Source organism: Streptomyces sp. bgisy159, from assembly GCF_057707805.1.
This window is the reverse complement of sequence record NZ_JBYIQX010000029.1, coordinates 1-55,335: the sequence shown is the minus strand read 5'-3', so window position 1 is coordinate 55,335 and position 55,335 is coordinate 1. Positions and strand designations below refer to the sequence as shown.

Sequence of the window (55,335 nt, the reverse complement as noted above, 5' to 3'; positions counted from 1 at the left end):
CTGACCGACATCCGCTACCCGCGCTTCCACGCCAACGACGTCCACTACACCTACGGCCCGCCCGGCGCCCCCCACAACGCAGCCGGCCGCGTCACCGCCCAGACCGACGGCGCCGGCACCCTCCCCCGCGCCTACGGGCCCCTCGGCGAGGTCACCGAGGAAACCCGCACCGTCACCACCCAGGCCCACAAGACCCGCGCCTTCACCACCCGCTACCGCTACGACACCTGGAACCGGCTGCTCGCCCTCACCTACCCCGACGGCGAAACCGTCGCGTACGACTACGACAGCGGCGGCCACACCGACCGGGCCACCGGCACCAAAGCCGAGCACACCTACCGCTACCTGACCCGCCTGGACTACGACAAGTTCGAGCAGCCCGTCCTGCTCGACACCGGCAACGGCACCCGCACCACCTACGCCTACCACCCGGCCAACCGGCGCCTGACCCACCTCACCGCCCGCCTCGCCCAGGGCTACCAGTTCCAGAACCTCACCTACCGCTACGACCCGACCGGCAACATCACTTCCCTCCGCAACGACACCACCCCGCCCACCGACCCCGACGTCGGCACCCAGGTGGGCGGCCCCAGCATCGAGACCTACCAGTACGACGACCTCGACCGCCTCACCCACGCCGAAGGCTCCTACCAGCCCCGCACCCCGCACACCGACACCTACCGGCTCGACCTGCGCTACGACACCACAGGCAACATCACCAGCAAAGCCCAGGACCACCGACTCCTGCTCTACGGCACCACCACCACAGACAAGAAACTCACCTACCACCACCCCTATACCTACGACAAAACCCACCCCCACGCCCCCGCCACCATCGGCGACCAGACCTTCATCTACGACGCCAACGGCAACCAGACCAGCCGTGACCAGCAACCCGGCCCCCGCCGGCAACTCATCTGGGACGAGAACAACCGCCTCGCCTGCACCCACGAAAACGTCCCAAGCCACACGCTGCCGCAGACCCCCCAGTCATGCGACAACGCCGGCGGCACCCCCAACGCAGCCCGCTACCACTACGACGACCAGGGCAACCGCGTCATCAAGGACGCGGCCCAGTTCCACATCTACCCCAACCAGTACTACGCCACCGACGGCAACCAGTCCGTCAAGAACATCTACATCGGCGACAATCGGCTCCTCACCAAGACGGTAGAACCTGAACACCGCGTCGAGGACCGGCAGTACTACACCCACGCCGACCGCCTCGGCTCCACCGGATTCGTCACCGACAGCCGCGGCCGCCTGGCCGAACACCTCCAGTACCTCCCCGGCGGCGAAACCTGGGTCAGCGAACACCCCGCCCAGCCGATCCCCTACCAGTACACCGGCAAGGAACTCGACCCCGAAACCGGCCTCTACTACTACGGCGCCCGCTACTACGACCCGAGAACCCAGGTCTGGCAAAACCCCGACCCCGCTATCGCCACATACCCCGACGGCACCCCCGACAACGGTGTCTACGAACCGTCCAACCTGTCCCTCTACTCCTACGCCGGCAACAACCCCGTCCTGCTCACCGACCCCAACGGCCTCAACGGCAGCAAGAAAAGGCCACGGTTCGAGGGACCGCCGGTTGGAGAGCCCTTGGGAGAGACGACCGCGGAACCGGCCACAAAGCGTCGGGGAATCACCTCTGCGTCCGAGACTGCTGCCGCCTCAGCCCCTGCTGCTGCGGCGGAGATGCCTGCTCCTTCGGTCGCACCCCCAGGACAGGTGCAATACCGCACCACGGCAGGAAGTCGCCTTGCATACATTTTTCGACTTAAGAATGATCCGGAGCGTAAACACACTGAGAGGAACGTTGCCGTCTTCCGATTCTGGGTCGGTTCCGGGCCAGGCCGCAGTGTGAAATTCGTGGCCGCGTTCAGCGACCCGGAAACTCGTGTGCATGCCGAAAAAATGGCATGGAACCAGGCGCGGCAGCAGTATCCTGACGTAAGGGCCGAGGACGTCTTCGAAATTTACTCCGAATTCGAACCGTGCACCTACGCAGGGTGTCAATCCTGGCTCAAGAGTACGTTTCCACAGGCGTCGGTCTCCTACAGCGTTAAATTCGTAGGCGTTGACTGGGCCACTTACATGAACAATCATTCTCGTATGCTCAGCTCTCCCCTGCAAGGCAACCAGCGCAGGTGAGCCTCGATCCGCTCTGCAATTCCCCCGGGATCATCGAGGTGCGTGGGGCACGAAGGTGACGTCGGGGTCTGTACGGTCTCAGTTCCGCCGACCGCCCGGCCCAGGGCATCGAGCACCGGATGACGGTGCAAGCCATGCGGTCCACGGCCCAGCGCATCCAGGATCTGCAGGCCAGGGCCGAGAACGTGAGAACGAGATCCTCACCCTGGTGCGGCAACACGCTCTCGAGTTCCTCGGCTTACTCGGAGTCGGACCGTCACCGCCGCCCAGATCCTGGTCAGCTGGTCTCACCAGGGATGATTCCGCCCAGAAGCCGCCTCCGCCTCCTTCGCCGGTTTCGCTGATCCCTGCATCGTCCGGGCTGACCAACCGGCACCGTCTCAACCGCAGCGGCGACCGGCAGCTCAACCGGGCCATGCACACGATCACTCTGATCCGGATGCGACTCGATCCCTCCCGGATCGAGGTGCCCGACTGCTTGGTGGCGGAGGCAAGGCCGACGTAGGAGGCGAGGTGGGCGGCGGTGGGGAAGCTGGTGCCGTCGCCGACGGTGACCGGCAGGACTGCGGCGGTCCTGACGCCGACGCCGGGCAGTGACGTCAGGACCTGGGAAAGAGGGTGGGCCTCCAGCAACTCGTCGAACTGGGCTTCCAGGGCCCGGCGTTGTTCGTGGACGGCGGCGAGCGAGCGGACCAGGGACGGGATGACCACGTCGAGGGTGCCGATGCCGGGAACGACGACGGTCTGTTCGTCGAGCGCGTCGAAGACGTCGTCCATGACCCGGGCCGCCATGCGCGGGGCCTTGGGGAGCGTCCGGCCGGAGTCAGCCCGTGGCCGTGGTGTGTGCTCTCAGCGTCTCCGACGGCACCCCTCGGGCCCGGCGACACCACCCCCTAGGTCACGCCCTCGACAGGGGGCAACGGTCATGCCGGGCCCGGAGGCCAGCGGTCCTTCTGCAGGACCGCGAAGAACATAATGGGGCCGCGTACCCCGCGCCCCGTGAGCCACGGCAGCCCGATGCGGGAGGGGTGGCGGCGCGGTGAGCGGTGCACGGTGTGTGGCGGGCGGCGCACGGGTTACCCGTGTGCCGGCGGGCCCGTCCGGGCCGGCGCTGCCAGTCTGGAGGTGAAGGACATGGGACATGGCGGGAACGTCATCGACGAACTGGTGACCGATCACCGGGAGGTCGAGGAGATCTTCGGCCGCATCGAGGCGCTGCCGACCGGTGACAAGAACCGAAAGGTGGCGGCCGACCAGGCCACGATGGAGCTGGTGCGGCATTCCGTGGCGGAGGAGGAGTACCTGTACCCGGCCGTGCGGGAGCATGTGGCGGACGGGGACGCCATCGCCGACAGGGAGATCGAGGACCACTCCAGGGCCGAGCAGATCATGAAGGATCTGGAGGGCTGCGACGCGGGGGACCCCGAGTTCGACCGGCTCATCGGGATGCTGATGACCGAGATCCGCTCCCATGTGGTCGACGAGGAGGAGAACCTCTTCCCGAAACTGCAGGCGGCCTGTTCCCCCGATGCGCTCGACACGCTGGGTGACAAGGTGCGCAAGGCGAAGAAGATGGCTCCGACCCGGCCGCATCCGTCGGCTCCGGACACCCCGCCCGCCAACAAGATGATGGCGCCGGGGGCCGGGCTGGTGGACCGGATGCGCGACGCTCTCTCGGGGCGCGGCAAGAAGGCCTGACGGCTCAGCCGTCCGTCCGGGCACCACACGGGGCCCGTCGCCGTCGCGGATGCTGGTGCGAACTGCCCCACAGCATCCCGTCGGCGGCGGGCCCTGTGGCGTGCCCGGCCGCCCTGCTCTGACGCCCGGCGCTGTGAGGGACCGCACTCGGCCGCCAAAACGGTTGTGGCCAGGGGAATTTGGGGCACGGGCGGGCAGGTGGCACGCCCGGGTGGACATGACTCGGGGTTTCCGTCTTCCCCGCTCCCCAGCTACGGCGCCCTCGTACGGGCGTCGGGGACCGCGCCGTGCCTTCTGCCTCTCACCCTGTTCCCGCCGCCGCCGACTCCGGCGACCCGGCCTCCGACTCCGTTCCCTCCGGGCCACTGCCCGCGGCCGGGCTCAACCCCGCGAAGGGCTCCCGTTCACCGTGGCGGTCCCTGCGTCACCGCAGCATGCGCTGGTGGTCCGTCGCGAACTTCGTGTCGAATGCCGGTACCTGGATGCAGCTCACGGTGCAGAACCTGCTGGTGCTCCAGATCACCGGCTCGGCCGCGGCGACCGGCCTGTCGGTCTCCGTGCAGGCCGCGCCGGCACTCTTCATGAGCCTGCTGGGCGGCGCCGCCGTGGACCGCTGGCCGCGGAAGCTGACCGCGGGCGTCAGCCAGGCCCTGCTGGGCGCCGTCGCCTTCGCCACCGCCGTACTGGTCGCGCTGGACCGGCTGGACATGACGTCCCTGCTGGTGCTGGCCGCCGTGACCGGTGTGATCGCCACGGTCGACGGTCCGGCGTGCGCGCTGCTCGGCAACGACCTGGTCCCGGTGGAGGACGTGCCCTCCGCCATCGGCGTCGGCGCGCTGGTGCACAACGCGGGCCGGCTGGTCGGCGCCGCACTGGCGGGCGTGACGGTCGGTTTCCTCGGGACGGCGTCCGCGTACACGGCCAACGGGCTGTCGTTCCTGTTCGTGGCGGCGGTCATCCCGTTCCTGCGGCCGGCGCCGGGCGCGGAGCTCGCCCGTCCGTCGGTCCCCCGGGAGGACCGGGGGACCGACGGCCAGGACATGTCCCTGCGCGAGGGGCTGGCGTTCTTCGCCCGGCGCCCGCGACTGGTCGCGCTCGCCGCCGTCACCGGCGTGAGCGCCGTCTTCGGGCGCAACTACGGGCTGACCCTGGCCGTGCTGGTCACCGGCCCGCTGGCCGCGGTGCCGGGTCCTTCGGGACGGTCTCCACGGTGCTCGCGGTCGGCGGCATCGTGGGCGCGCTGCTCGGCGCCCGTCTGCGCCGGCCCTCGGTGCGGCTGGTCGGTGTCCTGGCGGCGGTGGGCGGGCTGCTGCAGGTGCCGCGGGGCTGTCGCCCTCCCTCGCGGTACTGATGGTGCTGGTGCTGCCGATGGCCGTCGTGGAGTCGGTCTCCGACACCGCGGGGACCGCCGTGCTGCAGACCGACCCGCCCGCTCGTCTGCGGGGCCGGGTGCTGGGCGTGTGGAACGGCATCGGCACCGTCTGGCGCCTGGGCGGTCCGCCGGCGCTGGGTCTGCTGGTGGAGCTGGCCGGCGCACGCGGGGCTCTGGTGGCCGGCGGCCTGATCGTCGCGGGCACGATCGCCACCGGCCTGACCGTACGCACCCGCCGCCTCCGCGCCCCGGTGCCCTTCCCCCACCTGGACGGTGACCTCGCCTCCCGGGACACCTTGCGCGTGGTGGCCTGAGCCGCCGCCGGCCTGCCGGGTGCGGGCCCCCGCGGCCGAGCCCGGCAGGCCGGCCCCCTCCTGAGTCGACGTGGTGCGCAGCCCGCACCGGCCGGCGCAGACGGGACCGGGCCGGTCGGTGCGGGCAGTACGGCAGGGCGCGAGGCCGCGGGCGGACGGGCCCGGGAACGGCAGCCGCGCGCGGGGCGGCGACGGGGGGCGGTCCGACCCGGCGACACAACGGTCGGGAAGGGCCGAAGGCAAGCCGAACCAGCCGAACCCGCCGCCCCGAATCAGGGCGCTCCGGCCAGCAGGAAGCCCCGCGGTCAGGCGCCCCGCGTCGGCGCACCCTTGCGTCGGCGTGCCCCGCCTCGGCGGGGCAATGCGCGCCCCCGTCAGGCGATGAGCGTCTGCCCCGGTGCGAGCCGGTCGCTCAGCTGGGACCGGTGGAGGTCGCAGACGGGGGCGACGAGGTCGGGGTGGCGCAGGAGGGCCGCGGCCTGGCGGTCGCGCTCGTCGGGGTCGACCAGGCGGCGGAACTCGACCGGTATCCCCGGTGTGTGGCTGCTGTCGCCGACCGCGAGGACGGCCTCCCGGGCGAGCGCGGGGTCGGCCAGGAGACAGGCGGCCCAGCTGGCGACGACCTCGTCCACCCAGGTCCGCCAGGCGGCCTCGTCCGCGTCCGGGTCCGCGCTCCCCTGGTCACCGCCGGAGATCCAGTCCAGCCGCGCCGAGCCGCCGGGGCCGGCCATGCCGACCAGGGCGGCGTCGGTCGGGGTGGGGTAGCGCAGCCAGGCGGCGACGGTCACGGCCTGGCGCGCCTGGACCTCGCACAGGGCGGCCGCCATCGCGCCCCCGCAGGGCGGGTAGGCGCGCATGAGCCACTGGGCGGTCGCCGCGATGAGCGGGGAGAGATCTGCGAGCACTGCCGGGCCGTCCGAAATCTTGCGGTGAACAGATGAACGGGTGTTCCGGGAAACGGTAGCCCGCCCCGGGCCCGGCGGACATGGCCGTGACCACGGGAACGGGGTGGCCTCGGCCACATCGAACGGCCGGTGTACGGCCGGCCAACTCATGACCCCGAATGACCGAAAGCCCTTACCACACCACTGTGACCGACGGTAACTTCTGACATGCCCGCACCAACTCCACAGGAGAACCGCATGCGCAGACTCATCGCCTGTCTGGCGGCCGCAGCCGCCACGCTGGGCGGACTCACCGCCGCCGCCCCCACTGCGTCCGCCGCCGCCCCCGCCGACGTCTCCGCCGGCTCCGGCACCTTCAGCGTGCTCAGCTACAACGTCGCGGGCCTGCCCGAGGCCATCTCCAGCGCCCCGACCCCGCGGGAGCCCGCCACCGAGGAGATCGGCCGACGCGTCGCGCCGTACGACATCGTCCACGTACAGGAGGACTTCAACTACCACGCGCGCCTGTACGCCACCGACACCACGCACCCCTACCGCACCCCCACCAGCGGCGGTGCCGGCATCGGCAGCGGCCTCAACACGCTGTCCCGGCTGCCTTACGACGGGGACGACTTCGAGCGGGTGCGGTGGCGGACCTGCACCTTCGGCTCCGGGGACTGCCTCACCCCCAAGGGGTTCACTTTCCTGCGCGAACGCCTCGCCGAGGGCGTCTACGTGGACTTCTACAACGTCCACACCAACGCCGGGAGCAACGCCGACGACCTCAAGGCGCGCGCCGACAACCTCGGCCAGCTCACCGAGTTCATCCGGGCCCAGTCGGCGGGCAACGCCGTCGTGGTCATGGGCGACACCAACACCCGCTACACGCGCGCGGGCGACACGATCGCCGAGTTCGCCGCCGCCAACGGTCTCACCGACGCCTGGGTCCAGCTGGTCCGCGGCGGCACCCCGCCCGCCAAGGGCAGCGACCCGCTGCTCTGCGACCAGACCGGTCCGACCGTGCCCGACACCTGCGAGGTGGTCGACAAGATCCTCTACCGGGGCAGCGAACTGGTCTCGCTGACGGCCACCTCGTACGCCAACGAGCACGCCGCCTTTCTCACCGACGGCGGGCTGATGCTCTCCGACCACGACCCGCTCGCCGTCGGCTTCGCCTGGGCCCGCAACCCCGCCTTCCAGCTCAGCGATCCGTTCGGCGGCCCGCACGGAGACCACTTCACCGACATCGGCCGGGTGCCCGCCGGTGCCCGCACCACCACCGTCACGCTGCGCGCCGGTTCCCGGGTCGACGCGCTGGGCGTCACCCTCTCCGACGGCAGCACGCTGACCCACGGCGGCACCGGCGGCACCGCCGACTCCCTCACCCTCGGCCCGGACGAGTACCTGACGACCGCACAGGTCTGCCGAGGCCGGAAGGACGGCCGCACACGCATCTTCTCCGTCCGGTTCACCACCAGCCTCGGCCGCGTCCTGGTCGGCGGCACGACGACCTCCGACTGCGTCACCCGCACCGCGCCCGCGGGCCGGCAGATCGCCGGGTTCCACGGGCGCGCCGGCGACGAGATCGACAAGATCGGCTTCATCTACACCGAGCGCTGAGCCCGGCGGCTCAGGCCCTGGCCTCCGGCCCCGCCTTGCCGCCGAACATGCGGTGCCGACGGAAACCGGTGCCCCGGTGGCGGCGGTGGCGGCGGGCCGCGGTGCCGGTCATCAGGACCAGCCCGAGGCAGAAGATCAGCGCGAGGGCCAGCCCCGAGCAGAACAGGGCGAGACCGTTCATGGTCGCGATGTCGTTGCCGAGGACGGACACCGTGTAGTCCGGCCCGCCGGAGAGGTTGCCGGCGATCGCCAGACCGACGAAGGCGCCCGTGCCCAGCACTATGAGCAGTCCGAGGATCAGCATCCGAGTCATCTCCTGAACTAGCGGTCCGCGACCGGCCGGGTACCCCTCCCCGTCCGGTCGTACTCTGAGGGTGTGGCTCGGTCCAACGACGGGGTGGCCGCGCTTTCGCCTACGTCATCGGACATCCCACCGCACGGATCATCGACAGGCGGCCGGGCATCGACGCCGACCTCGACGAGGTGTCCGCCGCGTGCGCGCGCAGGGGCACCGCGCTGGAGATCAACGCCCACCCGGACCGGCTGGACCTGCGTGACGAGTACATGGTGCGGGCTCGGCGCCGCGGAGTGCGGTTCGCCGTCGACAGCGACGCCCACGCCACGCTCCACCTGGCCGACACGCGGTACGGCGTGGGCACCGCCCAGCGCGGCCGGCTCACCCGGGCCGACGTGGTCGACGCGTGGCCGGAGACCCGGCTGCGGCGGTTTCTGCAACAAGGGGCGGCGATGAGGGACCTGGTCGAGGAACGGCCGTACCGCTTCCGGATCGAACGGCGCGGCGCGATGCGGGTGCCGGGCGTGGTGTTCGCCTCCGCGGACCTGCTGCGCGACGCGGAGCATTCCCTGGGGCAGGTGGTGAACGTGGCCACCCTGCCCGGCATCGTGGGCGCCTCGTACGCCATGCCGGACATCCACTGGGGCTATGGCTTCCCCATCGGCGGCGTGGCGGCGACCGCCGTGGACGACGGCGGGGTGGTCTCCCCCGGCGGGGTCGGCTTCGACATCTCGTGCGGGGTGCGGCTGCTGGCCGCCGACTGCGACACCGGCGGGTTCCGGCGGGCCCTGCCGGGGGTGATGGCCGGCCTGGACCGGGCCGTTCCGCGTGGCGCGGGCCCCGGCGGGGTGTGGCCGCTGACCGGGCCGGGGCAGCTGGAGCTGCTCCTGGAGGACGGTTCCCGGTACGCGGTGGAGCAGGGCCGCGGGGAGGAGCGTGACCTGGTGCGCTGCGAGGACGGCGGGGCGGTGGCCGACGCCGATGTGGGACAGGTGCACCAGCGGGCCCGCGACCGCGGCCTGGGCCAGGTCGGCAGTCTGGGGTCCGGGAACCACTTCCTGGAGCTGCAACGGGTGGCCGAGGTGTACGACCGGGCCGCGGCGGACGCCTTCGGTCTCGCGGAGGGCCAGGTGTGCGTGATGATCCACTGTGGTTCGCGCGGGCTCGGCCACCAGATCTGCACCGACCACGTCCGGATGATGGACCGCGCCATGACCCGCTACGGCATCTCGGTACCGGACCGGCAGCTGGCCTGCGCGCCCGTCGACTCGCCCGAGGGGCGGCGCTATCTGGGGGCGATGGCCGCGGCCGCCAACTACGGCCGCGCCAACCGCCAGGTGCTGTCCGACGCGGCGCGCGCGGTGTTCCGCCGGGTCGCGGGCATCCGGCTGTCCCTGGTGTACGACGTCTCGCACAACCTCGCCAAGCTGGAGACGCACACCGTGGACGGTGTGCCGCGCCGCCTGTGCGTGCACCGCAAGGGTGCCACCCGGGCGTTCCCGCCCGGCCATCCGGAGCTGCCCGAGGACCTGCGGGCGGCGGGCCAGCCGGTGTTGATCCCCGGCACCATGGGCACCGCCTCGTACGTGCTGGCGGGGGTGACGGGCGGGCACGCGTTCGCCTCCACCTGCCATGGGGCGGGCCGCACGATGAGCCGCCACGAGGCCGCCCGCTCGGTCACCGGCGAGGAGCTGCGGGCCCGGCTGGCGCGCTCCGGCATCGCGGTGGCCGCCCGCTCCTGGCGGGGCCTGGCCGAGGAGACCCCGGAGGCGTACAAGGACGTCGACGCGGTGGTCAGCGCGAGTGAGGGCGCGGGGCTGTGCCGGACGGTGGCGCGGCTCGTGCCGCTGGGAGTCGTCAAGGGCTGACCTCCGAAGGCCCTTCCGCCCCGGGCCGCGGGTCCCGCTGCGCGGTCGGCCCGCCGCGCGGCAGCGGGCGGCGGTCACACGTCGACCGTCACCGCGCAGGACCAGCCGTAGGGGTCGACGCCGATGTGCAGCCCGTGCCACGACACGCCCTTCGGCGCAGCGCCGACGATCTCCACGTCGGACAGTTCCGCGACCGCGAGCCGTGCCTCAAGTGCCTCGCCGGCCGGCTCCACGACCACGTCCACGGGTACCCGGCCACGCACCTCCAGCTCCAGGATCACCTCGTCGAGCAGGGCGGCCAGCAGGTCGTCGCCGTCGTCGTCGGAGAGGTGCACCCGTTCCACGGCCGTCGGGTGGGCGCGCGAGACGTCCGCGAAGCACTCGACGAGGCCCAGCACCGCCTCCACGAGGCACTGCTCGCGACTGGCGCCCCAGGCCTCGATCCGCACGTCGGCGGTGTGCGGGACCGTGCGGTGCCCGTTGTCGCCCTGCCGCCGCTCGGCGCGTTCGTCACCCGACTCTCCGACCATGCCACCACCTTCGCGCGCGGGCGGCGACGCCGCTAGCCGACCCGGCCGGGCACCGGATCGGCCGGGTCGGCGGCTCCCGGCGGGGGCGTATGGCCGCTGTCGCGAGGGGTACTCCGGCTCCATGTCCGGTATCGAACTCAAGAGCGCGGCTTTCAGCGATCACAGCATGATCCCGAGCCGCCACGCGAAGGACGAGGAGAACGTCTCCCCTCCGCTGACCTGGTCGGGTGTCCCGGAGGAGGCGGCCGAGCTGGCCCTGCTGTGCGAGGACCCGGACGCGCCGTCGGGGACGTTCGTGCACTGGCTGGTCACCGGCATCGACCCGCGCACCGAGGGGCTGGACGCGGGTGAGGCGCCGCCGGGCGCCGAGCCGCACCGAAACGGCTTCGGGGAAGCCGGCTGGGGCGGCCCGCGGCCCCCCGTCGGCGACCGGGCCCACCGCTACTTCTTCCGCCTCTACGCCCTTCCCGCGCCGGTGTCCCTGCCGGAGCGGGTCGGCGCCGACGAGGCGCACGCGGTGCTGGACCGGCAGCAGCTGGCCAGCGGCACCGTCGTCGGCCTGTACCGGCGCTGACCTTGGGCGTCGTCAGGATCCGAGCGGCTCGTAGTCGTACCAGTCGATGTCCACGGAGCCGGCCGAGGCGAACAGGCCGATGACCCGGCCGGTGAAGCCGCCCGCCACCTCCGTGGACAGATAGCGGCCGTCGAGCGAGGCCAGTTCGACGAAGCCGCCCTCCGGGTTCTCGAAGCCCAGGGACACGGTGTCGGGACCGCTGCGTGCGTCGTACCCGGCGTCGACGGGGGTGACCTCGATGCGCAGGACCACGGGTCCGGCGGGTGCCTCCCGGGACGCCACCACGCCGGTGAGCGGGCCGATGCGGGCCCGTACCCGGACCTGGCCGGGCGCCGCCTCGACGGTGTAGTGGTGGCTCTCGTCGAGCCGGACGGCCAGTCCGCCCTCCCCCCGCGAGGGGTCGAGGTGGGCGCGCACCCGGCAGGCCGGGTGCTGCTGGCGCCGGCCGACGAAGGTGACGTCCGGCTCGTCGAGGGAGCCGCCGCGGGCCCGCAGGGTCAGCCGGCCGGGCCGTTCCTTCGTGGTGCAGTCCTCCGGCGGCCGGTGGCGCACCGAGACCCAGTGTGCGGCCAGTTCGTTCTCGTCGAAGTCGTCGCGCACCGGCACGGCCGGGCCGGGGCGGAGCGGCCAGGGCGGGGCGGGCGCCTCCGGCGACAGTGCGCCGGCGACGGGCCAGCCGTCGACCCAGTCGACCGGCACCAGGAAGGTCTCCCGGCCGAGCACGTGCCAGCCGGGCGAGCCGCCGCCGGGCCGCACTCCGAGCAGCACCATCCACCAGGAGCCGTCGGGCCCCTGCACGAGGTCGGCGTGGCCGGTGTTCTGGATGGGGTGTTCGGTGCCCCGGTGGGTCAGCACCGGGTTGGCCGGGCAGGGTTCGAAGGGGCCGTCGGGGGTGCGGGAGCGGGCGACGGAGACGCTGTGGCAGCGTTCGGTGCCGCCCTCGGCGATGAGGAGGTACCAGTACTCACCGATCCGGTAGAGGTGCGGCGCCTCGGGGGCCTTGGCGCCGGGGGTGCCGGACCAGATGCGGCGCTGGGGGCCGAGCGTCCGCCCGGTGTGCGGGTCGATGGGTACCTGCGCGACGCCCGCGGTGGTGCACCAGCAGGTGTCGTCCTCGTCCCAGGCGAGGTCCGGGTCGATGCCGTGCACGTCGGGCAGCCGGATGGGACCGGACCAGGGGCCGGCCGGATCGGTGGTGGTGAACAGCAGGTTGCCGTCGCCGCTGACGTTGGTGACGATCAGCCAGAAGCGTCCGTCGTGGTGGCGCAGCGTGGGCGCGTAGATCCCGCCGGAGGACGGCGAGTCCAGGGGCAGCCGCAGTTGGTCCGGCCGGTCCAGCACGTTGCCGATCCGGGTCCAGTGCACCAGGTCCCGGCTGTGGAAGAGGGGCACGCCGGGGAAGTACTCGAAGCTGGAGCACGCGAGGTAGTAGTCCTCGCCGACCCGGCAGACGCTCGGATCGGGGTGGAATCCGGGGATCACGGGGTTGTGGAAGGTGGTGTTCGTCTCGGACATTCTCGGCTTTCTCGTCAGGCCCAGGCGGTCACCGGCAGGAACGAACTGTCCTGCCGGAAGAGGGACGTCGCGTCCGTCGGGTCGACGCGCAGTTCGTAGTCGTAGTGCCGCAGGTAGTGGCCGGGGTAGTTGTGGGACTCGAAGCGGACCGCGCCGCTCGTGGTGCCGGTGCGGGCGGTGAAGGTGGCGTCCCGGGCGAAGGTCGGGGTGCCGTCGTTCGCGTCGAAGCGGGCCCGGAAGCCGTAGTGGCGCAGGTAGTTGCCGGCTGCGTCGCGGAACGAGTGTCCGCTCGGGTCGGCCAGCCCCGCGACCACGGTGAAGGTGGCGGCCTGCCTCTCGGCGGTGGTGCTGGAGGCGGTCACCACCGGCAGGTCGAGCAGTCCTGAGCGCTCCTGCCAGAAGCGGGTGGGGTAGTTGGCGGACCGGAAGGAGCGGGGGGTGTTCCGGGCCGGGTCCGGACCGCCGGAGACGGTCTCCTTGAGGACCGTGAAGTGGCGGGCGCTTCCGGAGATGCCGGGCAGAGCCCGGGGAGTGCTCCAGGTGGCGAAGGTGTCGTAGCTGTCGCTGTAGTAGTACTTTCCGTCGCCGTAGCCGTCGAAGAAGAGGCGCCGGCCGCCGTTGTCGAGCTGGATCAGCGCGGGACCCTCGCGGTAGCTGCCCCAGCCCGCCCAGTTTCCGGTCCGGGAGATCGTGTAGGGGCCGGTGGGGCGGGAGGCGGTGGCGTACTCGATGTACTTCGTCGTCTCGTTCTTGGTGAACGCGTGGTAGGTCGAGCCGATGCGCACCAGGAAGGTGTCGATGTGGTTGGCGCCGAGGCCGGACAGGGCGACCGGCGGACTCCATTCGGTCAGCGTGGAGTCGGTGGCCCTCAGCAGGTAGGGGGTGAAGATCCATTCGTCGCTGGTGCGTGAGCAGGACACGATGACGTTGACGCCGCCGTCGCCGTCCACGAACCACTCCGGGGCCCAGGCGCGGGAGAGGCCGGCGATCGGGACCGGGTAGTCCTGCAGATGCGTCCAGTTCAGCCGGTCGGCGCTGCGGGCGAAGCCGATCGTCGTGCTGACGTCCTGCCAGGTGTGGGTGGTGTAGGTGAGGTAGTAGTAGCCGTCGGAGTGACGGAGGACGGCGGCGTCGCGGATGCGGCCGGTGGACGGCGTGTAGGCGGCGGACCGCAGCAGTCGGAAGTCGGTGGCGTCGTCGGACTCGTAGACGTCGACCGTGCCGTCGTCGCTGTTGCGGAACGGCACGATGGTGTAGCGGCTGGCAGTGCCGGCGGCGGGGGCGGCGGCGCGGGCGGTGCCGAGGAGACCGGGCGCCGCGCCGAGCGCGAACGCCGCCGCGGGGGCGGTGGTGAGGCCGCGCAGCAGGGTGCGGCGGGACGGTGTGGGGGGTCGGGTGGTCATGTGCGGCTCTCCCTACGACTCAGGGTTCGACATTCCGAACATGGTTCGGAAAGCCGGTCAGAACGTAGAGGGGCCAGGCAGGCACGTCAATGGTTCGGGCAGGCCGCCGCGGGGCCGGCGGGGCGCAGGTGACGGCCTTTCGGATCCCGGCACGCGGGCGGAGATGTTCCGCCGACGGAGCGCCGGAGGTTACCGTTCGGTAGACGACGACGTCCCGGAGGTACCGTATGACGCCCGATCGCGCCGCAGGCCTCGCGGAGACGGCCCGCGCACTCGCCGAGGGCGAGGTGTCCGCCCGGACGCTCGTCGAGCAGGCCCTGACCCGCATCGAGGCAACCCAGGGCACCCTGAACGCCTTCCGCGTCGTGCGGGCCGAGGCCGCGCTCGCCGAAGCCGACGCGGCGGACCGGGAGTTGGCCCGCGGGGTACGCCGTCCGCTGCTCGGGGTGCCGGTCGCCGTCAAGGACGACATGGACGTCGCGGGCGAACCGACCGCGTTCGGGTGCGCCGGCCCCCACGCGCCCGTGGCCGAGGACGGGGAGGCGGTGCGGCGGCTGCGGGCCGCCGGCGCGGTGATCGTCGGCAAGACCAACACCTGCGAGTTCGGGCAGTGGCCGGTCACCGAGGGGAGCGCCTTCGGCGCCACCCGCAACCCCTGGCACCTCGGCCACACCCCGGGCGGCTCCTCCGGCGGATCGGCCGCCGCGGTGGCGGCCGGACTGGTCCCGGCCGCGCTCGGCTCGGACGGCGCCGGTTCGGTGCGCATCCCGGCCGCCTGGACCCATCTGGTCGGCGTCAAGCCGCAGCGTGGCCGGGTGTCGACCTGGCCGCGCGGCGAGTCGTTCCAGGGAATCACCGTCAACGGGACGCTCGCCCGCACCGTCGCCGACGCGGCCCTGCTGCTGGACGCGGCCGCTGGCAACCACGCGCGCGACCCGCACCGACCGCCCGCCGTGGACGCCTCGGCCGCCGTCGGCCGTGACCCGGGCCGGCTGCGCATCGCGCTCGCCCTGAGGCCGCCGTTCACCGCACTGCCGGCCCGGCCCGATCCCGAGGTGCGGGCCCGGGTCGTCGAACTCGCCGAGAGACTGGCCGGGGCGGGGCACTTCGTCGAGGAGGCCGACCCGCCGTACGGACCCATCGGGCTCACCTTCGTCCCGAGGGCCACCGCCGGCATCGCGGAACGCGTCGCCGAGGCGCCCCACCCCCAACTGCTCGACCCGCGCACCCTGGGCGCCGCCCGGCTGGGCCGGCTCCTGGGCGGGCCACCGCTGCGCGCGGCGCGGCGCGCGGAGGCCGTACTGCGGCGCCGTGTCGGACGCTTCCTCACCTCGTACGACGTGATCCTCGCCCCGACCACGGCCGCGCCCCCGCCACGCGTCGGCGCCCTGACCGGGCTCGGCGGCTTCGCCACCGACCGCGCGGTGATCCTCGCGTGCCCGTACGCCTGGCCGTGGAACGTGCTGGGCTGGCCCGGGGTGAACGTCCCGGCCGGGTTCACCGCGGACGGGCTGCCGGTCGGCGCACAGTTGCTCGGCCCCGCGAACAGCGAGCCCCTGTTGCTGTCGCTGGCCGCGCAACTGGAGGCCGGTGAGCGGTGGTTCGAGCGCTGGCCGGCCAGGCTGACGGCGGTGTGAGCTCGGGGCGTCCGCCTTCGGCGGCCTCGGCAGCGCGGTGCCGCACGACGGGCGGACGGCATGGCCGACCTGTTCCCGAAGGTCCGCACGATGGGCCGGACCGGGCTGGGGTCGGCGCGCCGGCCGCCGGGGTCGAGGGAACGGAACGGGCGGGCGGGGAGAGCGAGTTCACCTCCCGGCGGCGGGCCGTGGCGGCCGGGGCCGTGCCCGCCCGCGAGGCGGCGGGCGGGCCGACCGCGCGGCGGCGGGCGGTGGCCGAGGCGCGACCCCCCGCGCCCGGTCACGGGGGCAGCCCTTAGGGTGCCCCCGTGACCGCGTTTACCGATGGATACGTCCCGGGCCGTTCCGGCCCCACCGCGACCACCGAGGCCGAACCCCGCGAGGTCGGCCAGGTGCGCACCGAGTACTCGCCCGTACGCGACGGCGACCCCGACCCCGGGGAGATCGTGTGGACCTGGGTGCCCTATGAGGAGAACGACGGCCGCGGCAAGGACCGCCCGGTGCTCGTCGTCGCCCGCGAGGTGGCCGGCACCTTCCTCGCCGTACAGCTCTCCAGCAAGCGGCACGACGGCGACCGGGAGTGGGTGGCGATCGGCAGCGGGCCCTGGGACCGGTCGGGGCGGGATTCCTGGGTCGACGTGGACCGGGTGCTGCGGCTCCACGAGGACGGCATGCGCCGCGAGGCCTGCGCCCTGGACCGCGGCCGCTTCAACCTGGTCCGCAACCGGCTCCGGGAGCGCTACGGCTGGAGTTGAGACCGACAGCCCGGGACGATGTCCCGGGCCCGGGACGCGACGGCGCGGCCGCGCTCCCTGCCGGGTCCGGCCGCAGCCGGGTCCGCCGCGCCCGGACCCCACCGCGGCCGGCGCCCACGCTGATCGGACCGGCGCCGCCGCGGTCCGGTGCTCCGGCGTGGCCCAGCCCCTAGTCGGTGAGCCGGGGCTCCGGGAACGCGTGGGCGAAGGCGGCGCGCACCACGGCGCCCCGCGTCCGGTCCAGCACCCCGAACACCACGTGCTCGAAGGTGCCCGCGAAGCGGCCGCCGGGGGCCAGCGGGGCGCGGAATGCGGCCGCGACCTGCGCGGGGTCGTTGCGGAAGACCCCGCAGCCCCAGGCGCCGAGGACCAGCCGCCGGTAGCCGTGCGCTGCGGCGGTCTCCAGCACCCGCTCGGCCCGCACGGCCAAGGCGCGCGGCAGCTCGGGCGCGCGCTCCGGCATCGTCCGCAGCACCACGCCGGCGTTCGGCGCGGCAGCCGTCAGGAAGCCCGCCGTGTACGGCTCGTCGAGCAGCCGCCCGCGGTCGTCGCGGAATACCGGCACGGCCGGTGAGTGGATCACGCGGTCGGTGTAGAACGGGTCGCGGTGGGCCCGGTGGTGGTCGTAGAAGCGGCGGGCCTCCAGCAGGCACGTGTACAGCGCGGAGGAGCGGCACAGGGCCTCCTCCTGCGCCTGGGCGCCGTTGAGGTAGCCGCCGCCGGGGTTGCGGGCGGAGGCGAAGTTCAGCACCGCGACCGGTTCGCCGGCGAGCCGGCGGGCGGCCTCGGTGCTGCTCTCGGCGGTGACCTCCACCCCGGTGGTGACGGATGGTGACGCGGGGACCCGTACCGGTCCCGGCCCCACCATCCGCGTCCCCTCCCGTGCGGCGCGGATCGCCGCCGCGAGCACGACCTCGCCCCCGTCGGAGCGGCGATATCCCCCCGCCGCCACGATCTGCTCGGTCTCCCGTGCGATGTCGCGCAGCCGGCCGCTCATGGCGCCACCCCCGTGGATGCCATGGGCGCGCGCTCCCCCGTCGTGCTCATGAACGCATCGTGAGCGATCCTGGACATGCGGTGCAACAGAGTTTCCCGGACCCTCGACCCCACGAAACCGCCGGGGAACGGACAGGAAGGACGGATGTGACGGGTCCGGAATGCACCGTTGTGCACCCTTGTGCGAATCGGCACGAGGGTCTTGGGTGGGACGGGTGTGCCTCACCCGGGCCCGGGCGACGGCCCATCGCGACCCATGGAGGATCCCGACATGTCCGATTCCGCGCGTGACTGTACGGAGCCCCGCACCGCGCTGACCGAGGCGGAGGTGGAGGCGTTGGTCCGGGGCATCTGCTTCAAGACCGGCCCTCCGCGCACCCTCGGTGTCGAGGTGGAGTGGCTGGTCCACGAGCGGCGCCGTCCGTGGGACCCGGTGGCACCCGAACGACTCGAAGCGGCCTACGCCGCGCTGCGGAACGTACCCCTGAGTTCGGCGCTCACCGTCGAGCCCGGCGGCCAGCTGGAACTCAGCTCGTCGCCCGCCTCCTCGCTGACCGGCTGTGTCACCGCGGTCGCCGCCGACCTCGCCGCCGTCCGCGCCGTCCTGCGGGAGCGGGACCTGGCCCTCGCCGGGATCGGCACGGATCCCTGGCACCCTCCCCGCCGGTTCCTGCGCCAGCCGCGCTACGACGCCATGGAGGCGTGCCTGGACCGCACCGGCCCGGCCGGGCGCGCCATGATGTGCACCTCGGCCTCCGTGCAGGTCTGCCTGGACGCCGGGCACGAGGAGCCGGGCCCGCTGGGGCACACACGGCGCTGGTGGCTCGCGCACACCCTCGGCGCGGTCCTGGTGGCGGCCTTCGCCAACTCCCCGCTGCTGGGCCACCGGCCCACCGGATGGCGTTCCACCCGGCAGTTGCTGTGGACGGAGATCGGCGCCGGGCGCGCGGGCGCACCCGCCCTGGACGGCGATCCGCGCACCGCCTGGGCCCGGCACGTGCTGGACGCCCCGGTGATGTGCGTACGCCGCCGGTCCGGCCCGTGGGAGGTGCCCGACGGGCTGACCTTCCGGGAGTGGATCCGGAACGGCTCGCCGACCCGCGCCGACCTCGACTACCACATCACCACCCTGTTCCCGCCGGTCCGCCCCCGCGGCCATCTGGAGCTGCGCATGATCGACGCGCAGCCCGGCGAGGACGGCTGGATCGTGCCGCTGGCGGTGACGGCCGCCCTGTTCGACGACCCGGCCGCCTCCGAGACCGCGTACCGCGCCGTGAAGCCGCTGGCCGAACGCGCGCTCGGCGAGCCGGCCCCGCACAATCCACTGTGGCGGGACGCCGCCCGGTACGGCCCGGCCGATCCGGAGCTGCGGGAGGCCGCCGTCACCTGCTTCGCCGCGGCCCTCGACGCCCTGCCCCGGCTCGGCGCGGGACGTGCGGTCCTGGACGCCGTGGCGGCGTACCAGGACCGCTATGTCCTGCGCGGCCGCTGCCCCGCCGACGATCTGCTCGACCGCCTGCGCGGCACGTCCGGTCGCGCGCACGGGAAGGACATCCGCCCATGACCGAGCCCGCCTTCGACGCCGAGTCCCTGCGCGAGCAGGCGCTCACCACCCTGACCACCGCACGCGCGCGCACCACCCTGCTGACCAGTTGCGTCGAGGACCCGGACCTGACCGCCCAGCACTCACCGCTGATGTCCCCACTGGTGTGGGACCTGGCCCACATCGGCAACCAGGAGGAGCAGTGGCTGCTGCGCGCGGTCGGCGGTCGGGAGGCGATGCGCCCGGAGATCGACAGCCTCTACGACGCCTTCGAGCACCCGCGCGCCGAGCGGCCCTCGCTGCCGCTGCTGCCGCCGGAGGAGGCCCGCACGTACGCCGCCGAGGTGCGCGGCCGGGTCCTGGACGTGCTGGCCTCGGCCGACTTCCACGGCACCCGGCTGACCGAGGCCGGGTTCGCCTTCGGCATGATCGCCCAGCACGAGCAACAACACGACGAGACCATGCTGATCACCCATCAGCTGCGCCGGGGCCCGCAGGCCCTGACCGCGCCCGACCCCGACCCCGCACCGCTGTTCACGGGACCGTCCGAAGTCCTGGTGCCCGGTGGGCCGTTCAGCATGGGCACCTCCGCCGAGCCGTGGGCGCTGGACAACGAGCGCCCCGCCCACCAGGTCGACGTGGCGCCCTTCCACATCGACACCACCCCGGTGACGAACGGCGCCTACCAGGCGTTCATCGAGGACGGCGGCTACGACGACGAGCGCTGGTGGACGCCGGAGGGCTGGGCGCACGTGCGGCGTGCCTCGCTGCACGCGCCGCTGTTCTGGCGCCGCGACGGCAGGCAGTGGCTGCGCCGCCGGTTCGGCGTCACCGAGGTGGTGCCACCCGACGAGCCGGTGCTGCACGTGTGCTGGTACGAGGCGGACGCCTACGCCCGCTGGGCGGGGCGCCGGCTGCCCACCGAGGCCGAGTGGGAGAAGGCGGCCCGGTTCGACCCGGCGACGGGGGGCTCGATGCGCTACCCGTGGGGCGACGCGGACCCGGCGCCCGAGCACGCCAACCTGGGCCAGCGTCATCTGCGTCCGGCCCCGGCGGGCAGCTATCCGGCCGGCGAGTCGCCGCTCGGCGTACGGCAGTTGATCGGTGACGTCTGGGAGTGGACGGCGAGCGACTTCCTGCCCTATCCGGGGTTCCGGGCGTTCCCGTACAAGGAGTACTCGGAGGTGTTCTTCGGCCCCGACTACAAGGTGCTGCGCGGCGGTTCCTTCGCGGTGGACCCGGTGGCGTGCCGGGGCACCTTCCGCAACTGGGACCATCCGGTCCGGCGGCAGATCTTCTCCGGCTTCCGCACCGCACGCTCGGGGTCCGTCTGATGTGCCGTCATATCGCTTACGTGGGCGACGCGGAGCCGCTCGGGCGGTTGCTGGTCGAGCCGCCGCACGCCCTGTACCGGCAGTCCTGGGCGCCCCGGCGGCAGCGGTACGGCACGGTCAACGCCGACGGGTTCGGTGTGGGCTGGTACGCCGAGGGCGACCCGGTGCCGGCCCGCTACCGCCGGGCCGGGCCGGTGTGGGCCGACCTGTCCTTCGCCGATCTGGCCCGGGTCGTACGGACCGGGGCCCTGCTGGCCGCCGTACGGGACGCCACCCTGGCGGGGGCCGACGCGGAGGCCGCTGCGGCCCCCTTCGCCGCGGGGCGGTGGCTGTTCAGTCACAACGGCGCGGTGCCCGGCTGGCCGGGATCCCTCGCGCCCCTCGTACCCGCGCTGTCTCCGGCCGACCTGCTGTCCATGGAGGCCAGAAACGATTCGGCGTTCGTGTGGGCGCTGCTCCTGGCCCGGCTGCGAGCGGGCGACGAGGCGGGGCGCGCCATGGCCGACACGGTGCGGGAGGCCGCCGCGGCGGCTCCCGGCGCACGCCTCAACCTGCTGCTCACCGACGGCGAGACGATCACCGCGACGGCCTGGGGCGACACCCTGTGGTGGTTCGCCGAGCCCGGCCGGCGCGCGGTGGTGGCCTCCGAACCCTACGACGACGACCCCGCCTGGCATGAGGTCCCCGACCGCACGCTGCTCACCGCCAGCCGCACCGAGGTGTCGCTCAGCCCGCTGAAGGATCCCGAGGACCCGGCACCAGCACCACGCAAGGAGCCCCGTACGTGAGTCCGTTCCATGTCACCCGTACCCTGCCCGAGGACGCCACGGATGCCGCGCTGCGCGCCGATGTGCAGCACGGCCTGACCACGAGTCCGAAGACCCTGCCGCCGAAGTGGTTCTACGACGCGCACGGCAGCGAACTCTTCGAGCGGATCACCGAGTTGCCGGAGTACTACCCGACGCGCGCCGAGCGGGAGATCCTGCTGGACCGCGCGGACGAGGTCGCCGCGGCCTCCGGTGCCCGCACCCTGGTCGAGCTGGGTTCGGGCTCGTCGGAGAAGACCCGTCTCCTCATCGACGCGCTGACCGGCCTGCGGGCCTATCTGCCGGTCGACGTCAGCGAGAGCGCCCTCACCCAGGCCGGCCGGGCCCTGGCCGCCGAGCGGCCCGGGCTGGAGGTCCACGCCCTGATCGCCGACTTCACCCGGCCGCTGCGGCTGCCCGACGCGCCGGGGCCGCGCCTGGTGGCCTTCCTCGGGGGCACGATCGGCAACCTGCTGCCCGCGGAGCGGGCCGCGTTCCTCGCCTCGGTGCGCGCCCTGCTCGCGCCGGGCGACGCGCTGCTGCTGGGCACCGACCTGGTCAAGGACGAGGCGGTGCTGGTGCGGGCGTACGACGACGCGGCCGGGGTGACGGCGGCGTTCAACAAGAACGTCCTCACCGTCATCAACCGCGAGCTGGGCGCCGACTTCGATCCTGGCGGCTTCGAGCACGTGGCCCTGTGGGACGCCGACGCCGAGTGGATCGAGATGCGGCTGCGGGCCCGCACCGCGCAGACCGTGAAGGTGCCGGCGCTGGGCCTGGCCGTCGACTTCTCGGCGGGCGAGGAACTGCGCACGGAGGTGTCGGCGAAGTTCCGGGAAGCCGGGGTGCGCACCGAACTGGCCGCCGCCGGACTGGCACTGACCCACTGGTGGACGGACGCGGCGGGTCGCTTCGCGCTGTCGCTCAGCACGGTGCGCTGACGTCCGTCCGCGGCTGTCCGGTCCGCCGGGTGAGCTGCCCGTCACCGGGTCCGCTCACCCTGCGGACACCCGCAGCGCCTCCGTGATCCGGCCGGAGGCGCGGCGGGCCTCGGTCAGGGGGTCGGCTCCGGCGAGCACCTTCGTCATGTACGTCTTGATGGGGTTGTCGGACTCGACGGCGGCCCACTCGGGTGTGCTGGGGGTCGCCCGGCCGCGCGCGGCTCCCGCCGCCATGGCCGCGGCTCCCTCCTCGCCGGCGACGGCCTCGGCCAGACCGGCCTTGTTCGGCACGTAGTTCATGGTGCGGGCCAGTTCGGTGTTCCACTTCTCGCCGGTGAGCGCGGCGACCACGGCGATGGCGCCCTCGCGCTCGTCCGTGTCGCGCGGGATGATCAGGTCGGACCCGCCGGTGAAGACGGGGCCGGGCGCACCGGCGGTGCGGCCGGGGACGGGGAAGAAGCCCAGTTTGCCGTCGAGGCCGGGGTTCTGCCGTACGACGGCCTGGGCCGCACCGGGCACGGCGATGATCTGTGCGACCTCTTCGGAGGCGAACACCCCTGCCTGGGGCGGGTGTTCCTCGTCGGCGTCGGCCGGGCCGTCCCCGAGGGCCTGCAGCCGCCGGTAGAAGTCCATGCCGCGCAGCGCGGCCGGGCTGTGCAGGGCGCCCTGCCAGCGGCCGCCCTCCTCGGTGGCGAGTTCCCCGCCCTCGTCCCAGACGAAGCCGGCCAGCGTGTACCAGTCCTGTCCGGCGAGGTAGATCCCCTGGGTGTCTCCGGTGTCGAGCCGTTCGGTGAGGTCGAGCCACTCCTCGCGGGTGCGCGGCGGGGCGTCGACGCCGGCCCGGGCGAAGAGGTCCTTGCGGTAGACGACCACCCGGTTGGCGGCGTACCAGGGGATGCCGTACTGGTGGTTGCGGAGCTGTCCGGGTTCGGCGAGGCCGGGCAGCCAGTCGGCGCCGCCCCAGTCGCGCGCCGACTCCAGGGTCAGGTCGAGGAGCCGGCCGTGGTCGACGTAGCGGGGTACCTGGGTGTTGCCGACCTCGATCACGTCCGGCGCTCCCGCTCCGTCGTCACCGTCCCCACCGTCCTCGTCGCCGTCGGCGCCCGCCTTGTCGCCGGCCAGGACCTGGTCGACCTTCTCCCCGATGCCGGTCCATTCCTGGATGCGGATGTCGAGGTCGATGTGGGTGTGGTCGCGTTCGAAGTCCTCGGTGAAGCGGTCCAGGAACTCCTGCGAGGCGCTGCCCTTCATCAGCCAGACCGTGACGGTGTGCCGGTCGGTGCCCGTCGGCAGGACACCGCAGGCGGTGAGGAGGGAGGCGGACACGCATACGAGGGCGAGGAGGCGACGTCTCACGGGGGTCCTTGTTCTGGCCTGGAGGACAGGGGTGCGGGGCCCGACGTGGGGGACGAGCGCGGTGCTCGAACGGGTGGGCTGGATTTTGGTATGGACCAATCGGAAGGTCAAGGGTTACCGAGGGTCGCCGCCCGACGTCTCGCGGGAGGCCGCAGGTTGGGGCACGGTGGAGTGACGTGTGACACAGGGCGTGTGACACGGGAGAGGAGCACTCCATGTCGAACCACACCTACCGGGTCACCGAGATCGTCGGCACCTCGCCGGACGGGGTCGACCAAGCCATCCGCAACGGCATCACGCGGGCGTCGCAGACGCTGCGCAATCTGGACTGGTTCGAGGTGACCCAGGTACGGGGCCAGTTGGAGGACGGCGACATCGCCCACTGGCAGGTGGGCCTGAAGGTGGGCTTCCGCCTGGAGGAGACGGACTGAGCCCGCGCGGCCCTCAGGTCCGCCCCTCCCCCTCCTGAGCCTGCCGCAGGGCGCCGGACGGCCTGGCCCAGTCCGCCCGCACGACGGTGAAACCGGCGCGCTCGGCGTCATCGCATACCAGCGGGTCGTCGTCCACCAGGACGCGCACCTCACGTGTGCGGGCGAGCCGGCGCAGGATGTCCAGCTTGGTGCGCCGGGCCGGCCGGCGGTCGTCGTCGCGGCGCATGTACACCGGCCCCTCGGGCAGCCCGTGCCCGCTGAGCCAGGCCAGGGTGTCGGGCCGGCAGCGCTCGGGGCGTCCGGTCAGGTAGACGACCTCGCACTCGCGGGCCCTGTCCACCGCGAGGGCGATGCCCTCGGCGAGCGGCGGGTCCTGGGGCGCGGCCGCGAAGAAGGCGTTCCAGTCGCGGGGGCGGCGCTCCAGGAACCGCTGGCGGTGCGCTGTGTCGGCGAGGGTGTTGTCCAGATCGAACACGGCGATCGGCCGCTTGGCGCTGTCGGTCACAAGGCCCACCCTATGGGGGGACGCCCGCCACGCCCCGCGCGTGCCGGTCACCGTCGACGGCGTGCACCGCCCGGTCCCGCAGCACTTGGCCGGCGTCTACGAGCGCGGTCCGCCGCGGCCCCGGAGCGCGACCGGGCTCGTGATTCCCGGCGGGCGGCCGCCGGGAATCACGAGCCCGTGCCGCTGTTGAACCCGTCATGAGTTCCGCGATCGCCACGACCCGCTTCTCCGTCCTCGACCGCTCCCGCGTGCGCGAGGGGCGCCCCCCCGGCGAGGCGCTGCGGGAGACGGTGGGGTTCGCCCGGGAGGCGGAGGCGCTGGGCTATCACCGGTTCTGGGTGTCGGAGCACCACGGCGTGCCCGGGGTCGCCGGTTCCGCCCCGACCGTGCTGGCCGCCGCCGTGGCCGGGGCCACCCGCGCCATCCGGGTGGGCACCGGCGGCGTGATGCTGCCCAACCACCGGCCGCTGGTGGTGGCCGAGCAGTTCGGGGTGCTGGAGTCCCTGTTCCCGGGCCGGATCGACATGGGACTCGGTCGCTCGGTGGGTTTCACGACCGGCGTGCGCCGGGCGCTCGGCCGCGACAAGGGCGCCGCCGAGGACTTCGCCGCACAGGTCGAGGAGCTGCTCGGGTGGTTCAGTGGCACCTCCACCACCGGTGTCCACGCGCGGCCCGCCGAAGGGCTGGCCGTGCCGCCGTTCGTGCTGGCGATGGGCGAGGGCGCCGGCATCGCCGCCCGCGCCGGACTGCCGATGGTCATCGGGGACCTGCGCGACCGCGACCGGCTGCGGCGCGGCATCGACGGCTATCGCGCCCGGTTCCGCCCCTCCCCCTGGGCCGCCGAACCGTACGTCGTCGTCTCCGGTACCGTCGCGGTCGCCGAGAACCCCGAGGCGGCCCGGCGGATCCTCGTCCCCGAGGCGTGGTCGACGGCGTACGCGCGCACCCACGGCACCTTCCCCCCGCTGCGGCCCGCCGAGGACATCGAGCGGCTTTCGATGACCCACAGGGAACGCGAGCTGTACGAGGCCGCGCTCACCGGTCACATCACCGGCACCGAGGAGCAGGTCGCCGACGAGCTGGAGACCCTGCTGAAGGAGACGGGCGCCGACGAGGTCCTGGTCACCACCAGCACCCATGACCGCGGGGCGCTGCTGGACTCGTACCGGCGGCTGGCCGGCCTCGTGCGCCGGAGCCGGACCGCGCGGTGATGAATTCGAGGACCCGCAGCTCACGGCCGGTCGGGAGTTGTTCCCCGTCATGCACAGCTCCCCGCGCCCCCTTACCAGGTCACGCGGCTTCGCGCGCCCCGCGACGCCGCGGGTGGCGGGTCGTCGGCGGGGCGACGGGCTGTCGGTGCGGTCCGGGGCGCGCGGACGTGTCCTCGCCGGGCGCGCGGTTCGTCGCGGCGCCTCCGGTGACGGCGCGCTGGGCCGCTTCCGCCAGAGCGCGGCGGGACCGGTGGGCGCCCGGGGGGATCGTGGGGCGTATGTCGGCCTCGGCGACCAGGTCGCGGGCGGTGACCACCCGCCACACCGAGGTGAGCAGGGTGTCGTCGCCGAGGAAGGCGGGCAGGGTGGTGGCCGGGCCGTCGCCGAGCCGGTAGCGGATGCGGACCGGCTGGACGGGGACGCCCGCGTCGAGGGCGGCCTGGAAGGCCGCCCGCCGGAAGCGGCCCTGGGCGCGCCCGCACCAGGTGCTGCCCTCCGGGAAGACCCCGACCGCCGCACCGGACCGCAGGGCGTCGGTGAGGCGGGCGACCGTGCCGGGCAGGGCGCGCAGCCGGTCCCGGTCGATGAACAGCGCCCCGCCGCGCTGGGCGAGCGGCCCCGCGAGCGGCCAGTCGCGGATCTCCTTCTTGGCCAGCATGCGCGCCGGGCGCACGGCCGCCAGCAGCGGGATGTCCAGCCAGGACACGTGGTTGGCGACCAGCAGCAGCCCGCCGGTGTCCGCAGCGGCGCCGGTGATCCGGACGCGCAGGCCCGCGGCCCGCACGATGCTCCGGCTCCAGGCACGCACCCACCGGGCGGGGAGGTGCCCGCCGAACGGTGCCAGCGCGATCCCGGCGAGCAGCAGCAGGAGTACGGCGGTGAGGCGGGCCACCGCCCGGGGCGCGGCCCCGGCCCGGCGCGCCGGGTCCAGGCACGCCCGTGGGGTGCAGGGCGCGGTGGGCAGCCAGCCGCTCATCGGCCGGTGGCGGGGACGAGGGAGAGGAAGTGCCGCAGATAGCGCGCGTTGACCCGGCGCATCGACAGCAGCACGTACAGGTCGGCGACCCCGAAGTCCGGGTCGTGGGCGGGCTCGCCGCAGACCCAGGCTCCGAGGCGGAGGTAGCCCCGCAGCAGTGCGGGCAGTTCGGCGGGGGCCGCCGGCGCGGACGCCTCCGCCGGGAGCCACGGCAGCCGGGGGCGCACCCGGAACTCCTCCGGCGCCAGGTGCTTGGCACGGACCCGGTTCCAGGTCGCGGCGGCGAGGGCGCCGCCGTCGGCGAGCGGCAGGGAGCAGCAGCCGGCCAGCCACTCGTGACCGCCGTCCACCATGTAGCGGGCGATGCCGGCCCAGATGAGGCCGATGACGGCGCCGTCGCGGTGGTCGGGGTGGACGCAGGAGCGGCCGACCTCGACCAGGTCCGGGCGGATCGCCGCGAGCGGGCCGAGGTCGAACTCGCCCTCCGAGTACAGCCGTCCGGCGACCGCGGCGCGCTCCGGCGGCAGCAGTCGGTAGGTGCCGACGACCTGTCCGGTCGTCGTGTCGCGGACCAGCAGGTGGTCGCAGTAGGCGTCGAAGGCGTCGACGTCGAGGCCGGGCTGCGGGGTGGTGAGCAGGGCTCCCAGCTCCCCGGCGAACACGTCGTGCCGCAGCCGCTGGGCGGCGCGCACGTCGTCCTCGTCGCGGGCGAGGGTGACGGTGTAGCGGGTGGGGGCGACGCTCTGCTGGGGACGGTCGAGGGTCGAAACGCCGGTCATGGCTGCTCCTGGTCACGGTCCTGGGGCGGCGAGCGGTGCCGCCGCTCCAGTTGTGCCGACGCCGGTTGGCGGGCATGTGACCGTGGCCGGGAGGGGGGATGTGGGGTTGTTGAACGGCGCGGGCACCGGCCGGCCGGGGTCGGCGCTTCGGGGCGCGGGGCGGCGAGGGGCACCGGCAACGAGACGGGGCCGGGGATGAGCACCACTCCCGGCCCCGCCCGCCCGCCGTCGGTGGCGAACGCCTCGCGCGTGGCGGCTACCGCTTCGCCGCCTTCCGGGTGGCACGCAGCCACTCCCTGTTCATCTGGGTGATCGACATCAGGGGGATGTCCTTGGGACAGGCGGTCGCGCACTCGCCCGCGAGGGTGCAGCCGCCGAAGCCCTCCTCGTCCATCCGCGCCACCATGTCCAGCACCCGGGTCTCGCGCTCGGGCGCGCCCTGCGGCAGCACGTTGAGGTGGTTGACCTTCGCCGAGGTGAACAGCATCGCCGCGCCGTTCGGGCAGGCCGCCACGCACGCCCCGCAGCCGATGCACTCGGCGTGCTCGAACGCGTGGTCGGCGTCGGGCTTGGGCACCGGTGTGGCGTGGGCCTCGGGTGCGGCTCCGGTCGGGGCGGTGATGTAGCCGCCTGCCTGGATGATCCGGTCGAACGCGGACCGGTCCACGACGAGGTCCTTGATCACCGGGAAGGCGGCGGCCCGCCACGGCTCGATGTCGATGGTGTCGCCGTCCCGGAAGGATCGCATGTGCAACTGGCAGGTGGTGGTGCGCTCGGGGCCGTGCGCGTCACCGTTGATGACGAGGGAGCACGCGCCGCAGATGCCCTCGCGGCAGTCGTGGTCGAAGGCGACCGGGTCCTCGCCCTTGAGGATGAGTTCCTCGTTGAGCGTGTCGAGCATCTCCAGGAAGGACATGTCGGGCGAGACGCCGTCCACCTCGTACGTGGACATCGCGCCGTCGGCGTCGGCGTTCTTCTGCCGCCAGACGCGCAGGGTGAGCTTCATGCGTAGCTCCGCTGGGTGGGGTGGACGTACTCGAAGACCAGGTCTTCCCGGTGCAGCACGGGCGCCTCGCCGGTGCCGGTGAACTCCCAGGCGGCCGCGTACGCGAACCGGTCGTCGTTGCGGGCCGCCTCGCCGTCCGGGGTCTGGGACTCCTCGCGGAAGTGTCCGCCGCAGGACTCGGTGCGGTGCAGCGCGTCGAGGCACATCAGCTCGGCGAGTTCGAGGTAGTCGACGACGCGGTTGGCCTTCTCCAGGGACTGGTTGAACTCCTCGCCGGTCCCGGGGACCTTGACGCGCCGCCAGAACTCCTCGCGGATCTGGGGGATGCGCTCCAGCGCCTTGCGCAGGCCGGCGTCGCTGCGGGCCATGCCGCAGAACTCCCACATCAGTTCGCCGACCTCCCGGTGGAAGGAGTCGGGGGTGCGGTCGCCGTCGACGGCCAGCAGCAGGTTCAGCCGGTCGTGGGTCTCGGCGAGCACCTCCTGGACGACGGGGTGTTCGCCGGTGACCGTCTCCTGGTGCGGGTTGCGGGCGAGGTAGTCGTTGATCGTCGCCGGCAGCACGAAGTAGCCGTCGGCCAGGCCCTGCATCAGCGCGGACGCGCCGAGCCGGTTGGCGCCGTGGTCGGAGAAGTTGGCCTCGCCGATCGCGAACAGGCCGGGGATGGTGGTCTGCAGGTCGTAGTCGACCCACAGGCCGCCCATCGTGTAGTGCACGGCCGGGTAGATCCGCATCGGGACCTCGTACGGGTCCTCGTCGGTGATCCGCCGGTACATGTCGAAGAGGTTGCCGTACCTGGCCTCGACGGCCTTGCGGCCCAGGCGTCGGACGGCGTCGGCGAAGTCGAGGTAGACGCCCTGGCCGCCGGGGCCGACGCCGCGGCCCTCGTCGCAGACGTTCTTCGCGGCGCGGGAGGCGATGTCGCGCGGGACGAGGTTGCCGAAGGACGGGTAGATGCGCTCCAGGTAGTAGTCGCGCTCCTCCTCCGGGATCTCGCTCGGCGGCCGGTGGTCGCCCTTGGCCTTCGGCACCCAGATACGGCCGTCGTTGCGCAGCGACTCGCTCATCAGCGTCAGCTTGGACTGGTGGTCGCCGGTGCGCGGGATGCACGTCGGGTGGATCTGGGTGAAGCAGGGGTTGGCGAAGTACGCGCCGCGCCGGTGCGCCCGCCACACGGCGGTGGCGTTGGAGTTCATGGCGTTGGTCGACAGGTAGAAGACGTTGCCGTAGCCGCCCGAGGCCAGTACGACGGCGTCCGCGAAGTAGGTGTCGATCCTGCCGGTGATCAGGTCCCGGGCGACGATGCCGCGGGCCCGCCCGTCGACGACGATCAGGTCGAGCATCTCGGTGCGCGGGTGCATCTCGACGTTGCCCGCGGCGATCTGCCGGGACAGTGCCTGGTAGGCGCCGAGCAGGAGTTGCTGGCCCGTCTGGCCGCGGGCGTAGAAGGTGCGGGAGACCTGGACCCCGCCGAAGGAGCGGGTGTCGAGGAGGCCGCCGTACTCGCGGGCGAAGGGCACGCCCTGGGCGACGCACTGGTCGATGATCTCCACGGAGATCTGCGCGAGGCGGTGCACGTTGGACTCTCGGGCGCGGAAGTCACCGCCCTTGACGGTGTCGTAGAACAGCCGGTGGACCGAGTCGCCGTCGTTGCGGTAGTTCTTCGCCGCGTTGATGCCGCCTTGTGCGGCGATGGAGTGGGCGCGGCGCGGGGAGTCCTGGTAGCAGAACTGAACGACGTGGTAGCCCTGTTCGGCGAGGGTGGCACCGGCCGAACCGCCGGCCAGGCCGGTGCCGACGACGATGACGGTGTGCCCCCGCCGGTTGGCGGGGTTGACCAGCTTGGCCTCGAAGCGGCGCTTGTCCCAGCGCTCGTGGATCGGGCCGGCCGGGGCCTTGGTGTCCGTGACCGCTTCGCCGGTCGTGTAGTCGGTGTAGGGCATGTCAGCTCACCACTCCGGTCATGACGCCCACGGGGACGGCGACGAAGCCGGCCGTGAGCAGCAGCGCGAGGACGTTCGCGACGGTCTTCAGGGCGCGGTCGCGGCGGCGGCTGCCGACGCCGAGGGTCTGCGCGGCGCTCCAGAAGCCGTGCCGGACGTGCAGGCCGAGGGCGAGCATCGCGACGATGTAGACGACGTTGCCGTACCAGGTGGAGAAGGTGTCCACGACGTTCTGGTACGGGTGGCCCTCCTGGAAGCCGCCGGTGTGCACGGTGCCGGTGGTCAGGTCCAGGACGTGCCAGACGATGAACAGGCCGAGAATGATCCCGCCCCAGCGCATGGTGCGCGTGGCGTAGCTCGCCCGGGGCTTGCGGTGCACGTACCTGCCGGGGCGCGCCCGGAGGTCGCGGCGGCTGAGCTGGTAGGCGGAGACGGCGTGGGCGACGACCGCGACGATCAGCACGACGCGGACCAGCCACAGCGTCCACTCGTAGTGCATGAACGGTTCGCCGACGGTGCGCAGCCAGTGCCCGTAGTGGTTGAACTCCTCGGCCCCGAAGAAGATCTTCAGGTTTCCGATCACATGGGCGACCAGGTACAGCAGCATGATCACACCGCTGACGGCCATGACCGTCTTCTTGCCGACGGTGGAGTCCCACACGGTGCGTGCCATGGACGGCCGTCGGTCCGTCCGCGTTGCCAGTGCCATGGGACGAGACGGTAGGGCCGAACGGCCCCATCGGTCCAAGACATGGTCCAGCTCGTTTCCATAGCTGTTCCCTATGGTCCCTCTATGATGGGCGGGTGCAGTTCCAGCAGCTCCAGTACTTCGTCGCGGTGGCCGAGACCCGGCACTTCACCCGGGCCGCCGAGCTGGTGCACGTCGCCCAGCCGTCGCTGTCGCAGCAGATCAGGACCCTGGAACGGGATCTCGGCGCGGATCTGTTCCTGCGGGCCCGCGGCAACATCACCCTGACCGACGCGGGCGAGGCGCTGCTGCCACTGGCGCGGCGGATCCTCGCGGACGCCGAGACGGCCCGCTACGAGGTGCGGGAGCTGGTGCAGCTGCGCGGCGGGCGGGTGCGGCTCGGGGCGACGCCGAGTCTGTGCACGGGCCTGCTGCCGGATGTGCTGCGGGCCTTCCACGACCGGTACCCCGGCGTGCAGCTGATGATCGAGGAGTCCGGCTCCCACGACCTGGTGCGGGAGCTGGCCCGCGGGGCACTGGACCTGGCGCTCGTGGTGCTGCCGCTGCCGACGCCCTCGCCGGCGCTGACCACCGTGGAGCTGCTGCGGGAGGACCTGGTGGTGGTGTCCTCACCGGAGGCACCCCGGCCGGGGCGCGGGCGGCGTGCGGTGCGGATCGCCGATCTGGAGGGTGAGCGGCTCGTGATGTTCCGGCACGGCTACGACCTGCGGGAGCTGACCGTCGCCGCGTGCCGTTCCGCGGGGTTCGAACCGGCTTTCGCGGTGGAGGGCGGCGAGATGGACGCGGTGCTGGGTTTCGTACGGGCCGGGCTGGGGATGGCCGTCGTACCGCGCATGGTGGCCGCGCGGTCCGGTCGCGGGCTGCGAGTGACACCGCTGGCCCGGCCGGGACTGCACCGCACGATCGCCCTGGCGCACCGCAGCGACGTGGCTCCGCCACGGGCGGCGCGGGAACTGCAGCGGATGCTGCTCGAACGCTGAGGGGCCGTCGCTGCCCGGCACCGTGCACAGGCGCTCCTCGCCGGGCCCCGCCTCCGGACGGTGTCTTCCCGCACCGACCCGCAGCACCGGCGCCCGGCGCCGACCCGCAGCACCGGCGCCCGGCGCCGACCCGCAGCTCCGGCTCCCGGCTCGTCGAGCCTCGGCGCCCACCCGCTCGGCGTGGTCCCGGCACCGGGCGCATCACGCGGCGCGGCCGCGCCCGCCTACGGCCCCGCGCGCCTTCCGGGGTCAGCCGGTGGCGTCCGCCAGGGCGAGTTCGTGCAGGCGCTCCGGGGGGCCGGGCCGGGCGTAGTACCAGCCCTGGGCGGTGTCGCAGCCCAGTATCCGCAGCTGCTCGGCCTGCGCTCCCGTCTCCACACCCTCCACGGTCACCGCGAGGTCGAGGCTGTGCGCGAGGGAGACGATCCCCTCCACGATCTTGAGGTCGACGGGGTCGGCGGGGAACTGCTGCATGCCCTGGGTGAAGGAGCGGTCCAGCTTGAGCACGCTGACCGGCAGGCGGCGCAGGTTGGCGAGGTTGGAGTAGCCGGTGCCGAAGTCGTCGAGGGCGATGTCCACGCCCATCTCCGCCAGCCGGCGCAGGGGCTTGAGCAGATCGTCGTCGGCGCCGATCAGGGCCGACTCGGTGACCTCCAGGCACAGGGCGCGCGGTTCGACCCCCGTGCGTTCGAGGATGTCGACCGTGTCCTGGACCAGGCCGGGGTGGGTGAGCTGGCAGGGCGAGAGATTGACGTTGATGCGCAACGGGCCGCTCTGCGCGGTGCGTTCCTGCCACTCCTTCGCCTGGCGCACCGACTGCTCCAGTACCCAGCGGCCCAACGGAACGATCAGACCGGTGTGTTCGGCGAGCGGGATGAACCGGTCGGGGCCGAGCACGCCGTGCTGCGGATGCAGCCAGCGCACCAGCGCCTCCGCACCGCGCACACTGCCGTCGCCGAGGTGGACCAGCGGCTGGTACTCGATGAAGAACTCGCCGCGCTCCAGCGCGGTCGGCAGCGCCGTCGTCAGACCGTGGCGGGTGATCGCCCGGGCGTCGGCCTCCGGGTCGGCCAGCTCGAAGCGGTTGCCGCCCGCCGACTTGGCCCGGTACATGGTGATGTCGGCGCTGCGCAGCACCTCGGCCGCGCTGCGCTCGCCCGCCGCGCCCTCCACGATGCCGATGCTGCCGCGCACGGTCAGCTCGCGGCCGTCGATCCGCACCGGCGCTACCAGGGCGTTCATGATGCGCGCCGCCAGTTCGTCCACCTCGCTGCGGGCCTGCGGTCCGGTGGTGAGCGCCACGAACTCGTCGCCGCCCAGTCGCGCCACCATCTCCCCCGGCGCGGTCGCGCAGGACTGAAGCCGGTCGGCCACCTCCACGAGCAGCCGGTCGCCGGCCGCGTGGCCGAGGCTGTCGTTGATGGTCTTGAACCCGTCCAGGTCGAGGTAGCAGAGCCCGAAGCGCTGTCCCTCCCCGGCGCCCAGGACCTTCTCCAGCCGCTCGAAGAACAGGGTGCGGTTGGGCAGGCCGGTGAGCGCGTCGTGGGTGGCCTCGTAGCGCAGCCGGAGGTTGAGCAGCCGGCGCTCGGTGGTGTCCTCCATCAGCGCCAGCTGGTACTGCGGGTTGCCGTCGGCGTCCCGCAGCAGGGAGACCGTCAGGTTGGTCCACAGGACCGTTCCGTCCGGGCGGTAGAACGCCTTCTCCACGTGGTAGTGCTCGCGTTCGCCGCTCACCAGCTCGTCGTAGAGCTTCCAGACCTGCGGGGCGTCCTCGGCGTGCGTCCAGTCCGTGACGTTGCGGCCCCGCAGGATCTGCTCGGAGCCGCCGAACATGCGCAGCAACGCCCCGTTCACCTCCAGGACATGGCCGGACAGGTCGGCGATGGCGATGCCTATGGCCGCGCCCTCGAACACCGCCCGGAACCGCGCCTCACTGGCGTGAAGGGCCTGCGCCACCACGCCCTGGGCCTGCAGCGCGGCCCGGGCGATGGTCTCCTGCTCGGCCAGCGTCCGCTCGCGCAACCGCTGCGCGAACCCGGCGGCCATGGCGTGCTGCAGCCGGGAGGAGCGGGTGCGCAGGTCCTCCAGCACGCGCTCGCCCGGGGGCCGCTCCGCCGGCGAACCGCTCTCTCCGGCACCGTCCTCGCCGCAGTAGAGCACCAGGTAGGCGTCCACGCAGTCGAGCGCGCGGCTGAGCGCCTCCGGGTCGGTGCAGTGCGCGCCCACCAGGGCGGCACCCACCGCCCGGCCTTCCTCCGCGTCGAAGGTCCGCGCGAGCAGCGCCTCGCGCAGCCGCCGGGCGAGCGGCAGCAACAACGCCTCGAACTCCGGCCGGGTCAGCGACGTCGAGGTCACCGGGAACACCGCCCGGCTCCAGATCGTCGCGAACCGGCGCAGTCTGTCCTCCGGACCGTCCGGCTCCGCGCTCACGCCGTGATCCCCACGCCGGCGAAACCGGAGAAGGCATACGGATCCTCGTCCTCCGGTGCCGTCTCCGGACGCCAGTGCGGCATCGGCACCAGTCCCGGTTCCACCATCTCGTACCCCTCGAAGAACCGCGCGACCTCGTCGCGCGAACGCATGATCAGTGGGTTGCGAATGTCCTTGTATACGTCCACCGCGCCCTCCGCCCGCCCGGGCGGGAGCGGGATTCCCTCGTACGAGGCATGCGTGAGGATCAGCAGGCTGCCGGGCGCGAGTGCGTCGCGCAGCCGTGCGACCGCCGTGTGCGGGTCGTCGTCGTCCGCCACGAAGTGCAGGACGGCGACGAGCAGCAGGGCGACCGGACGGTTCAGGTCGATCAGCCGCTCCACCTGAGGGCTGGTCAGAATGTCCTGGGGCTTGAGCAGATCGGCCGCGAGGACGTCCGCGGCGTCGTTGCCGGCCAGCACGGCCTGGCTGTGGGCCACCGCCACCGGGTCGTGGTCGACGTAGACGACGTGCGCTGAGGGGCTGGCGGCCTGGGCGACCTCGTGGACGTTGCCGAACGTGGGGATGCCCGAACCGATGTCCAGGAACTGGGTGATGCCCTGTCCCGCCGCGTACCGCACCGCGCGGCGGGTGAACGCCCGGTTCGCCTGCATGATCTTCGGCAGTCCCGGCATGAACTCCATCGCCTTGCGCGCCGCTTCGCGATCCACCTCGAAGTTGTGCGAACCACCCAGGAAGTAGTCGTAGATGCGCGAGACGCTAGGCACCGAGATGTCGATGCTCCGGGGGGCCCAGGCGGGACGCTCCATCTATCTCTCCAAGGCGTAGGCGATCCGGTGTTCGAGCTGAGGCTACTGATCGCCTGCCGAACGGGCGAGCGGAACCGGAAATTGACCATCCGTTCCCGGTCACCACCTGCGGCCGGTCCGGGCGCGGATACGCGTCCGCCCCCTCCGTGCGGCGCGGAGGGGGCGGACCGTGGGCCGGCGTCGGCGGGCAGTCGCGAGGATCAGCCCTGGGGAGGTGATCAGTTCTGCCCGGGCGCGCCGACCGGCTTGCCGTCGGGGCCCACGGCGAACCATGCGCCGCCGACTCCCTGGCCGTTGATGTCACCGGGCGCCTTGTCGCCCGCGAAGGTGTACAGCGGTACGCAGTCGATGGTCTGCTGCTTGAGGCCGTCGGGGCGCTTGAAGACGACGTAGCCGCGGTTGGCGGTGGACCCCTGAAGGTCGATGCCCTCGGTGTTCTTCGCGTCGACCGGCCCGACGACGGGCCACTTGTCGAGACACGCGCCGGTGCACGCGGTCTTCATGGGCCACTGGGAGTCCTTCATGAACCGGTAGACGGTCATGCCCTTGGCGTCGACGACGATGTCGCCGAGGTTCGGGTCGTTGCGCACCGAGAGTCCGGGCAGTTCGGCGGCCTTGGTCGCCTTCTTGCCGTCGGGTGCCATGGCGAACCACTTGTTGTTCACGCCCTGGCCGCTGATGTCACCGGCGTTCGCGTCCTTGGCGTAGTAGTAGGCGGGCCAGCCGCCGATGGTGAGCTGCTTGCTCCCGTCGGTGCGGGTGACCTCGCCGAGCAGCGACTTGTCGATGCCGTCGGCGGCCGAGACGTCGTCGGCGGGCACCGGCGGCCACGCGGTGGCGCACTGGCCGTCGCAGTTGGACTTCGGCGGCTCCGCCGTGTCCTGGTCGAAGCGGTAGAGCGTCTTGCCGCTGCCGTCGGTCAGGATCTTGCCCAGCTCGGCGTTCACGGTGACGGCCAGCTCTCCGGCGGTCCCGCCCTGCGCGCCGGTCCCGGGGCTCGCGCTCGCTCCGGCGCCGGCACCGGTTCCGGCCCCCGCGCCCACTCCGGTGATGCCGCCCGTGATACCGCCGGTCACCGGGGCCGTGGCGCCCACGTTCTGGCTGGCCGCCGAGCTGCCGCCTTCCTGACCGCACGCCGTCGTCAGCGCCAGCACGACCGCGGCACTCGCCACGAGAGAGGCGTTCCGCCAGGAGGTGTTCATCCTCAACTCCCCGATCTTCGCAAGGTGTTGCGGGCGCCCTGCTGCGCCGCCGCACGGCACTGGGTACGGACGGCGGGGGGCCGGGTGTTCAACGGCGGCGGGAATTCTTTTTCACCGCCACCGCTCCAGGCCCCTTTCGGCCCCCGCCACCCCCGTGCGCCGGGCACCCGCCACTCCCGCGTTCCGGGCCCCACCACATCCGGTAGTCGCTCCTCCGCCGCCACAGCCGCCTCGTACGTGCGTGCGCCTCCCGGGCCGTGGGAGCGCGCAACGATCAAACCCGTGCGCGTGGACTTCCTCCGATCGGGCCAATCCGGGCGCTGAGGCCGCCAGCGGCGCCGGGGAGACCGCATGATCTTGGTCGTGCATGCTCCCGAACCGATCCGACTCGCCTTCGTGACCCGGGCGTTGGTGGTGCTGGGCGCGGTCTGGACCCTGGTGGGCGCACCGGCCGGGGTGGCGGCCGCCGACGCCTGTGCCCATGCCTCGACCGGCCCGGGCGGTACCGAGGCGTGGGCCGTCGCGGGCGACGGCACCTGGCCGGCCCCGCCGTCGTGCCCGCCCCCGCCGCCGCCACCGTGCCCGGAGCCGACACCCACCCCCACACCGGACCCGCCCCCACCGCCCCCTCCCCCGCCGAAGCCGAGCCCCACACCCACCACCGCGCCGAAGCCCTCCGCACCAAAGCCGAGGAACCCGGCACCGAGGCCGGCGCCCACCCCCGAGCCGCCTCCCCCGCCGGCGCCCGCCACACCACCGGCCCGACTGGCACCCGCCCCGCCACCACCGCCACCACCACCGGCTCCCACGCCGACGCCCACCCCGCGCCCCGCCGCGAAGCCGGTGAGCTACCCGGCCTACCACGCCCCGCCGCCGAGGCGGCAGACGCGCCGCACCCCGTCGCCGCTCACCTACGTCCTGCTCATCACCGTGCCCGCCATCGCGGCCGTCGCCGCGCTGCGGCCGCGCTAGCCGCCGTACCAGGAGGCATCCCTTGCCAGAATGGCTTGTTCTGACCCTCGCTATGGCCGCCGTGGGCGCGGTGGTCATCGTCGTCACCCTCGTGCGGCACAAGCGGGCCGCCGAGGACGAGGACACCTCGGAGACCCCCGACGTCATCGAGTACATGACGATGTGGATCGGGGTGGTGTACGCCATCGTGCTGGGTCTGGCCATCGCGGGCGTCTGGGAGGCCCGCAGCGCCGCCGAGGACCACGTCCAGGCGGAGGCCCAGGCGCTGCACGAGATCTCGGAGCGGGTGCGGGTCTACCCGGCCGACGTACGTGAGCGCATTCGGGACGACGTCAACGCCTATGTCGGACACATCCTGACGAAGGAGTGGCAGTCGATGGCCGACACCGGGGAGGCGACGGACCGCGGCGACCAGCTCTTCCGGACCATCCGGGTCGACGTCACCGACTACGAGCCGCGCACGGACTTCGAGGCCCAGGCCTACCAGCCTCTGATGGACCAGGTCGCCGCCGCCGACCAGGCGCGCACCGCGCGGGCGGACTCGGCGGATCCGACGATGCCGGGCGTGGTGTGGTTCGGGCTGATCATCGGCGCAGTGGTCACCATCGGCATGGTGTTCGCGCTGCAGATCCGGCGCACGCCGCGGGAGCTGATCCTCGCCGGGCTGTTCTCCGCGCTCATCGCCTTCCTGCTGTTCCTGATCTGGGACTTCGACGCCCCGTACAGCCGGGGGATCACCGCGTCGCCGGAGCCGTTCACCCTGCTCTTCCCGCACATCGAGGGGTGAGGGGGGAGAGCGGGGCGGTAAGCGTGCGGAGGGCGACGTTCCCCTGTGCGGCCCACAGGTGTGCCCCATTCGCCCGACTGCGATCGCGGGGCCGCACACACGTTCCTTACGTTTCGGTCATCGAGGTGCATTTCCGACGCAAGCGGAACAGGTCCGCAGCTGCTCCTCGGGGACCGGAGGATTCACCATGCGCGCGATACGCGTCGCTTCGGCCGCACTGCTGGGCCTGACCGCCCTCACCTTGTCCGCACCGGCCGCCGTCGCCTCCGACGACGTCACGCCGTTCGGCTTCAGCGTCATGCCGTCGACCGTCGCGGCCGGCGGCCAGGTCACCCTGCACGTGAACCGGGACGGCGACGGCTGCAGGGGGCCCGTGACGGTGTCGTCGGCCGTCTTCGACACGGTGCGGATCCCGGCCAGGCACACCACGGCGACGGCGACCGTGGACCGGGACGCCCGTCCGGGGGCGGTCTACCTGGTCACCTTCGGCTGCGCGCGGGCGAGCGGGTCCACCAGCCTCACCATCGCGGGCGGCCACCCTCAGCCGTACCCACCGCACCGGGGCGTGCACGCCGGTGCGGGCGGCAGCATCGCCGGGTTCGACCTCAAGGAGATCGGCCTGGGCGCGGCGCTGGTCGCCGGGTCGCTGGGCGTGGCGTACCGCTTCGCGCGCGGGCGCGCGGGTGAGGGCGGAGCCTGACGACGGCGCCCGCTGAGAACGCTTCTCGGCCCGGTGAGCCGTCAGGCGCGGCGCTCGGAACGGCGCCGCATCCAGAACAGACCGCCGCCGAGGAGCGCCGCCGCGACGAGTCCGCCGCCGATGGCCATGTCGGTCGGCGTGGCCCCGCTGGAGCTGCTGCCGCCGAGACCTCCCTGGACACCACCGATGACGGTGAAGGCGGCCGGGCGGGTCAGCGTGCCCCGGTTGGTGCAGTTGACGGTGATGTCGTAGGAGCCGGGCCGGGCGTTGCTGTTGACCGTGGCGGTTCCCTTGGCGGTGTGGTTCGCGCCGTTGATGGGAGTCAGGGTGGTCGCCGGGAAGGCGTTCGACGTGGCGGTACCGCCCTGGGGGCAGTTGTCGACGGTGATGGTCAGCTGGCCGCCGCGGGCGATGACGCTGGGCAGGGCCACGATGTTGCTCGGGCCGGAGCGGCCCGGGCCGCCGGGCATGCCGTCGGCGACGGCGGCGGGGGCGGCGAGGCCGAGGACGGCCACCGCGGCGGCCGAGGCCGCCAAGGCACGAGTGGTTCGCATGTGATCCTCCGCGGAAGGCGCCCCGGGACCCGTCCCCGGTCGATCGGCGAGAAAGCACCTCCCGGATAGACCCTCAGATGCCGCGCGCGGGGCCGCATTTCGGGAATGGTCCGTCCTGGTGAGCCGACACACCGTACGAAATGCGCACTGTCGGATATCGTCGCAGGTCACGGACCGTCAGAAAATTCTGACCGGGGGCAACTCGGATGGCGCACCGGGCTCGCTTCGGACCACCCGTTCGCCGCCGCACCCGTCGCCGCTTCCGCCCACTGCGCTTAGCGTGCTCGTATGCGCGATAAGGATGCGGCGACGGCCGTGTCGAAAGGGGATGGCGAATGTCCGGATATGAGCTGTCCGAATGGGCTGAAGAGGAGGAGCGGCCCAAGAAGCGCGCGCCCTGGGGCGTGATAGCGCTGGTGCTGTTGACCGGCCTCGCGCTCATCCGGAACGGGTCGGGCGAATTCGACGTGGGCCCGCCGCAGCCCGCCTCCGCGGCGGCCCCGGACAGCCGTACCGCCCCGGGCAGCACCCTCGGCCGGGCACCGGACCCGCTGCCGTACGGTGTGCCCGACCGGGTGCGCATCCCCGCCATCCAGGTGGACGCGCCGATCATGGCGGTAGGGCTGGACGCCGCCGGCTGGGTCGCCGCGCCGCCGCCCGAGGACCCGAATCTGGCCGGCTGGTTCACCGGGGCGGTGTCGCCCGGCGAGAAGGGCACGGCGGTCGTCGTCGGCCATGTCGACAATCACCAGGGCCCCGCCGTCTTCTACGGGCTCGGGGCGCTGAAGAAGGGCAATCGCGTCGAAGTGGCGCGCAAGGACGGAAAGACCGCGGTCTTCGAGATCTACGGCATCGAGGTGTTCGAGAAGAACAACTTCCCCGGTGACCGTGTCTACGGCTCCAAGGGCACGCCGGAACTGCGGGTCATCACCTGCGGTGGCGGTTTCTCCAAGACCAATGGCTACGACGGGAACGTGGTGGCTTTCGCCCGCCTGACCGAGGTCCGCTGAGCGGCCCCGGCCCGGCGGGCGGATTCCCGGATTCCCGGATTCCCGTCAGGCGGGCACCCGGCGGGGCACATCGATGTGGTACCCGGAATCCAGCAGTTGCGGCAGATAACGGCGCAGCGCCCGCACGCTCTGCGAGCGGTCGCCCCCGGCGTCGTGCGAGAGCACCACGACGCCGGGGGCGGCGCCGTCGGCCACCCGGTCGACGATGGTGCGGGTGCCCGGGGTGGTCCAGTCGAGGGTGTCGACGGTCCAGGCCAGCGGCTCCATGCCCAGCTCGGCGCCGAGCTGGAAGGCGGCCCGGTTCCAGGCCCCGTAGGGGGCGCGGAACCACGCGGGCCGCTCGCCGTAGGTGGACTCGATGATGTCGCTGGTGCGCTCCATCTGGGAGCGGATCTGGCGGCGGCCGAGCCGAGTGAGCAGGGGGTGGGACCAGGTGTGGTTGCCGACCACATGGCCCTCGTCGGCCATCCGGGCCAGCAGATCCGCGTTGTCGCCGACCATCTCCCCGCACACGAAGAACATCGCGCGCACGTCGTACTCGGCGAGGGTGTCGAGGATTCCGGGGGTGTAACGGCGGTCGGGTCCGTCGTCGAAGGTCAGCACCATGGTGCGGCCGCGGCCGGTCATCCGCAGCAGGGGTTCGTGGCGGACCGTGAGGTGTTCGGGCGCGGTCTGCGGCGGCCCGAATCCCGTCATCGGTCTCAGGCGGTAGGCGGACGGCTTCAGCGGGGCGCCGCGGGGGGCACCCGCGGCGGGCCCGGCAGGGGAGCGGGGTGCGGTGCCGCCGGTGCCGGAGGCGAACAGGCCGGCGGCGCCGGCCGCCGCCCCCACCGCCGCGGCGCCGGCGAGCAGGGCCCCGCGGCGCGTGAGGAACTGATCCTTCTTCATGAGTCATCAGTCGCCCGGCGGGCCGTCGGCGCACCACCGCGACACCGGGGTGGGGGCATGATTGCACCCGGCTGGCGCAACACCCGTGGTGAGGGCGGGGCGGTCAGCGCCGCTCACGGGTTCGGATAGCCTCGGGGCGTGACGGAACAGCACTCTCAGCAGCCCGCACAGCGGTTCGAGCGGGGGACGGACGGGCCCAAGGTCATCCTGGTCGGGGTCGACGGATCGGACACCTCGATGCGGGCGGCGGCGTACGCCGCGGGGCTGGCCCGGCGACAGCGGGCGCTGCTGGCCGTGGTGTACGTGCAGCCCGTGATGGCGGCCGGGATGGCGCTCGGGGCTCCGGTCGCGGACGCCACCGACCAGGTCGCCGAGGATCTGGTGGCGGAGATCCGGGAGGCGGCCGAGCGGTTGCGGGGGCTGTTCGAGGTCCGCTGGGAGTTCCACACGTTCCGCGGGGACCCCTACTCGGGCCTGGTGAAGGCCGCGGAGGAGCTGACGGCCGACGCGGTGGTCGTCGGCGCGTCCGAGCAGGCCGGTCACCGCATCGTCGGCTCGGTCGCGGTGCGGCTGGTGAAGGCGGGACGCTGGCCGGTGACGGTGGTGCCGTGACCGGCCGCGCGTCAGGGTCCGCCGGGAAGGGGTCTACTCCCCCATCGTGAGGCCGTCCTGTGCCGCGCCCCGGCTCAGGGCCATGTCCCGGATCCGGTCTCGTACACCCCGGACGTCGGCGCCCCGGGCGAGGGCGCGGTTGAGGTTGAGGACCCGGCCGGCGTCCACGTCGAACAACTGGGGCACGAACTCGGCCCGGGTGACCTTCCAGCGGCCGCCGGGGCGTTCCGGCGGGGCGAAGGAGAAGCGGGCGAGCGTGGACTGGTTGCCCCGCGGGTCCCGGACTCCCTGGTGGTTGAACATCTCGCCGGCGATCTGGTCGCCCATGCCGTAGACCACCCAGGTGCCGTTGACCTTCTCGTACGCCTGCGGGATGTGGGCGTGGGTGCCGAGGATCAGGTCGATGTCGGGGCGGTGGCCGGTGCGGGAGGCGGTGAGGGTCCGGGCGAGGGCCAGTTGGCGGTCGTCGGGGGCGTCCTGCCATTCGGTGCCCCAGTGCATCGACACGACGACCACGTCGGCGCCCGCCTTCCGGGCGGCCTTGGCGTCGGCGAGGATCCGGTTCTGGTCGATGAGGTTGACCGTCCAGGGCGCCCCCGGGGGCTGGGGGTAGCCGTTGGTGTCGTAGGTGTAGGCGAGGTGGGCGACCTTCGCGGTGCCCGCGCGCAGCAGGGTGATCCCGTTGGCCTCGGCCTCGGTGCGGGCGGTGCCGGCGTGGCGGACGCCCGCGGCGTCGAGGGCGTCGAGGGTGCGGCGGACGCCGGCGGCGCCGTCGTCGAGGCTGTGGTTGGAGGCGGTGGAGCAGCCGTCGTAGCCGGTGGCGGCGAGCGCCTCGGCGATCTCGGGCGGTGACGTGAAGGCGGGGTAGCCGGAGTAGTGGCCGTCCGCGCCGTACACGGTCTCCATGTGGCACAGCGCGAGGTCGGCGCGGGAGACGACCGGCCTGACGCCCTCCAGCATGGGGCGGAAGTCGTAGCCGGTGCCGCCGGCGTCGAAGCGGGCTCGGTCGATGATCGAGGTGTGCGGCAGGACGTCGCCGGAGGCCACGAGTGTGAAGCCGCGGGCCCGGGCGGCGGAGGGCGCGGGATGTCCGGGCGGGTCGGTCGGTCGGTCTTCGTCGGCCTGGCAGGCGGCGGCCGCCGCGAGGACGGCCGTCAGGGCGAGGGCCAGCTGTCGGCTGCGCGCGATCACCAGATCACCCCTTTACCGGAGGATTGTCGTATTTACGCACTCCTCACTACTAGTCCATTTCCGGACGCGAACCGCCCCGGCGCTCCCTGGCCCGCCCCGCCGATGCGCGCGATCGGCGTAGCCGGACGCGGAGCCGGGCAGGGAACCAGGCGGGTGAGCCGACCGTTCGTCGAACCGTTCGTCGACGCGATCGACCGTCCGTCGCAGACCCGTGTGCGCGCCCTGTCCGAAACCGCTCGCCTGGGGTGCCATACGCGCATGACGGCCGCTACCGCCTTCCCGCACCCCACGACCACCGCCGAACACGAGCTCGCCGCACTGCAGCGCGAGCACGGCCGGCCGCTGTTCGCGCTGCTGCTCAGGCTGTGCGACGGAGACCGGCAGCGCGCCGAGGATCTCCTCCAGGAGACCCTGGTGCGCGCCTGGCAGCACCCGGAGGCGCTGCGCGCCGACGACTTCGACTCCGTACGGCCCTGGCTGATGACCGTGGGCCGGCGGCTCGCCATCGACGCGCGGCGCGCCCGGCAGGCGCGGCCCGCCGAAGTGGCGGACTCGGTACTGGAACACGCTCCCGCGGCCGCCGATCACGCCGAGCGGGCCGTGGCCACGCTGGATGTGCGCGAGGCTGTGAAGACACTCACTCCGGAGCACCGGGAAGTACTGGTACTGGTGTATTTCCAGGGGGCCAGTGTGGCGGAAGCCGCCGAAACGCTGGGGATTCCGCCCGGTACGGTGAAGTCCCGCGCGTACTACGCGCTGCGCGCCCTGCGCCGGGTGCTGCCCGGATACGCGGCCGACCTGCACTGAAACCAGCAGTCGAGTCAAACCTCCGTAAAGCGCCTTGCCGACGACCCCTGTTGAGTAATCGGCTGTCCTCATCCGTGTTCCGGACCGGGACCCGGTATCGGGCGACGCGCACGCACCGGAGGAAGGCAGGAAGGGATGCTGCACAGAGGTCACGAGCCTGCGGACGGCGCCGACGACGGCGAACTCACCGTTCCCATGGCCTGGTTCTACGCCGAGTACATCGCCGACGAACTGCTGCGGACCGGCGATCTCATGCCACCGACGTCCTTCGAGTTCCGCGCCGGCCGCGACGCGCTGGCGCTGACCATCTTCCTCTCGGACACCGACGGCGAGCTGCCCGGGATCCGGGTCGTCACCCAGCTGGAGACCTGGCTGTCGCTCACGGCGTACGACCAGCCGTGGCAGGACTGGGTGCGGGAGCGGATGGCCCAACTGGCCGCGGGGGCGGCGGGGTCGACGGATCCGGCGCCGGACCTGGACCTGGCGTCGGCGGCCTGGCGGTGGCTGGAGGAGACCGAACTGCTCGCCCCCGACCTGAACGCGGTGCCGGGCGGCGCCGGAACGGGCGAGGACGAGGGGCCGAAGGTGTGGACGCCGGCCTGGCAGCTCGGTCTGCCGCTCGGGCACCTGGCGATCCATCTTTTTTAGATTCCGACCAATCCGAGGGCCCGCCCGCTCCGAACATCTGGTCACGATTCGGTGTGGGCGTGAGTGATTCCGCGTCCTGGTCCGTACCGGTGGGAGCAAGGAGTAACCCCACCCGCACCCTACGGCACGAGGATTCGGCATGAGGTCCCTGGAAAGGCATGCGGACGTCGGTGCGTACGCGCTCGGCGTGCTGGACGAGGCGGAGGCGTTCCGCTTCGAGGACCACCTCATGGAGTGTCCTCGGTGCACGGCCCAGGTCACCGAGTTCGGTGCCACCACCCGGCAGCTGATGCTCTACCGGCGGGCGACACCGCGCACCGTGCATCCCTTCGCCGGGCCGGGTCCCCGACTGCTGGACCGGCTGGTCGCGGAGGTGGCCGCCCGGCGGCGTGCCGCGCGGCGGCGGGTGCTGTTCGGGCTGGCGGCCTCGGTGGTCGCGGCGGTGGCGGGGCCGGCGCTCGCGCTGCTGGCCGGCGGCGGGGGCGACGACGCCGTGCGGGTGACCGCGACGGACGAACGCTCGGGCGTGTGGGCCCAGGTGACGACCGAGGACATGCCCTGGGGCAGCCAGGTCGAGGTGAAGGTGAAGGACGCCGCCGGCCCCCGTACCTGCCGTCTGGTCATCGTGGGCCTGGACGGCTCCGAGCACACGGTCACCAGCTGGTCGGCCCCCGACCACGACGCCCGGCCCAGCACGATGCACGGTGGCTCGGCCTGGCACACCGACCAGATCGCGCACTACGAGATCCGCACGACCGAGGGCCGGACGCTGGTGCAGCTGCCCTCGCCCCGGGAATAGGGCCGCCTGCGACCCGGGTCCCGCGGCGGCGCCGGCAGGTGGCGCGCCCCCGCGGCGGGCTAGAAGGTGACCTCTCGCGTGGCCACGGTGGCCGTCCGGCGGCCCGGAGCGCGCTGGCCGTTCCAGTAGAAGTTGGTGTGGGCGATCACCTGCTCCGGGGCCGGCGCTCCGGCGACCGGCAGGCTCTCCGTGGTGTGCGCGTCGCCGACCAGGGTCACGTCGTAGCCGCGCGCCAGGGCTCCGTGGAGCGTGGAACGGACGCAGAAGTCGGTCTGGGCGCCGGTGACGACCAGGCTGCCCACCCCGAGCCCGGCGAGCACCGACTCCAGTTCGGTGGCCTCGAAAGAGTCCCGGTAGGTCTTGTGGACGAGGGGCTCGGCGGTCCCCCGGACCAGTTCGGGGACGTACCGCCAGGCGTCGGTGTCGCGTTTCAGCCACCGGTCGGAGTGCTGTATCCACACCACCGGGACGTCCGCCGCACGCGCCCGTTCGACCAGGGTGCCGATGTTCCGCAGCACTCCCTCTCGGTCGTGGGCCTCGGACACGACGCCGTTCTGGACGTCGATGACCAGCAGCGCGGTGTGCGGCCGGTCGGGAAGGGTGGTCATGCGTCCCCCTGGTGGAGTCCTGGGCCCGGTGAGGCCCGGTGAGGCCCGGTCCGTCGGCCCCCAATGATCGCGCATCGCCGGGATTATTTCAGCAGCCGGGACAGTCTGCGGTCGGCCAGTGGCTTCCCGCCGGTCTGGCAGGTGGGGCAGTACTGCAGGGAGGAGTCGCTGAAGGAGACCTCGCGGACGGTGTCGCCGCAGACCGGGCAGGGCTCACCGGTGCGGCCGTGGACACGCAGGCCGGACTTCTTCTCCGCCTTCAGCCGGCCGGCGGCCAGGCCACGGGAGCGCTCCACCGCCTCCGTGAGCGTGGTGCGCAGCGCCGTGTACAGGGCGTGCGTCTGCTCCGGGGTCAGGGTGGCCGCCACCTTGAACGGGGACATGCGCGCGGCGTGCAGGATCTCGTCGCTGTAGGCGTTGCCGACCCCGGCGATCAGGCCCTGGTCGCGCAGGGCGCCCTTGATCCGGCGGCGCTCCCCGGCGAGCAGTGCCGCGAACCGCTCCTCGTCGAAGTCGTCGGCGAGCGGGTCGGGGCCCAGCCGGGCCACCCCGGGGACCTCCCGCGGTTCGCGGACGACGTACACCGCGAGGCGCTTCTGGGTGCCGGCCTCGGTGAGGTCGAAGCCCGCGCCGGTCTCCAGGGCCACCCGCAGCGCCAGCGGGCCCTTGCCGGGGCGCGGCATGCCGCCGGGCAGCGGGTCCTTCCAGTGCAGCCAGCCGGCCCGCGCCAGATGGGTGAGCAGCCGGGGGCCGCCTGCGGTCTCCACGTCGAGGAACTTGCCGTGGCGGTGCACCGCCGTGACCGGATGGTCCTCAAGGGCCGTGACCGGCGGGTCGTACGTCTTCAGGACGCTGATCGCGACGGGCAGCACGCGCACGATCCGCTGACCGACGAGGTGCTCGGTCAGGAAGTCCTTGAGCGCTTCCACCTCGGGGAGTTCGGGCATACGTCAAGGGTGCCATCGACGGCTCAGCCCTGTGCGGGCACGATGAACTCGCACCACACGCACTTCCCGCCGCCCCGCGCCTCCACGCCCCACCCGTCGGTCAGCAGGTCGACGAGGAGCAGCCCGCGCCCGGAGACCCCGGACTCCCCGGCTTCGCGCCGGCGCGGCAGGGCGCTGGAGGAGTCCTCGACCTCCACCCGCAGCCGGCGGTCGGCGCCGGTGAGGACCCGCAGGGTGAGGATGGCGGCGCCCTCGGTGTGCATCAGCGCGTTGGTGACCAGCTCGTCGGCGACCAGTTCGATCTCGTCGGCGCGGTCCCCGGCGCCCCAGCCGCGCACGGCGGCGCGGATCATGTGCCGGGCGTGGGCCAGCGCCTCGGGGTCGCCGGACGCCACGTGCTGCTGGAGGCGGCCGCCGGCCCGCGGGGTGTCCTCGCCCCGACGGCGCAGCAGGAGCAGCGCCACGTCGTCGTCGCCCCCGCGTTCCTCGGCGGCGTCGATCAGCCGGTCGGCGAGGGCCCGGACGTCGTCGGGTCCGGCCGCGATCATCTCGGCGAGACCGCACATGCCGTCGTCCAGGTCGGCGCCGGGCTGCTCGACCAGGCCGTCGGTGCACAGCAGCAGGGTGGCCCCGGGGTCCAGCTCGACCGTGCCGACGGGGTACTGCAGGCTGCCGAACTCCGCCGACAGCCCTAGCGGCAGCCCGCCGGGGACCTCGATCCGCCGGCAGGTGCGGTCGGTGCCGCGCACCAGCGGGTCGATGTGCCCCGCCCGGACCACCTGCACCACCCCGGTGGACAGGTCGGCCTCGGCGTACAGGCAGGTCGCGAAGCGGTCGGTGTCGAGTTCGTGGAGGAAGACGGAGGCGCGGGCCATCACCGTGGCCGGGGGGTGCCCCTCTGCCGCGTAGGCGCGCAGCACGATGCGCAGCTGGCCCATGACGGCGGCGGCGTGCGTGTCATGCCCCTGGACGTCGCCGATGACCGCGCCGACCCGGCTGCCGGGCAGCGGGATCAGGTCGTACCAGTCGCCGCCGATGTCCCGGCCGAGGCTGCCGCCGATGGTGGCGGCCCGGTAGCGGACGGCGACGTCGGCGCCGGGCACGCTGGGGATGGTGCGCGGCAGCATGGCCTGCTGCAGGCCCTGGGCGATGTCCTTCTCCTGCTCGTAGAACATCGCCCGCTGCATGCTCTGCGCGATGCTGCTGCCGAGTGCCACGAGGATGTCGCGCTCCTCGGGGCGGAAGCGGGTGCGGTCGCTGTAGAGCAGGCCCATCGCTCCGATGGGGCGGGCCTGGACGATCAGCGGAAGGTAGGCGGCGGCGGTGATCTTCAGGCCGGTGATGTGCGGCCAGAGGATGGGGTAGCCGACGGCGAACTCCTCTGGGGACTCGATGAACCGGGGCGTGAGGGTACGCACGACCTCGCTCATCGGGTACGGCTCGTCGATGCCGGTGACCAGGGTGCCCGGCACGAAGCTTCCCTCGGGGCCCTCGGCGATCAGCCGGATCCGGTCGGCCTCGACCAGGCCCATGACGAGGCTGGTGGCGCCCAGATGGGTGAGTCCGTGGGTGTCCTTGAGGACGTCGATGACGTCCTGCACGGTCCGGGCGTGGGCCAGGGCCGCCGTGGTGAGCTGGACGACGTGGGTCTGGGTGCGGCGGCTGTCGGCCGGGGTGGGCTCGTCGCGGCGGGTGGCCAGTTCGCCGAGCTCCTCGGTGGCGTCGCGGACGATACCGACGATCCGGCGCGGGCGGCCGGTGCCGTCGCGCCGGATGTAGCCCTGGGTGTGGGTCCAGCGCAGGGCGCCGTCGCGCAGCCGGAGCCGGAAGTAGGCGCCGTAGTTCTCGCTGCCGTCCTTGATGGCCTGGGCGACCAGCGCGTCCAGGCGCAGCGCCTCCGCGCTGGGTACCCGCTGCGAGAGGGATTCCGGGCGGCCGTCGAACTCGTCGGGGCGCATGTCGAAGATCTCGTGGGCCCGGGCGTCCATGTGGAACATGCCGGTGTCCAGGTCCCAGTCGAAGGTGCCCATGCGGTTGAGCGCCAGGATCGGGTCCGGGTGGGCGGGCCAGTCGTCCGGGAGGGACAGGGCGCTCGCTCCCCGATCAGCCATGGGGCCACCTTGCCAGCATTTGTCCGATTCTTCGACCGGGGCTCGCGGTACTGGCACAGTACCGAGCACAGCGCGGCGGGAAGGAGCACACGTCCGTGGAGTGGTTCACCGAGCCCGACTACTGGCTGGGCCGGCTCGTCTTCCAGCGGGCCCTGGCCGTGCTCTACCTGGTGGCGTTCCTGTCCGCGGCGCTGCAGTTCCGTGCGCTGATCGGGGAGCGCGGCATGCTGCCGGTGCCGCGGTTCGTCGCCCGGGTGCCGTTCCGGCAGGCGCCCGGCGTGTTCCAGCTGCACTACTCGGACCGGTTCTTCGCGGGCTGCGCCTGGGCGGGCTGCGCGGTGTCGGCGGCGCTTGTGGCGGGCGTGGACGCCCACGTTCCGCTGGCGGCGGCGATGGTGCTGTGGCTGGTGCCGTGGGCGCTGTACCTGTCGATCGTCAACGTGGGCCAGACGTGGTACGGCTTCGGGTGGGAGTCGCTGCTGCTGGAGACCGGGTTCCTCGCCGTGTTCCTGGGCAACGACGAGGTGGCGCCGCCGGTCGTGGTGCTGTTCCTGCTGCGGTGGGTGCTGTTCCGGGTGGAGTTCGGCGCCGGGCTGATCAAACTGCGCGGCGATCCCTGCTGGCGGAATCTGAGCTGTCTGGACCACCACCACGAGACCCAGCCGATGCCCGGCCCGCTGAGCTGGTTCTTCCACCGTCTGCCCCGGCCCCTGCACCGGGTGGAGGTGGCCGCCAACCATGTCACCCAGCTGGTGGTCCCGGTGCTGCTGTTCGCCCCGCAGCCGGTCGCGACGGCGGCCGCCTCGCTAATGATCGTCACGCAGCTGTGGCTGGTGCTGAGCGGCAACTTCGCCTGGCTGAACTGGATCACCATCGTGCTCGCCGTGCCCGCGCTTCGGCTGCCGTACGACGCCCCGGCCACACCCGGCGCCCCGCTCTGGTACGAGGTGGTGGTGCTCGCGGTGGCCGCGCTGCTGCTGTTCCTCAGCCGTCGCCCGGTGGTGAACATGATCTCCCGGCGCCAGGTCATGAACCGCTCCTTCGACCCGCTGCACCTGGTCAACACCTACGGGGCGTTCGGCAGCGTCAGCCGGGTGCGCCACGAGGTGGTGGTCGAGGGCACGCTCGACGACGTGCCCCGGGAGGACTCCGAGTGGCGGGAGTACGAGTTCCGGGGCAAGCCCGGTGACCCCCGGCGCTGGCCGCGCCAGTTCGCCCCCTACCACCTGCGGCTGGACTGGATGATGTGGTTCGCCGCGCTGTCCCCGGCCTACGCCGGGTCCTGGTTCGGCGCGCTGGTGGAGCGGCTGCTGGAGAACGACCGCGACACACTGAGGCTGCTGCGCCGGTCCCCGTTCCCGCCCGACCGGCCGCCCCGGCACGTCCGTGCCCGTCTCTACCGCTACCGGTTCACCACCTGGCGGGAGCTGCGGGAGACGGGCGCGTGCTGGGAGCGCGCCTATGTGCGGGAGTTCCTGCCGCCGACCCGGCTGGCCGGCCCGGCCCGCAGGCCGTAGACGCGGGTGGCGGTCGCCTCGAAGAGCTGGTGGCGCTCGTCCCGCCCCGGTTCGCCGGACGGGGCGTCGACGGCCTGAACGACCTGGGCGTAGCCGGCCGCGAGGGTGCACACCGGCCAGCCCGAGCCGAACATCAGGCGGTCGGGGCCGAAGGCGTCCAGCACGGTGTCCCAGTTGGGCCGCAGGTCCGCAGTGCGCCATGCCGTCCAGTCGGCCTCGGTGACCATGCCGGACACCTTGCACACGGTGTTGGGCAGTGCGGCCGGAGGTGGTCCAGGACGAAGGTGAGCGCGGGCAGGGCCTCGGCGCGGGCCGGGAGCTGGTGGTCGAGTCGAGCACGACCAGGTCGTGCACCAGGCCGGTTCGGCGACGGCGGCCGGTGCCCACCGTACGGTCACGGCCACTCCCCCACCGGGAGCAGGCCCGAGGCCCGCAGTTCCGCCCAGAGCGCGGCGGGGACGGGCGTGCGGAACTGGCGTACACAGTCGTCGACCTCTGCGGCCGAGCGGGCGCCGATCAGGACGTGCCCGACGGCCGGGTGGGCGGCGCTGTAGGCGAGGGCGGCGGCGCGCAGGGTGGTGCCGTGACGTTCGGCGGCCTCCTTCAGGCGCAGGGCGCGCTCCACCAGGTCGCCGGGCGCCCGGCCGTAGTCGTAGGTGGCGTCCGGTCTCGGGTCGGCCAGCAGGCCGGAATTGAAGGCACCGCCGATGACCACCGGTACTCCGCGTTCCAGGGCGGCGGGGAGCAGGTCGGTGAGGGCGCCGTGGTCGAGGAGGGTGTGGCGGCCCGCGCAGAGCACCACGTCGACGTCGGTGTCGCGCACGAAGCGGGTGAGCATGGCGGACTGGTTCATGCCGGCGCCGATCGCGCGGACGACGCCCTCGGAGCGCAGGTCCTCCAGCGCGGGATAGCCCTCGCGGAAGGCCTGTTCGGCGTGGTCGTCGGGGTCGTGCAGGTAGACGGTGTCGACCCGGTCGAGGCCGAGGCGCTCCAGGCTGGCCTCCAGGGTGCGGCGGATGCCGTCGGCGGTGAAGTCCCAGACCCGGCGGTCGGTGGCGGGGACGGCGAAGCCGCCCGCGCGGTCGTCGCCGGTGCCGTCGGCGGGTTCGAGGCGGCGGCCGACCTTGGTGGAGATCCGGTACCGGTCGCGGGGGTGCTCGCGCAGGGCCTCGCCCAGGCGGCGTTCGGAGAGGCCGAGGCCGTAGTGGGGCGCGGTGTCGAAGGTGCGGATGCCGTGCCGCCAGGCCGCCTGGACGGCGTCGTAGGCCTGCTGGTCGCGGACCTCGGTGTAGAGGCCGGCGATGCCGGCGGCTCCGAAACCGAGTTCGGCGGCGGCGCTCATGACGCCGCCGGCCGCGGGCGCAGGCCCTGCATGCCGCCGTCGACGGCGAGGGCGGTGCCGGTGGTGGCGCCGGACAGGGGGCTCGCCAGGTAGGCGATGGCGCCCGCGACCTCGGCGGCGCTGACCAGCCGGCCCGTGGGCTGGCGGGCTTCGAGGGCGGCGCGTTCGGCGACCGGATCGTCCGCCCGGTCGAGCAGGCGGCCGATCCACGGGGTGTCCGCGGTACCGGGGTTGACGCAGTTGACGCGGATGCCCTCGCGGACGTGGTCGGCGGCCATGGCGAGGGTGAGGGACTGCACGGCGCCCTTGGTGGCGCTGTAGAGCGCGCGCTGCGGGAGCCCGGCGGTGGCGGCCACCGAGCAGGTGTTGACGACGGCGGCATGCGCGGAGGCCCGCAGGTACGGCAGTGCGGCGCGGGCCACCCGCACCATGCCGACGACGTTGACGTCGAGGACGCGGTGCCATTCGGCGTCGTCGTTGTCCTCGACGGTGCCCTGGGCGCCGACGCCCGCGTTGTTGACCACGACGTCCAGCCCGCCGAGGTCGGCGGCGGCCGCGGCGACCGCCGTACGGACCGAGGCGTCGTCGGTGACGTCGGCGCGGTATCCGAGCAGCGGTCGCTCGACGCCGGACGGGTCGAGGTCGAGGACGGCGACCCGGGCGCCCCGCTCGGCGAGCAGTGCGGCGGTGGCCCGGCCGATGCCGGAGGCGCCGCCCGTGACCAGGGCGCGCAGCCCCTCGAAGTCGTTCATGCAGCCTGCTCCTTCCGGCCGGTGGCGAGGTCGGCGGCCCAGAAGGCGCCGTCGGGGTAGGTGTAGCGCGCGACGGCCCCGGGGAGCATCGCGGCCGAGAAGCCGGGCGCGGTGGGTGCCGTGTAGTGGCCGTCCCGGATCACCACCGGTTCGAGGAAGTGATCGTGCAGATGGTCGACGTACTCGATGACGCGGTCCTCGGTGGTGCCGGAGAGGGCCACGTAGTCGAACATCGACAGGTGCTGGACGAGTTCGCACAGGCCGACGCCGCCGGCGTGCGGGCAGACCGGCACGCCGAACCTGGCCGCCAGCAGCAGGATCGCGAGGTTCTCGTTGACCCCGCCGACGCGGGCCGCGTCGAGCTGGAGGACGTCGAGGGCGCCGGCCTGGGCGGCGAGCCGGGTGAGCTCGGCGTCGTCGTAGCCGAGCCAGCCGGCGGAGGTGGTGTAGGCGGGGTAGCCGCGTTCCAGGAGGCGGGCGGTCCGCTCGGCGGAGCCCTCCTTGCCGCGCCACAGCAGGCGCAGGGCGTCGTCGGGAGTCAGGGCGTCGGTGAGGTAGCGGAAGTCGATCTGCCGGACCAGCCACTCGGGTTCGGCCTCGGCGAGCAGCCGCCACAGCGGCTTGCCCGCGCGCTTGGCGGCGAGGTCCCAGGCGGCGTTGACGACGGCGCCGATCGCCATGTGCATCACACCCTTCTCGGGGCCGAGCCAGCGCAGCTGGCTGTCGCCGACCAGGTCGCGGCTCAGGGTGCCGGGGTCGGCGCAGAGCCGGTCGACCTCGCGTCCCACCACGTGCTCGCGCAGCGCCTCGATCGCGGCGACCTGGACGTCGTTGCCCCGCCCGATGGTGAAGGTGAACCCGTGTCCCTGGTGGCCGTCGGCGGCGTCGGTGCGCAGTACGGCGTAGGCGGCCGAGTAGTCGGGGTCGGGGTTCATCGCGTCGGACCCGTCGAGTTCCCGGGAGGTGGGGAACCGGATGTCGTAGGTGTCGAGGGCGGTGACGCGGGCCGGGATCGGACTCACGGGACCCCTTTCACCGAGCGGCAGCCATCCGATATCCATCAGGGAGCATCCCTGTCACAACACCCCGCAGCGCTCGGTCGGCCGGTCTTTGCCCCATATTGATCCGATGATTGATTGAGTGTCCCATCGTCCGAGGAGTCTCCGTGAGCAGCTGGACCGGCCGTACCGCCGTCGAGATCGCCGCCGCCGTGCGGGAGAGGCGGGTCACGCCGCGCGAGGTGGTGGTGGACCATCTCGACCGGATCGCCCGGCTGGACGGGCGGATCGGCGCGTTCCGCTCGGTGCGCGCGGCGGCGGCCCGGGCCGAGGCCGACGAGGTCGGCGCTCGCGGCGATCTGGCCCGGCTGCCGCTCGCGGGGGTGCCGGTGGCCGTCAAGGACAACCTCCCGGTGCGCGGCGAGACGATGCGCGTCGGCTCGACGGCGACCCCGGACACCCCCGCCGTCGAGGACCATGTGACCGTGGCCCGGCTGCGGGCGGCCGGCGCGGTGGTCGTGGGGCTGACACAGGTGCCGGAGCTGTGCGTCTTCGGCACGACGGACGGGGTGCACGGCACGGCCCGCAATCCCTGGGACACCTCCCGCTCGGCGGGCGGCTCCTCGGGCGGCAGCGCCGCCGCCGTCGCCGCGGGCTTCGCGCCGCTGGCGCTCGGCAACGACGGGATGGGATCGCTGCGCATCCCGGCGGCCGTGTGCGGTCTGGTCACCGTCAAGCCGGGTCACGGGACGGTGCCGGCGGGCATCGGCGACGGCGCCTGGTTCGGCATGGCGGAGAACGGCCCGCTGGCCACCACGGTGGCCGACGCGCGCCTGATGCTGTCGGTCCTGGCGGACACGGACGTTCCCGGCGCCGGTGAGCCGGGCGTCCGGCGGATCGCGGTGTCCCTGCGCAGCCCGCTGGCCGGGGTTCCCGTCGCCGCGCCGTACGCCGACGCGGTGCGGGAGGCGGCCGCGGTGCTGGCGGGGGCGGGGCACCGGGTGCGGCGCGCGGAGCCGCCGTATCCGCTGTCGCTGGGCGTCACCGCGCTCACCCACTGGACGGCGGGCACGGCCGTGGACGCCCGGGGTCTGGACCCGCGGCTGCTGGACCGACGGACCCGGGTGCACGCGGCGGTGGGGCGGCGGTTCGTCACGGCGGCCCGCTCGGGGGCGGCGCGCGAGCGGCTGCGGCGGCGGCTGGAGCCGTTCCTGACCGAGTACGACGTGCTGCTCACCCCGGCGCTGGCCCGCCGCTCCCCGCGGTCGGCGCCCTGGCACCGGCGGGGGTGGCTGCGCAATCTCCTGGCGAACACCGCCTATGCGCCGCTGACACCGCCGTGGAACCTGACCGGCTGGCCGGCGATGACGGTCCCGCTGGGCGCGCTGCCGTCGGGTGCCCCGACGGCGGTCCAGTTGGTGGGGCGGCCCGGGACGGAAGGGCGACTGCTGGCGCTGGCGGAGCAGTTGGAGGAGTCGCGGCCCTGGCGCCGGGGGGGGGGACCCCCACTGGG

At 73.1% G+C, this 55,335-nt stretch carries 50 protein-coding genes and 3 pseudogenes (1 of these 53 only partly in view); 26 read left to right on the top strand and 27 right to left on the bottom strand.

All coding sequences use genetic code 11. From position 1 onward, the window contains the following. Both AC3ET3_RS24985 and AC3ET3_RS24980 read left to right on the top strand, forming a co-directional pair. Positions 1–2,157, top strand: the 3' portion of a protein-coding gene (locus tag AC3ET3_RS24985; RefSeq protein ID WP_435612927.1) for a SpvB/TcaC N-terminal domain-containing protein. It extends 5,991 nt beyond the left edge of the window; 2,157 of the gene's 8,148 nt are visible here — the last part of the coding sequence; the start codon falls outside the window, past its left edge; the stop codon is at positions 2,155–2,157. Positions 2,158–2,491: 334 nt separating this feature from the next. Further along, a pseudogene (locus AC3ET3_RS24980) lies at positions 2,492–2,611 on the top strand (transposase); the annotation flags it as partial. 5 nt (positions 2,612–2,616) lie between these two features. Here the strand turns inward: AC3ET3_RS24980 and AC3ET3_RS24975 are convergent. Beyond that, positions 2,617–2,964, bottom strand: a pseudogene (locus tag AC3ET3_RS24975) (transposase); the annotation flags it as partial. A gap of 327 nt (positions 2,965–3,291) precedes the next feature. Here AC3ET3_RS24975 and AC3ET3_RS24970 point away from each other — a divergent pair. Together AC3ET3_RS24970 and AC3ET3_RS24965 are read left to right on the top strand one after the other, a co-directional pair. Then, on the top strand, positions 3,292–3,855 hold the full coding sequence (locus AC3ET3_RS24970) for a hemerythrin domain-containing protein (protein ID WP_435612926.1): 564 nt from the start codon (positions 3,292–3,294) through the stop codon (positions 3,853–3,855). Positions 3,856–4,289: 434 nt separating this feature from the next. Continuing rightward, positions 4,290–5,541, top strand: a pseudogene (locus AC3ET3_RS24965) (MFS transporter). Positions 5,542–5,915: 374 nt separating this feature from the next. On the opposite strand, the gene AC3ET3_RS24960 reads toward AC3ET3_RS24965, so the two are convergent. After that, complete coding sequence (locus AC3ET3_RS24960) at positions 5,916–6,446, bottom strand: hypothetical protein (RefSeq protein ID WP_435612925.1); 531 nt, start codon at positions 6,444–6,446, stop codon at positions 5,916–5,918. A 237-nt stretch (positions 6,447–6,683) separates the two neighbouring features. On the opposite strand from AC3ET3_RS24960, the gene AC3ET3_RS24955 reads away from it, so the two are divergent. Next, positions 6,684–8,045 (top strand): jacalin-like lectin, encoded by a 1,362-nt coding sequence (locus tag AC3ET3_RS24955; RefSeq protein WP_435612924.1) that lies wholly within the window; start codon positions 6,684–6,686, stop codon positions 8,043–8,045. Between the two features lie 10 nt (positions 8,046–8,055). On the opposite strand, the gene AC3ET3_RS24950 is transcribed toward AC3ET3_RS24955, so the two are convergent. Next, positions 8,056–8,349, bottom strand: a complete 294-nt coding sequence (locus tag AC3ET3_RS24950) for a hypothetical protein (RefSeq protein WP_432136711.1) — start codon at positions 8,347–8,349, stop codon at positions 8,056–8,058. Between the two features lie 179 nt (positions 8,350–8,528). Here AC3ET3_RS24950 and AC3ET3_RS24945 point away from each other — a divergent pair, with 179 nt between their 5' ends. Further along, positions 8,529–10,208: an RtcB family protein gene (locus tag AC3ET3_RS24945; protein WP_488191838.1), complete on the top strand. Its 1,680-nt coding sequence runs from the start codon at positions 8,529–8,531 to the stop codon at positions 10,206–10,208. Positions 10,209–10,282: 74 nt separating this feature from the next. On the opposite strand, the gene AC3ET3_RS24940 is transcribed toward AC3ET3_RS24945, so the two are convergent. After that, the gene (locus tag AC3ET3_RS24940; RefSeq protein ID WP_435612923.1) at positions 10,283–10,738 is read right to left on the bottom strand and encodes an archease; all 456 of its coding nucleotides are present in this window, start codon (positions 10,736–10,738) and stop codon (positions 10,283–10,285) included. Positions 10,739–10,859: 121 nt separating this feature from the next. Between AC3ET3_RS24940 and AC3ET3_RS24935 the strand changes: the two genes are divergently transcribed. Then, a complete protein-coding gene (locus tag AC3ET3_RS24935; protein ID WP_432136713.1) occupies positions 10,860–11,312 on the top strand; it encodes a YbhB/YbcL family Raf kinase inhibitor-like protein in 453 nt (150 codons plus the stop codon). Between the two features lie 12 nt (positions 11,313–11,324). Here the strand turns inward: AC3ET3_RS24935 and AC3ET3_RS24930 are convergent, their stop codons facing one another. Both AC3ET3_RS24930 and AC3ET3_RS24925 read right to left on the bottom strand, forming a co-directional pair. After that, positions 11,325–12,827, bottom strand: a complete 1,503-nt coding sequence (locus AC3ET3_RS24930) for a glycoside hydrolase family 43 protein (RefSeq protein WP_435612922.1) — start codon at positions 12,825–12,827, stop codon at positions 11,325–11,327. Positions 12,828–12,841: 14 nt separating this feature from the next. Continuing rightward, the gene (locus tag AC3ET3_RS24925; RefSeq protein ID WP_435612921.1) at positions 12,842–14,230 is read right to left on the bottom strand and encodes a glycoside hydrolase family 43 protein; all 1,389 of its coding nucleotides are present in this window, start codon (positions 14,228–14,230) and stop codon (positions 12,842–12,844) included. 227 nt (positions 14,231–14,457) lie between these two features. Between AC3ET3_RS24925 and AC3ET3_RS24920 the strand changes: the two genes are divergently transcribed. Both AC3ET3_RS24920 and AC3ET3_RS24915 read left to right on the top strand, forming a co-directional pair. Further along, entirely contained in the window at positions 14,458–15,867 is a 1,410-nt protein-coding gene (locus AC3ET3_RS24920) for an amidase (protein WP_432136716.1), read from the top strand. A 308-nt stretch (positions 15,868–16,175) separates the two neighbouring features. Further along, entirely contained in the window at positions 16,176–16,622 is a 447-nt protein-coding gene (locus tag AC3ET3_RS24915; protein ID WP_432136717.1) for a type II toxin-antitoxin system PemK/MazF family toxin, read from the top strand. A gap of 169 nt (positions 16,623–16,791) precedes the next feature. On the opposite strand, the gene AC3ET3_RS24910 is transcribed toward AC3ET3_RS24915, so the two are convergent. Beyond that, positions 16,792–17,619 carry a TIGR02452 family protein gene (locus AC3ET3_RS24910; protein WP_435612920.1) on the bottom strand — a complete coding sequence of 276 codons (828 nt, stop codon included), beginning with the start codon at positions 17,617–17,619 and terminating at the stop codon, positions 16,792–16,794. Between the two features lie 270 nt (positions 17,620–17,889). Between AC3ET3_RS24910 and egtA the strand changes: the two genes are divergently transcribed. From egtA to egtD, 4 genes are read left to right on the top strand one after another with little or no spacing between them, the layout of a single operon-like run. Further along, positions 17,890–19,182, top strand: a complete 1,293-nt coding sequence (gene egtA, locus AC3ET3_RS24905; RefSeq protein WP_435612919.1) for an ergothioneine biosynthesis glutamate--cysteine ligase EgtA — start codon at positions 17,890–17,892, stop codon at positions 19,180–19,182. Then, positions 19,179–20,495 (top strand): ergothioneine biosynthesis protein EgtB, encoded by a 1,317-nt coding sequence (gene egtB, locus AC3ET3_RS24900; protein ID WP_435612918.1) that lies wholly within the window; start codon positions 19,179–19,181, stop codon positions 20,493–20,495. Before egtA ends, egtB begins: the two co-directional genes overlap by 4 nt. Beyond that, positions 20,495–21,283 carry an ergothioneine biosynthesis protein EgtC gene (gene egtC / locus AC3ET3_RS24895; RefSeq protein WP_432136721.1) on the top strand — a complete coding sequence of 263 codons (789 nt, stop codon included), beginning with the start codon at positions 20,495–20,497 and terminating at the stop codon, positions 21,281–21,283. The genes egtB and egtC overlap by 1 nt, the downstream gene beginning before the upstream one ends. Next, entirely contained in the window at positions 21,280–22,242 is a 963-nt protein-coding gene (gene egtD, locus AC3ET3_RS24890; RefSeq protein WP_432136722.1) for an L-histidine N(alpha)-methyltransferase, read from the top strand. Before egtC ends, egtD begins: the two co-directional genes overlap by 4 nt. Positions 22,243–22,296: 54 nt before the next feature. Here the strand turns inward: egtD and AC3ET3_RS24885 are convergent, their stop codons facing one another. Continuing rightward, positions 22,297–23,598 (bottom strand): extracellular solute-binding protein, encoded by a 1,302-nt coding sequence (locus tag AC3ET3_RS24885; RefSeq protein WP_435612917.1) that lies wholly within the window; start codon positions 23,596–23,598, stop codon positions 22,297–22,299. A 215-nt stretch (positions 23,599–23,813) separates the two neighbouring features. On the opposite strand from AC3ET3_RS24885, the gene AC3ET3_RS24880 reads away from it, so the two are divergent. Further along, complete coding sequence (locus tag AC3ET3_RS24880) at positions 23,814–24,029, top strand: dodecin (RefSeq protein ID WP_435612916.1); 216 nt, start codon at positions 23,814–23,816, stop codon at positions 24,027–24,029. A 13-nt stretch (positions 24,030–24,042) separates the two neighbouring features. Here AC3ET3_RS24880 and AC3ET3_RS24875 read toward each other — a convergent pair whose 3' ends face one another. Continuing rightward, positions 24,043–24,534 (bottom strand): phosphatase domain-containing protein, encoded by a 492-nt coding sequence (locus AC3ET3_RS24875; protein ID WP_432136725.1) that lies wholly within the window; start codon positions 24,532–24,534, stop codon positions 24,043–24,045. A 197-nt stretch (positions 24,535–24,731) separates the two neighbouring features. On the opposite strand from AC3ET3_RS24875, the gene AC3ET3_RS24870 reads away from it, so the two are divergent. Continuing rightward, positions 24,732–25,745 carry an LLM class flavin-dependent oxidoreductase gene (locus AC3ET3_RS24870; RefSeq protein WP_435612915.1) on the top strand — a complete coding sequence of 338 codons (1,014 nt, stop codon included), beginning with the start codon at positions 24,732–24,734 and terminating at the stop codon, positions 25,743–25,745. Between the two features lie 79 nt (positions 25,746–25,824). On the opposite strand, the gene AC3ET3_RS24865 is transcribed toward AC3ET3_RS24870, so the two are convergent. The 5 genes from AC3ET3_RS24865 to AC3ET3_RS24845 all read right to left on the bottom strand — a co-directional run bounded on the left by AC3ET3_RS24865 (position 25,825) and on the right by AC3ET3_RS24845 (position 31,122). Next, positions 25,825–26,721, bottom strand: coding sequence for a lysophospholipid acyltransferase family protein (locus AC3ET3_RS24865; RefSeq protein WP_435612914.1), 897 nt, complete (start codon positions 26,719–26,721; stop codon positions 25,825–25,827). After that, positions 26,718–27,500: a GNAT family N-acetyltransferase gene (locus AC3ET3_RS24860; protein WP_432136728.1), complete on the bottom strand. Its 783-nt coding sequence runs from the start codon at positions 27,498–27,500 to the stop codon at positions 26,718–26,720. The genes AC3ET3_RS24865 and AC3ET3_RS24860 overlap by 4 nt, the downstream gene beginning before the upstream one ends. A gap of 256 nt (positions 27,501–27,756) precedes the next feature. Continuing rightward, positions 27,757–28,506: a succinate dehydrogenase/fumarate reductase iron-sulfur subunit gene (locus tag AC3ET3_RS24855; protein WP_432136729.1), complete on the bottom strand. Its 750-nt coding sequence runs from the start codon at positions 28,504–28,506 to the stop codon at positions 27,757–27,759. Then, positions 28,503–30,449 (bottom strand): fumarate reductase/succinate dehydrogenase flavoprotein subunit, encoded by a 1,947-nt coding sequence (locus AC3ET3_RS24850; protein WP_435612913.1) that lies wholly within the window; start codon positions 30,447–30,449, stop codon positions 28,503–28,505. The genes AC3ET3_RS24855 and AC3ET3_RS24850 overlap by 4 nt, the downstream gene beginning before the upstream one ends. 1 nt (position 30,450) lies before the next feature. After that, on the bottom strand, positions 30,451–31,122 hold the full coding sequence (locus AC3ET3_RS24845; protein ID WP_432136793.1) for a succinate dehydrogenase: 672 nt from the start codon (positions 31,120–31,122) through the stop codon (positions 30,451–30,453). 131 nt (positions 31,123–31,253) lie between these two features. Here AC3ET3_RS24845 and AC3ET3_RS24840 point away from each other — a divergent pair, with 131 nt between their 5' ends. Continuing rightward, positions 31,254–32,138 (top strand): LysR family transcriptional regulator, encoded by an 885-nt coding sequence (locus tag AC3ET3_RS24840; protein ID WP_432136731.1) that lies wholly within the window; start codon positions 31,254–31,256, stop codon positions 32,136–32,138. 249 nt (positions 32,139–32,387) lie between these two features. Here the strand turns inward: AC3ET3_RS24840 and AC3ET3_RS24835 are convergent, their stop codons facing one another. The 3 genes from AC3ET3_RS24835 to AC3ET3_RS24825 all read right to left on the bottom strand — a co-directional run bounded on the left by AC3ET3_RS24835 (position 32,388) and on the right by AC3ET3_RS24825 (position 36,579). After that, a complete protein-coding gene (locus tag AC3ET3_RS24835; protein ID WP_435612912.1) occupies positions 32,388–34,568 on the bottom strand; it encodes a putative bifunctional diguanylate cyclase/phosphodiesterase in 2,181 nt (726 codons plus the stop codon). Continuing rightward, entirely contained in the window at positions 34,565–35,377 is an 813-nt protein-coding gene (locus AC3ET3_RS24830) for an SAM-dependent methyltransferase (protein WP_432136733.1), read from the bottom strand. Before AC3ET3_RS24830 ends, AC3ET3_RS24835 begins: the two co-directional genes overlap by 4 nt. A gap of 218 nt (positions 35,378–35,595) precedes the next feature. Then, positions 35,596–36,579, bottom strand: a complete 984-nt coding sequence (locus tag AC3ET3_RS24825) for an SCO0930 family lipoprotein (protein WP_432136734.1) — start codon at positions 36,577–36,579, stop codon at positions 35,596–35,598. 351 nt (positions 36,580–36,930) lie between these two features. Here AC3ET3_RS24825 and AC3ET3_RS24820 point away from each other — a divergent pair, with 351 nt between their 5' ends. The 3 genes from AC3ET3_RS24820 (at position 36,931) to AC3ET3_RS24810 (ending at position 39,038) form a co-directional block, all read left to right on the top strand. Beyond that, positions 36,931–37,551 (top strand): hypothetical protein, encoded by a 621-nt coding sequence (locus AC3ET3_RS24820; RefSeq protein WP_435612911.1) that lies wholly within the window; start codon positions 36,931–36,933, stop codon positions 37,549–37,551. A gap of 22 nt (positions 37,552–37,573) precedes the next feature. Next, a complete protein-coding gene (locus AC3ET3_RS24815; protein WP_435612910.1) occupies positions 37,574–38,338 on the top strand; it encodes a bestrophin-like domain in 765 nt (254 codons plus the stop codon). 187 nt (positions 38,339–38,525) lie between these two features. Further along, a complete protein-coding gene (locus AC3ET3_RS24810) occupies positions 38,526–39,038 on the top strand; it encodes a hypothetical protein (protein ID WP_432136737.1) in 513 nt (170 codons plus the stop codon). A 41-nt stretch (positions 39,039–39,079) separates the two neighbouring features. Here the strand turns inward: AC3ET3_RS24810 and AC3ET3_RS24805 are convergent, their stop codons facing one another. After that, complete coding sequence (locus AC3ET3_RS24805; RefSeq protein ID WP_432136738.1) at positions 39,080–39,592, bottom strand: hypothetical protein; 513 nt, start codon at positions 39,590–39,592, stop codon at positions 39,080–39,082. Between the two features lie 335 nt (positions 39,593–39,927). On the opposite strand from AC3ET3_RS24805, the gene AC3ET3_RS24800 reads away from it, so the two are divergent. Next, a complete protein-coding gene (locus AC3ET3_RS24800; protein ID WP_432136739.1) occupies positions 39,928–40,602 on the top strand; it encodes a class F sortase in 675 nt (224 codons plus the stop codon). A 45-nt stretch (positions 40,603–40,647) separates the two neighbouring features. Here AC3ET3_RS24800 and AC3ET3_RS24795 read toward each other — a convergent pair whose 3' ends face one another. After that, positions 40,648–41,490 (bottom strand): polysaccharide deacetylase family protein, encoded by an 843-nt coding sequence (locus AC3ET3_RS24795; protein ID WP_432136740.1) that lies wholly within the window; start codon positions 41,488–41,490, stop codon positions 40,648–40,650. 138 nt (positions 41,491–41,628) lie between these two features. Between AC3ET3_RS24795 and AC3ET3_RS24790 the strand changes: the two genes are divergently transcribed. Beyond that, positions 41,629–42,102 (top strand): universal stress protein, encoded by a 474-nt coding sequence (locus tag AC3ET3_RS24790; protein ID WP_432136741.1) that lies wholly within the window; start codon positions 41,629–41,631, stop codon positions 42,100–42,102. A 33-nt stretch (positions 42,103–42,135) separates the two neighbouring features. On the opposite strand, the gene AC3ET3_RS24785 is transcribed toward AC3ET3_RS24790, so the two are convergent. After that, entirely contained in the window at positions 42,136–43,293 is a 1,158-nt protein-coding gene (locus tag AC3ET3_RS24785; RefSeq protein WP_432136742.1) for a CapA family protein, read from the bottom strand. Positions 43,294–43,551: 258 nt separating this feature from the next. Between AC3ET3_RS24785 and AC3ET3_RS24780 the strand changes: the two genes are divergently transcribed. The 3 genes from AC3ET3_RS24780 to AC3ET3_RS24770 all read left to right on the top strand — a co-directional run bounded on the left by AC3ET3_RS24780 (position 43,552) and on the right by AC3ET3_RS24770 (position 45,547). Then, on the top strand, positions 43,552–44,100 hold the full coding sequence (locus AC3ET3_RS24780) for a sigma-70 family RNA polymerase sigma factor (protein ID WP_432136743.1): 549 nt from the start codon (positions 43,552–43,554) through the stop codon (positions 44,098–44,100). 135 nt (positions 44,101–44,235) lie between these two features. After that, on the top strand, positions 44,236–44,748 hold the full coding sequence (locus AC3ET3_RS24775) for a hypothetical protein (RefSeq protein WP_432155342.1): 513 nt from the start codon (positions 44,236–44,238) through the stop codon (positions 44,746–44,748). Between the two features lie 139 nt (positions 44,749–44,887). Continuing rightward, the gene (locus AC3ET3_RS24770) at positions 44,888–45,547 is read left to right on the top strand and encodes a zf-HC2 domain-containing protein (RefSeq protein ID WP_432136745.1); all 660 of its coding nucleotides are present in this window, start codon (positions 44,888–44,890) and stop codon (positions 45,545–45,547) included. A gap of 59 nt (positions 45,548–45,606) precedes the next feature. Here the strand turns inward: AC3ET3_RS24770 and AC3ET3_RS24765 are convergent, their stop codons facing one another. The 3 genes from AC3ET3_RS24765 to AC3ET3_RS24755 all read right to left on the bottom strand — a co-directional run bounded on the left by AC3ET3_RS24765 (position 45,607) and on the right by AC3ET3_RS24755 (position 49,213). Continuing rightward, entirely contained in the window at positions 45,607–46,155 is a 549-nt protein-coding gene (locus tag AC3ET3_RS24765) for an isochorismatase family protein (RefSeq protein WP_432136746.1), read from the bottom strand. An 83-nt stretch (positions 46,156–46,238) separates the two neighbouring features. Beyond that, positions 46,239–47,102, bottom strand: coding sequence for an Fpg/Nei family DNA glycosylase (locus tag AC3ET3_RS24760; RefSeq protein WP_432136747.1), 864 nt, complete (start codon positions 47,100–47,102; stop codon positions 46,239–46,241). A 23-nt stretch (positions 47,103–47,125) separates the two neighbouring features. Continuing rightward, a complete protein-coding gene (locus AC3ET3_RS24755; RefSeq protein ID WP_432136748.1) occupies positions 47,126–49,213 on the bottom strand; it encodes a SpoIIE family protein phosphatase in 2,088 nt (695 codons plus the stop codon). Positions 49,214–49,308: 95 nt separating this feature from the next. On the opposite strand from AC3ET3_RS24755, the gene AC3ET3_RS24750 reads away from it, so the two are divergent. Further along, positions 49,309–50,730, top strand: coding sequence for a lipase maturation factor family protein (locus AC3ET3_RS24750; protein WP_432155344.1), 1,422 nt, complete (start codon positions 49,309–49,311; stop codon positions 50,728–50,730). On the opposite strand, the gene AC3ET3_RS24745 is transcribed toward AC3ET3_RS24750, so the two are convergent. The 4 genes from AC3ET3_RS24745 to AC3ET3_RS24730 form a co-directional block, all read right to left on the bottom strand. Then, complete coding sequence (locus tag AC3ET3_RS24745) at positions 50,673–50,957, bottom strand: amidohydrolase family protein (RefSeq protein ID WP_435612909.1); 285 nt, start codon at positions 50,955–50,957, stop codon at positions 50,673–50,675. The genes AC3ET3_RS24750 and AC3ET3_RS24745 overlap by 58 nt on opposite strands. 167 nt (positions 50,958–51,124) lie before the next feature. Continuing rightward, on the bottom strand, positions 51,125–52,072 hold the full coding sequence (locus AC3ET3_RS24740) for an aldo/keto reductase (protein WP_435612908.1): 948 nt from the start codon (positions 52,070–52,072) through the stop codon (positions 51,125–51,127). Further along, positions 52,069–52,824, bottom strand: a complete 756-nt coding sequence (locus AC3ET3_RS24735) for an SDR family NAD(P)-dependent oxidoreductase (protein ID WP_432136751.1) — start codon at positions 52,822–52,824, stop codon at positions 52,069–52,071. Before AC3ET3_RS24735 ends, AC3ET3_RS24740 begins: the two co-directional genes overlap by 4 nt. After that, positions 52,821–53,846 carry an enolase C-terminal domain-like protein gene (locus tag AC3ET3_RS24730; protein WP_435612907.1) on the bottom strand — a complete coding sequence of 342 codons (1,026 nt, stop codon included), beginning with the start codon at positions 53,844–53,846 and terminating at the stop codon, positions 52,821–52,823. Before AC3ET3_RS24730 ends, AC3ET3_RS24735 begins: the two co-directional genes overlap by 4 nt. A gap of 143 nt (positions 53,847–53,989) precedes the next feature. Between AC3ET3_RS24730 and AC3ET3_RS24725 the strand changes: the two genes are divergently transcribed. After that, the coding region (locus AC3ET3_RS24725; RefSeq protein WP_435612906.1) for an amidase at positions 53,990–55,335 on the top strand (1,346 nt) is incomplete at its 3' end.

Excerpts from the sequence above, each read along its gene's own strand:
- AC3ET3_RS24970 (WP_435612926.1), top strand. The coding sequence starts at position 3,292 with ATGGGACATGGCGGGAACGTCATCGACGAACTGGTGACCGATCACCGG.
- AC3ET3_RS24955 (WP_435612924.1), top strand. The coding sequence starts at position 6,684 with ATGCGCAGACTCATCGCCTGTCTGGCGGCCGCAGCCGCCACGCTGGGC.
- AC3ET3_RS24950 (WP_432136711.1), bottom strand. The coding sequence starts at position 8,349 with ATGCTGATCCTCGGACTGCTCATAGTGCTGGGCACGGGCGCCTTCGTC.
- AC3ET3_RS24940 (WP_435612923.1), bottom strand. The coding sequence starts at position 10,738 with ATGGTCGGAGAGTCGGGTGACGAACGCGCCGAGCGGCGGCAGGGCGAC.
- AC3ET3_RS24935 (WP_432136713.1), top strand. The coding sequence starts at position 10,860 with ATGTCCGGTATCGAACTCAAGAGCGCGGCTTTCAGCGATCACAGCATG.
- AC3ET3_RS24930 (WP_435612922.1), bottom strand. The coding sequence starts at position 12,827 with ATGTCCGAGACGAACACCACCTTCCACAACCCCGTGATCCCCGGATTC.
- AC3ET3_RS24925 (WP_435612921.1), bottom strand. The coding sequence starts at position 14,230 with ATGACCACCCGACCCCCCACACCGTCCCGCCGCACCCTGCTGCGCGGC.
- AC3ET3_RS24920 (WP_432136716.1), top strand. The coding sequence starts at position 14,458 with ATGACGCCCGATCGCGCCGCAGGCCTCGCGGAGACGGCCCGCGCACTC.
- AC3ET3_RS24910 (WP_435612920.1), bottom strand. The coding sequence starts at position 17,619 with ATGAGCGGCCGGCTGCGCGACATCGCACGGGAGACCGAGCAGATCGTG.
- egtA (WP_435612919.1), top strand. The coding sequence starts at position 17,890 with ATGTCCGATTCCGCGCGTGACTGTACGGAGCCCCGCACCGCGCTGACC.
- egtB (WP_435612918.1), top strand. The coding sequence starts at position 19,179 with ATGACCGAGCCCGCCTTCGACGCCGAGTCCCTGCGCGAGCAGGCGCTC.
- egtC (WP_432136721.1), top strand. The coding sequence starts at position 20,495 with ATGTGCCGTCATATCGCTTACGTGGGCGACGCGGAGCCGCTCGGGCGG.
- AC3ET3_RS24880 (WP_435612916.1), top strand. The coding sequence starts at position 23,814 with ATGTCGAACCACACCTACCGGGTCACCGAGATCGTCGGCACCTCGCCG.
- AC3ET3_RS24870 (WP_435612915.1), top strand. The coding sequence starts at position 24,732 with ATGAGTTCCGCGATCGCCACGACCCGCTTCTCCGTCCTCGACCGCTCC.
- AC3ET3_RS24865 (WP_435612914.1), bottom strand. The coding sequence starts at position 26,721 with ATGAGCGGCTGGCTGCCCACCGCGCCCTGCACCCCACGGGCGTGCCTG.
- AC3ET3_RS24860 (WP_432136728.1), bottom strand. The coding sequence starts at position 27,500 with ATGACCGGCGTTTCGACCCTCGACCGTCCCCAGCAGAGCGTCGCCCCC.
- AC3ET3_RS24855 (WP_432136729.1), bottom strand. The coding sequence starts at position 28,506 with ATGAAGCTCACCCTGCGCGTCTGGCGGCAGAAGAACGCCGACGCCGAC.
- AC3ET3_RS24850 (WP_435612913.1), bottom strand. The coding sequence starts at position 30,449 with ATGCCCTACACCGACTACACGACCGGCGAAGCGGTCACGGACACCAAG.
- AC3ET3_RS24845 (WP_432136793.1), bottom strand. The coding sequence starts at position 31,122 with ATGGCACGCACCGTGTGGGACTCCACCGTCGGCAAGAAGACGGTCATG.
- AC3ET3_RS24830 (WP_432136733.1), bottom strand. The coding sequence starts at position 35,377 with ATGGAGCGTCCCGCCTGGGCCCCCCGGAGCATCGACATCTCGGTGCCT.
- AC3ET3_RS24825 (WP_432136734.1), bottom strand. The coding sequence starts at position 36,579 with ATGAACACCTCCTGGCGGAACGCCTCTCTCGTGGCGAGTGCCGCGGTC.
- AC3ET3_RS24820 (WP_435612911.1), top strand. The coding sequence starts at position 36,931 with ATGATCTTGGTCGTGCATGCTCCCGAACCGATCCGACTCGCCTTCGTG.
- AC3ET3_RS24810 (WP_432136737.1), top strand. The coding sequence starts at position 38,526 with ATGCGCGCGATACGCGTCGCTTCGGCCGCACTGCTGGGCCTGACCGCC.
- AC3ET3_RS24805 (WP_432136738.1), bottom strand. The coding sequence starts at position 39,592 with ATGCGAACCACTCGTGCCTTGGCGGCCTCGGCCGCCGCGGTGGCCGTC.
- AC3ET3_RS24800 (WP_432136739.1), top strand. The coding sequence starts at position 39,928 with ATGTCCGGATATGAGCTGTCCGAATGGGCTGAAGAGGAGGAGCGGCCC.
- AC3ET3_RS24795 (WP_432136740.1), bottom strand. The coding sequence starts at position 41,490 with ATGAAGAAGGATCAGTTCCTCACGCGCCGCGGGGCCCTGCTCGCCGGC.
- AC3ET3_RS24780 (WP_432136743.1), top strand. The coding sequence starts at position 43,552 with ATGACGGCCGCTACCGCCTTCCCGCACCCCACGACCACCGCCGAACAC.
- AC3ET3_RS24775 (WP_432155342.1), top strand. The coding sequence starts at position 44,236 with ATGCTGCACAGAGGTCACGAGCCTGCGGACGGCGCCGACGACGGCGAA.
- AC3ET3_RS24770 (WP_432136745.1), top strand. The coding sequence starts at position 44,888 with ATGAGGTCCCTGGAAAGGCATGCGGACGTCGGTGCGTACGCGCTCGGC.
- AC3ET3_RS24765 (WP_432136746.1), bottom strand. The coding sequence starts at position 46,155 with ATGACCACCCTTCCCGACCGGCCGCACACCGCGCTGCTGGTCATCGAC.
- AC3ET3_RS24760 (WP_432136747.1), bottom strand. The coding sequence starts at position 47,102 with ATGCCCGAACTCCCCGAGGTGGAAGCGCTCAAGGACTTCCTGACCGAG.
- AC3ET3_RS24755 (WP_432136748.1), bottom strand. The coding sequence starts at position 49,213 with ATGGCTGATCGGGGAGCGAGCGCCCTGTCCCTCCCGGACGACTGGCCC.
- AC3ET3_RS24745 (WP_435612909.1), bottom strand. The coding sequence starts at position 50,957 with ATGGTCACCGAGGCCGACTGGACGGCATGGCGCACTGCGGACCTGCGG.
- AC3ET3_RS24740 (WP_435612908.1), bottom strand. The coding sequence starts at position 52,072 with ATGAGCGCCGCCGCCGAACTCGGTTTCGGAGCCGCCGGCATCGCCGGC.
- AC3ET3_RS24735 (WP_432136751.1), bottom strand. The coding sequence starts at position 52,824 with ATGAACGACTTCGAGGGGCTGCGCGCCCTGGTCACGGGCGGCGCCTCC.